This window comes from Pseudomonas sp. P867, from assembly GCF_019891455.1.
Taxonomy (GTDB): Bacteria; Pseudomonadota; Gammaproteobacteria; order Pseudomonadales; family Pseudomonadaceae; genus Aquipseudomonas; species Aquipseudomonas synxantha_A.
This window is the reverse complement of the sequence record NZ_JAFLXB010000013.1, coordinates 113,383-168,693: the sequence shown is the minus strand read 5'-3', so window position 1 is coordinate 168,693 and position 55,311 is coordinate 113,383. Positions and strand designations below refer to the sequence as shown.

57 protein-coding genes and 3 pseudogenes (2 of these 60 cut by a window edge) are annotated in these 55,311 nt (G+C 55.5%); 27 read left to right on the top strand and 33 right to left on the bottom strand.

Translation table 11 applies throughout. The features are described from left to right. On the bottom strand, positions 1–1,048 hold the 5' portion of the coding sequence (locus tag J1G33_RS22090) for a DUF3800 domain-containing protein (RefSeq protein WP_223018747.1). The gene continues 125 nt to the left of window position 1, outside the view; the window shows 1,048 of its 1,173 coding nt (coding positions 1–1,048); it begins with the start codon at positions 1,046–1,048; its stop codon lies off the left edge, out of view. A 60-nt stretch (positions 1,049–1,108) separates the two neighbouring features. Beyond that, positions 1,109–1,477 (bottom strand): hypothetical protein, encoded by a 369-nt coding sequence (locus tag J1G33_RS22085; protein ID WP_223018746.1) that lies wholly within the window; start codon positions 1,475–1,477, stop codon positions 1,109–1,111. A 617-nt stretch (positions 1,478–2,094) separates the two neighbouring features. Between J1G33_RS22085 and J1G33_RS22080 the strand changes: the two genes are divergently transcribed. Together J1G33_RS22080 and J1G33_RS22075 are read left to right on the top strand one after the other, a co-directional pair. Further along, on the top strand, positions 2,095–3,537 hold the full coding sequence (locus J1G33_RS22080) for an ATPase domain-containing protein (RefSeq protein ID WP_223018756.1): 1,443 nt from the start codon (positions 2,095–2,097) through the stop codon (positions 3,535–3,537). Between the two features lie 23 nt (positions 3,538–3,560). Beyond that, positions 3,561–3,923, top strand: a complete 363-nt coding sequence (locus tag J1G33_RS22075) for a response regulator (RefSeq protein ID WP_223018745.1) — start codon at positions 3,561–3,563, stop codon at positions 3,921–3,923. Between the two features lie 204 nt (positions 3,924–4,127). Here the strand turns inward: J1G33_RS22075 and J1G33_RS22070 are convergent, their stop codons facing one another. Further along, positions 4,128–4,463 carry a hypothetical protein gene (locus J1G33_RS22070; RefSeq protein ID WP_223018744.1) on the bottom strand — a complete coding sequence of 112 codons (336 nt, stop codon included), beginning with the start codon at positions 4,461–4,463 and terminating at the stop codon, positions 4,128–4,130. Between the two features lie 466 nt (positions 4,464–4,929). On the opposite strand from J1G33_RS22070, the gene J1G33_RS22065 reads away from it, so the two are divergent. Next, positions 4,930–5,391 (top strand): 3'-5' exoribonuclease, encoded by a 462-nt coding sequence (locus tag J1G33_RS22065; protein ID WP_058419435.1) that lies wholly within the window; start codon positions 4,930–4,932, stop codon positions 5,389–5,391. A 90-nt stretch (positions 5,392–5,481) separates the two neighbouring features. On the opposite strand, the gene J1G33_RS22060 is transcribed toward J1G33_RS22065, so the two are convergent. After that, positions 5,482–5,961 (bottom strand): transcriptional regulator, encoded by a 480-nt coding sequence (locus J1G33_RS22060; protein ID WP_058419434.1) that lies wholly within the window; start codon positions 5,959–5,961, stop codon positions 5,482–5,484. Between the two features lie 227 nt (positions 5,962–6,188). On the opposite strand from J1G33_RS22060, the gene J1G33_RS22055 reads away from it, so the two are divergent. The 4 genes from J1G33_RS22055 (at position 6,189) to J1G33_RS22040 (ending at position 8,329) form a co-directional block, all read left to right on the top strand. Next, positions 6,189–6,581, top strand: a complete 393-nt coding sequence (locus tag J1G33_RS22055; protein WP_063611646.1) for a hypothetical protein — start codon at positions 6,189–6,191, stop codon at positions 6,579–6,581. Positions 6,582–6,623: 42 nt separating this feature from the next. Then, entirely contained in the window at positions 6,624–7,070 is a 447-nt protein-coding gene (locus J1G33_RS22050; protein WP_058419433.1) for a hypothetical protein, read from the top strand. 90 nt (positions 7,071–7,160) lie between these two features. Further along, a complete protein-coding gene (locus tag J1G33_RS22045) occupies positions 7,161–7,346 on the top strand; it encodes a hypothetical protein (protein ID WP_081321418.1) in 186 nt (61 codons plus the stop codon). Between the two features lie 206 nt (positions 7,347–7,552). Then, positions 7,553–8,329 (top strand): SDR family NAD(P)-dependent oxidoreductase, encoded by a 777-nt coding sequence (locus J1G33_RS22040; protein WP_058419514.1) that lies wholly within the window; start codon positions 7,553–7,555, stop codon positions 8,327–8,329. 124 nt (positions 8,330–8,453) lie between these two features. Here J1G33_RS22040 and J1G33_RS22035 read toward each other — a convergent pair whose 3' ends face one another. Further along, positions 8,454–9,380 (bottom strand): alpha/beta hydrolase, encoded by a 927-nt coding sequence (locus J1G33_RS22035; RefSeq protein ID WP_058419432.1) that lies wholly within the window; start codon positions 9,378–9,380, stop codon positions 8,454–8,456. A 121-nt stretch (positions 9,381–9,501) separates the two neighbouring features. Here J1G33_RS22035 and J1G33_RS22030 point away from each other — a divergent pair, with 121 nt between their 5' ends. Both J1G33_RS22030 and J1G33_RS22025 read left to right on the top strand, forming a co-directional pair. Beyond that, positions 9,502–10,440 (top strand): LysR family transcriptional regulator, encoded by a 939-nt coding sequence (locus J1G33_RS22030; RefSeq protein ID WP_027620513.1) that lies wholly within the window; start codon positions 9,502–9,504, stop codon positions 10,438–10,440. Positions 10,441–10,588: 148 nt separating this feature from the next. Beyond that, positions 10,589–11,065 (top strand): annotated as a pseudogene (locus tag J1G33_RS22025) (transposase); the annotation flags it as partial. Positions 11,066–11,127: 62 nt separating this feature from the next. Here J1G33_RS22025 and J1G33_RS22020 read toward each other — a convergent pair. From J1G33_RS22020 to J1G33_RS22010, 3 genes are all read right to left on the bottom strand, one after another. Next, a complete protein-coding gene (locus J1G33_RS22020; RefSeq protein ID WP_122757368.1) occupies positions 11,128–12,072 on the bottom strand; it encodes a DMT family transporter in 945 nt (314 codons plus the stop codon). Between the two features lie 79 nt (positions 12,073–12,151). After that, the gene (locus tag J1G33_RS22015) at positions 12,152–12,880 is read right to left on the bottom strand and encodes an AraC family transcriptional regulator (protein WP_098466033.1); all 729 of its coding nucleotides are present in this window, start codon (positions 12,878–12,880) and stop codon (positions 12,152–12,154) included. A 213-nt stretch (positions 12,881–13,093) separates the two neighbouring features. Further along, entirely contained in the window at positions 13,094–14,407 is a 1,314-nt protein-coding gene (locus J1G33_RS22010) for an ATP-binding protein (protein WP_058419428.1), read from the bottom strand. Positions 14,408–14,628: 221 nt separating this feature from the next. Between J1G33_RS22010 and J1G33_RS22005 the strand changes: the two genes are divergently transcribed. The 4 genes from J1G33_RS22005 to J1G33_RS21990 all read left to right on the top strand — a co-directional run bounded on the left by J1G33_RS22005 (position 14,629) and on the right by J1G33_RS21990 (position 17,473). Beyond that, the gene (locus tag J1G33_RS22005; RefSeq protein WP_058419427.1) at positions 14,629–14,808 is read left to right on the top strand and encodes a CsbD family protein; all 180 of its coding nucleotides are present in this window, start codon (positions 14,629–14,631) and stop codon (positions 14,806–14,808) included. Positions 14,809–15,391: 583 nt separating this feature from the next. Next, a complete protein-coding gene (locus tag J1G33_RS22000) occupies positions 15,392–16,360 on the top strand; it encodes a hypothetical protein (protein ID WP_058419513.1) in 969 nt (322 codons plus the stop codon). A gap of 355 nt (positions 16,361–16,715) precedes the next feature. After that, positions 16,716–17,021, top strand: coding sequence for a hypothetical protein (locus J1G33_RS21995; RefSeq protein ID WP_147473107.1), 306 nt, complete (start codon positions 16,716–16,718; stop codon positions 17,019–17,021). A 203-nt stretch (positions 17,022–17,224) separates the two neighbouring features. After that, positions 17,225–17,473: a CsbD family protein gene (locus J1G33_RS21990; RefSeq protein ID WP_058419426.1), complete on the top strand. Its 249-nt coding sequence runs from the start codon at positions 17,225–17,227 to the stop codon at positions 17,471–17,473. Positions 17,474–17,522: 49 nt separating this feature from the next. Here J1G33_RS21990 and J1G33_RS21985 read toward each other — a convergent pair whose 3' ends face one another. From J1G33_RS21985 to J1G33_RS21975, 4 genes and pseudogenes are all read right to left on the bottom strand, one after another. Next, positions 17,523–17,999: a hypothetical protein gene (locus J1G33_RS21985; RefSeq protein WP_058419425.1), complete on the bottom strand. Its 477-nt coding sequence runs from the start codon at positions 17,997–17,999 to the stop codon at positions 17,523–17,525. After that, positions 17,996–18,205, bottom strand: a complete 210-nt coding sequence (locus J1G33_RS21980) for a hypothetical protein (RefSeq protein WP_058419424.1) — start codon at positions 18,203–18,205, stop codon at positions 17,996–17,998. Before J1G33_RS21980 ends, J1G33_RS21985 begins: the two co-directional genes overlap by 4 nt. A 46-nt stretch (positions 18,206–18,251) precedes the next feature. Then, positions 18,252–18,390 (bottom strand): annotated as a pseudogene (locus J1G33_RS27965) (NAD-dependent dehydratase); the annotation flags it as partial. Positions 18,391–18,460: 70 nt separating this feature from the next. Further along, positions 18,461–19,534 (bottom strand): hypothetical protein, encoded by a 1,074-nt coding sequence (locus tag J1G33_RS21975; RefSeq protein WP_058419423.1) that lies wholly within the window; start codon positions 19,532–19,534, stop codon positions 18,461–18,463. Between the two features lie 211 nt (positions 19,535–19,745). On the opposite strand from J1G33_RS21975, the gene J1G33_RS21970 reads away from it, so the two are divergent. Both J1G33_RS21970 and J1G33_RS28110 read left to right on the top strand, forming a co-directional pair. Then, entirely contained in the window at positions 19,746–20,153 is a 408-nt protein-coding gene (locus tag J1G33_RS21970) for a hypothetical protein (protein ID WP_223018743.1), read from the top strand. 18 nt (positions 20,154–20,171) lie between these two features. Beyond that, complete coding sequence (locus J1G33_RS28110) at positions 20,172–20,369, top strand: hypothetical protein (RefSeq protein ID WP_347709542.1); 198 nt, start codon at positions 20,172–20,174, stop codon at positions 20,367–20,369. A 101-nt stretch (positions 20,370–20,470) separates the two neighbouring features. On the opposite strand, the gene J1G33_RS21965 is transcribed toward J1G33_RS28110, so the two are convergent. From J1G33_RS21965 to J1G33_RS21955, 3 genes are all read right to left on the bottom strand, one after another. Then, on the bottom strand, positions 20,471–21,520 hold the full coding sequence (locus J1G33_RS21965; RefSeq protein ID WP_347709543.1) for a hypothetical protein: 1,050 nt from the start codon (positions 21,518–21,520) through the stop codon (positions 20,471–20,473). A gap of 18 nt (positions 21,521–21,538) precedes the next feature. Next, positions 21,539–22,156, bottom strand: a complete 618-nt coding sequence (locus tag J1G33_RS21960; RefSeq protein ID WP_223018741.1) for a hypothetical protein — start codon at positions 22,154–22,156, stop codon at positions 21,539–21,541. A 321-nt stretch (positions 22,157–22,477) separates the two neighbouring features. Next, entirely contained in the window at positions 22,478–22,927 is a 450-nt protein-coding gene (locus J1G33_RS21955) for a hypothetical protein (protein WP_223018740.1), read from the bottom strand. Between the two features lie 544 nt (positions 22,928–23,471). On the opposite strand from J1G33_RS21955, the gene J1G33_RS21950 reads away from it, so the two are divergent. Then, positions 23,472–23,858, top strand: coding sequence for a hypothetical protein (locus tag J1G33_RS21950; RefSeq protein WP_223018739.1), 387 nt, complete (start codon positions 23,472–23,474; stop codon positions 23,856–23,858). Positions 23,859–24,107: 249 nt separating this feature from the next. Here the strand turns inward: J1G33_RS21950 and J1G33_RS21945 are convergent, their stop codons facing one another. The 8 genes and pseudogenes from J1G33_RS21945 to J1G33_RS21910 form a co-directional block, all read right to left on the bottom strand. Next, the gene (locus J1G33_RS21945; protein WP_223018738.1) at positions 24,108–24,668 is read right to left on the bottom strand and encodes a hypothetical protein; all 561 of its coding nucleotides are present in this window, start codon (positions 24,666–24,668) and stop codon (positions 24,108–24,110) included. A 66-nt stretch (positions 24,669–24,734) separates the two neighbouring features. After that, positions 24,735–25,241 (bottom strand): hypothetical protein, encoded by a 507-nt coding sequence (locus tag J1G33_RS21940; RefSeq protein ID WP_223018737.1) that lies wholly within the window; start codon positions 25,239–25,241, stop codon positions 24,735–24,737. Next, positions 25,238–27,367, bottom strand: coding sequence for a site-specific integrase (locus J1G33_RS21935; RefSeq protein ID WP_223018736.1), 2,130 nt, complete (start codon positions 27,365–27,367; stop codon positions 25,238–25,240). Before J1G33_RS21935 ends, J1G33_RS21940 begins: the two co-directional genes overlap by 4 nt. Continuing rightward, positions 27,364–29,805, bottom strand: coding sequence for a tyrosine-type recombinase/integrase (locus J1G33_RS21930; protein WP_223018735.1), 2,442 nt, complete (start codon positions 29,803–29,805; stop codon positions 27,364–27,366). The genes J1G33_RS21935 and J1G33_RS21930 overlap by 4 nt, the downstream gene beginning before the upstream one ends. Before the next feature lie 332 nt (positions 29,806–30,137). After that, entirely contained in the window at positions 30,138–31,400 is a 1,263-nt protein-coding gene (locus tag J1G33_RS21925) for a tyrosine-type recombinase/integrase (protein ID WP_223018734.1), read from the bottom strand. Between the two features lie 121 nt (positions 31,401–31,521). Then, a pseudogene (gene nadE / locus J1G33_RS21920) lies at positions 31,522–32,046 on the bottom strand (NAD(+) synthase); the annotation flags it as partial. Between the two features lie 3 nt (positions 32,047–32,049). Beyond that, positions 32,050–33,264 (bottom strand): nicotinate phosphoribosyltransferase, encoded by a 1,215-nt coding sequence (gene pncB, locus J1G33_RS21915; RefSeq protein ID WP_005784275.1) that lies wholly within the window; start codon positions 33,262–33,264, stop codon positions 32,050–32,052. A gap of 207 nt (positions 33,265–33,471) precedes the next feature. Beyond that, a complete protein-coding gene (locus J1G33_RS21910) occupies positions 33,472–34,362 on the bottom strand; it encodes a LysR family transcriptional regulator (protein ID WP_223018733.1) in 891 nt (296 codons plus the stop codon). A 153-nt stretch (positions 34,363–34,515) separates the two neighbouring features. Here J1G33_RS21910 and J1G33_RS21905 point away from each other — a divergent pair, with 153 nt between their 5' ends. The 9 genes from J1G33_RS21905 (at position 34,516) to J1G33_RS21865 (ending at position 45,605) form a co-directional block, all read left to right on the top strand. Beyond that, positions 34,516–36,006, top strand: coding sequence for an aldehyde dehydrogenase family protein (locus tag J1G33_RS21905; RefSeq protein WP_223018732.1), 1,491 nt, complete (start codon positions 34,516–34,518; stop codon positions 36,004–36,006). A gap of 170 nt (positions 36,007–36,176) precedes the next feature. Then, entirely contained in the window at positions 36,177–37,460 is a 1,284-nt protein-coding gene (locus tag J1G33_RS21900) for an FAD-binding oxidoreductase (protein ID WP_223018731.1), read from the top strand. A 374-nt stretch (positions 37,461–37,834) separates the two neighbouring features. Further along, positions 37,835–38,971 carry a branched-chain amino acid ABC transporter substrate-binding protein gene (locus J1G33_RS21895; RefSeq protein WP_032878167.1) on the top strand — a complete coding sequence of 379 codons (1,137 nt, stop codon included), beginning with the start codon at positions 37,835–37,837 and terminating at the stop codon, positions 38,969–38,971. A 201-nt stretch (positions 38,972–39,172) separates the two neighbouring features. Next, complete coding sequence (locus J1G33_RS21890; protein WP_223018730.1) at positions 39,173–40,087, top strand: branched-chain amino acid ABC transporter permease LivH; 915 nt, start codon at positions 39,173–39,175, stop codon at positions 40,085–40,087. A gap of 2 nt (positions 40,088–40,089) precedes the next feature. Next, a complete protein-coding gene (gene livM / locus J1G33_RS21885; RefSeq protein ID WP_223018729.1) occupies positions 40,090–41,367 on the top strand; it encodes a high-affinity branched-chain amino acid ABC transporter permease LivM in 1,278 nt (425 codons plus the stop codon). Further along, positions 41,364–42,239 carry an ATP-binding cassette domain-containing protein gene (locus tag J1G33_RS21880; RefSeq protein ID WP_005784285.1) on the top strand — a complete coding sequence of 292 codons (876 nt, stop codon included), beginning with the start codon at positions 41,364–41,366 and terminating at the stop codon, positions 42,237–42,239. Before livM ends, J1G33_RS21880 begins: the two co-directional genes overlap by 4 nt. Beyond that, on the top strand, positions 42,236–42,952 hold the full coding sequence (locus tag J1G33_RS21875; protein WP_005784287.1) for an ABC transporter ATP-binding protein: 717 nt from the start codon (positions 42,236–42,238) through the stop codon (positions 42,950–42,952). The genes J1G33_RS21880 and J1G33_RS21875 overlap by 4 nt, the downstream gene beginning before the upstream one ends. Positions 42,953–43,775: 823 nt before the next feature. Further along, on the top strand, positions 43,776–44,543 hold the full coding sequence (locus J1G33_RS21870; RefSeq protein WP_186562749.1) for an SDR family oxidoreductase: 768 nt from the start codon (positions 43,776–43,778) through the stop codon (positions 44,541–44,543). Between the two features lie 156 nt (positions 44,544–44,699). Beyond that, a complete protein-coding gene (locus J1G33_RS21865) occupies positions 44,700–45,605 on the top strand; it encodes a cation diffusion facilitator family transporter (RefSeq protein WP_005784289.1) in 906 nt (301 codons plus the stop codon). A 108-nt stretch (positions 45,606–45,713) separates the two neighbouring features. Here J1G33_RS21865 and J1G33_RS21860 read toward each other — a convergent pair whose 3' ends face one another. From J1G33_RS21860 to ureE, 5 genes are all read right to left on the bottom strand, one after another. Continuing rightward, positions 45,714–46,823 carry an AGE family epimerase/isomerase gene (locus J1G33_RS21860; RefSeq protein ID WP_032878163.1) on the bottom strand — a complete coding sequence of 370 codons (1,110 nt, stop codon included), beginning with the start codon at positions 46,821–46,823 and terminating at the stop codon, positions 45,714–45,716. 173 nt (positions 46,824–46,996) lie between these two features. Then, positions 46,997–47,569: a HupE/UreJ family protein gene (locus J1G33_RS21855; protein ID WP_032878162.1), complete on the bottom strand. Its 573-nt coding sequence runs from the start codon at positions 47,567–47,569 to the stop codon at positions 46,997–46,999. Positions 47,570–47,591: 22 nt separating this feature from the next. Next, on the bottom strand, positions 47,592–48,206 hold the full coding sequence (ureG, locus tag J1G33_RS21850; RefSeq protein WP_005784294.1) for an urease accessory protein UreG: 615 nt from the start codon (positions 48,204–48,206) through the stop codon (positions 47,592–47,594). A 24-nt stretch (positions 48,207–48,230) separates the two neighbouring features. After that, positions 48,231–48,905 (bottom strand): urease accessory protein UreF, encoded by a 675-nt coding sequence (locus J1G33_RS21845; RefSeq protein WP_223018728.1) that lies wholly within the window; start codon positions 48,903–48,905, stop codon positions 48,231–48,233. Further along, positions 48,902–49,402, bottom strand: a complete 501-nt coding sequence (ureE, locus tag J1G33_RS21840; protein WP_005784297.1) for an urease accessory protein UreE — start codon at positions 49,400–49,402, stop codon at positions 48,902–48,904. The genes J1G33_RS21845 and ureE overlap by 4 nt, the downstream gene beginning before the upstream one ends. Before the next feature lie 337 nt (positions 49,403–49,739). Here ureE and J1G33_RS21835 point away from each other — a divergent pair, with 337 nt between their 5' ends. Beyond that, positions 49,740–50,237 (top strand): C40 family peptidase, encoded by a 498-nt coding sequence (locus J1G33_RS21835; RefSeq protein ID WP_148852897.1) that lies wholly within the window; start codon positions 49,740–49,742, stop codon positions 50,235–50,237. 4 nt (positions 50,238–50,241) lie between these two features. Here the strand turns inward: J1G33_RS21835 and J1G33_RS21830 are convergent, their stop codons facing one another. Continuing rightward, on the bottom strand, positions 50,242–50,874 hold the full coding sequence (locus J1G33_RS21830; protein WP_005784300.1) for a TetR family transcriptional regulator: 633 nt from the start codon (positions 50,872–50,874) through the stop codon (positions 50,242–50,244). A 151-nt stretch (positions 50,875–51,025) separates the two neighbouring features. Continuing rightward, positions 51,026–51,346 carry a hypothetical protein gene (locus J1G33_RS21825; RefSeq protein WP_005784302.1) on the bottom strand — a complete coding sequence of 107 codons (321 nt, stop codon included), beginning with the start codon at positions 51,344–51,346 and terminating at the stop codon, positions 51,026–51,028. A 357-nt stretch (positions 51,347–51,703) separates the two neighbouring features. Here J1G33_RS21825 and J1G33_RS21820 point away from each other — a divergent pair, with 357 nt between their 5' ends. Next, positions 51,704–53,773, top strand: coding sequence for an AsmA family protein (locus tag J1G33_RS21820; protein WP_032878160.1), 2,070 nt, complete (start codon positions 51,704–51,706; stop codon positions 53,771–53,773). On the opposite strand, the gene J1G33_RS21815 is transcribed toward J1G33_RS21820, so the two are convergent. The 3 genes from J1G33_RS21815 to J1G33_RS21805 form a co-directional block, all read right to left on the bottom strand. Beyond that, a complete protein-coding gene (locus J1G33_RS21815; RefSeq protein ID WP_050549358.1) occupies positions 53,770–54,480 on the bottom strand; it encodes a hypothetical protein in 711 nt (236 codons plus the stop codon). The genes J1G33_RS21820 and J1G33_RS21815 overlap by 4 nt on opposite strands. A gap of 181 nt (positions 54,481–54,661) precedes the next feature. Further along, entirely contained in the window at positions 54,662–55,192 is a 531-nt protein-coding gene (locus tag J1G33_RS21810; protein ID WP_005784304.1) for a ferritin-like domain-containing protein, read from the bottom strand. 97 nt (positions 55,193–55,289) lie between these two features. Then, positions 55,290–55,311, bottom strand: partial view of a DMT family transporter gene (locus J1G33_RS21805; RefSeq protein WP_103733894.1) — the final stretch only. Its footprint extends 869 nt past the window's final position; 22 of the gene's 891 nt are visible here — the last part of the coding sequence; its start codon lies beyond the right edge, outside the window; it ends in the stop codon at positions 55,290–55,292.

Genomic DNA, 55,311 nt, shown 5'->3' with positions numbered 1-55,311 from the left:
GTTCCAGTAGAGGAACAACAATGCCTGACGCTCTTTCAAGAAATTCGTTAATGTCTGCCCGTGTTTGAGGGATCTTGTAGCCTTTGGCCGCGCTTGTGATGATGACGTCCGCATCCCGAAGCTTGGCAATGCCACTGGAACGAATTCTCTGGCCGTTGACCTCTCCCAGTCCGCTGTCTTTTAGATGGGCCATGATCTCCGTAGTCAGTACGTAATCCTTGGTGACGAATTCGCTTTGAAATCTTAAGAACCGCAGGATACTCAATTGCAGGCGCTCATCCTCATCAGGGTGTTCGCCAGCCCGCTCGCTAAAACGATCAGCCTGGCGGAGAGCTTCCTGGTGTACCTGGTAGTCTGCATACCCAGATTCATCCGTCGGCGGTGGCAGAAGAGACTGGTACTTGGATGGCCACTCAAGCATTCCAAGAGTCAGGCTGCGCAGGATCTTTTTGTAGGCAAGAACTGCTTCTTCCGATGCTTTCTCTTCGTAGATCTGAGCGACTGAGCCAGCAAAAAAATCTGCAACCTGAACCAAAACGTTGTCCTTACTAGCCATCGTCTGGAAGGCATCCTTATCGCCAAAGAGGTCGTCCACGAATCTTTCTGCAACGTAGCTTTTGAGGCTCTCCTGAAATTCCTGGCCACCATGCTCGTCTACGATCATCTGGAGGTCAGGGTATGCGCGGAACAAACGTTCATAGAGCAACCCGTTCACGTATTTTATGAACGAGGTTTTGATACGGAGGCCGCCGTCTTTGTGAATTCGGGACTTATCAACGACGGTGAAATAGAGCTTGAAAGGCAGCTCAGCTAGCTCGTTGAGGATTCGGGCACGGCGATCTGAATCCTTCGGCTTTAGATTGCTGGATTTGATCTCACCTGTTTGAAAGTGACGCATGCGGAGTGCTTCAGCTTGGGCATAAGCAGCTTCGAGGTCTTTCTCTGCCACCAGAATGGAGCACACGATGAAGAAGCCCGAGCTTCCTCCCTTTGACGTATCAAGGTCGGAATTCCCAGACTCATCCACGAAGGCATATGTTCTGTCCATGAGCTTGCTCCATCAACAACGTACTGAGCTCGGTGGGTGCCCAATGGCAAGGTGGCGAACTTAGTTCGTCGCAGTGGTAGTGCCTGGAGCGGGGCCTTCGCTGAACGTGTAGTTGATGACTACGTCATTACGGATCAAAACGTCGAGCGTTTTCTGAGTGCCCGTAGTCGTCACCTTCATGGTGACCACGTAGCTCTGGGCATGGGCTGAGCCGTTGGTGTAGGTGTAGATCCACTTTTCGTCAGTCTCGCTGACAGCACTCTTGACGTAGGGCTCGCCAAATAGCGACTTCAGTTCTGAAGTGGTGGTTTTGCCTTTGGTGATGCTCGCTACACTGGCTGACGGAAAGTCTCGTCCTGCGGTGTAGTGGGACGTAGCGCAACCGCTCAGTGCGACACAGATCCCCATTACTGCGATGAGCTTTTTCATAACCCTCCTTGATCGTAGAAAGCTCCAAATCTAGCCGGCATCGAGGCTAAAAGCCATCACCAAGTAAATCATCGGCTTTGGCGCTTTCACAAGAATCAGAGCGCCTAGGAATAACCCTCTAGCCCGTAGTTATCGACCTGATTTAGGTTTCGCTCTACGATGTGTTTTTGTTCAGAGAGGCGACTTTATAGCCGCTTCAGATTGAGACGTTGGCATTCACTTTCAGCCTCTAGTCGGGTCTGGTAGGGAGCCTTCAGGCGCAATTTTTCCTCGTTGTCATAAATATTGAAGCCTATAGGTGCGGTTTTGCAGTAAAAGCGCGCTCCGTTGCGCATTGATCCCGTCTCCGTGGGGATTGCAGGAACGACAACAAATCTCGAAGTCATCTTCAGCTCCTATTTAACAACCCTCTCACTACTAGCGGCTGTAAGCCACCATAGCAAACTATCCTCGTCAGGCTCTGATGAGAAGCATGAGTCCGATTAAAAGACGACATTGGAATGGGACAGACAATTTTCTTAGCCAGCCATGCTCTAGGCCCAATGGCTCTAGAACGAAAATGGCGTTAGCATTCCGTCCACTCGGCTTAAACAGCCTGTTTTTTAGATCAGGGTCGCATTGTGGAAAAGCTAAAACGCCTCGAAAGTGGAATCGAAGGGCTCGACGCTCTGCTCAAGGGCGGGCTGGTAGCCGGCGCTTCCTACATAATCCAAGGCCGCCCTGGGTCTGGAAAAACAATCCTAGCGAACCAGCTTGGGTTCCATCATGCGAGCAATGGAGGCCGGGTTCTGGTCGCCACGCTGTTGGCCGAATCGCACGACCGTCTCTTTCAGTTCCTTTCTACTCTGAGCTTTTTCGACTCTTCCAAGGTCGGCGCTGAAATTCAGTTTGTCAGCGCGTTTGACACTCTGGAAAACGAAGGCCTGGACGAGGTAGTAAAGCTGCTTCGACGCGAGATAAGCCGTCAGAAAGCCACCGTTATGGTTGTGGACGGTTTGCTCAATGCGCGCTCAAAAGCTGATTCACACATCGACACCAAGAAATTCATCTCTGAACTTCAAGGGCATGCCGCTTTTGCTGGTTGCACGGTGTTGTTTCTTACCAGCTCCCGGCTCGACGACGGCAGTCCTGAGCACACCATGGTTGATGGCGTGATTGAGATGGGCGAAGAGTTGTATGGCACTCGCTCGGTGCGTCGAATTCAGCTACGTAAAACTCGCGGCAGCGGAGCCATGACCGGTCTTCACGAGTGTGAAATTACCGACAAGGGCTTGGTGGTTTACCCGCGACTCGAAAGTCTCTACAGCCACCCGTCTTCTCCCGATAGCGCCGATATGACGCGCATCGCCAGTGGCATCAAATCACTGGACGACATATTAGGCGGAGGTCTGCACAGCTCCAGTGTTTCGCTGGTCATAGGCCCCTCTGGGATTGGTAAAACGACGCTGGGCCTTAAGTTCTTGGCTGAGTCGACTGTGGAAGCGCCGGGGCTACATTTTGGCTTCTACGAAAGCCCACAACGGCTGCGACTCAAAGGCCAATCACTGGGTATCGATATCAAGGGCATGGAAGACAGCGGCGCGTTAACCATTGCATGGCAACCTACCACAGAGGGTCTACTGGATGGGCTTGGCGCGCGACTGCTGAGTATCGTTGAGGAAAAGGGCATCAAACGTCTGTTCATCGATAGCCTGAGCGGCATGACGCGGGTCACGACAAACCCAGCGCGGATTACTGACTTCTTCAGTGCACTGATGAACGAGCTGCGATCCAGGGGCGTTACGGTATTTGCATCCTGGGAAATGCGCGATCTGTTCGGTTCAGAGGTAAGCGCGCCGAACTCTGACCTGTCCAGCATCGTCGACAACCTGATGCTGATGCGATTCTATGAGAATCACTCTGAACTAAGCAGGATGCTTTCCATTCTTAAAGTACGAGACAGCTCCTACGATCCTTCGCGATTTGAGGTCGTGATCCGTGATCAAGACGTTTTCCTGAAAAAGGCTTCAAGACATGAACCTTCAGTCCCCACTGAGACATCGCCCGGTTCAAAATCTTAAGCCTTTGTGCGGGTTGAATTAAAATGACCACCATCCTGGTCGTCGACGACGAGTATTTGATCGCTGACATTCTCAGTTTCGCACTGGAGGATGAGGGGTTCATGGTGGTGACGGCCAGCAACGGTCAGAAAGGGCTTGAGGTGCTCGATAGAGAGCGGCCAGCCTTGATCATTACTGACTTTATGATGCCGGTGATGGACGGCCTGGAATTCGCTACAGCCGTCCGAGCGCTTCCCTCCGCCCAGCATTTGCCGATCATCCTGATGAGCGGTGCTCAGGCCCATATCGGCATGGAAAGATCGGATCTGTTTAATGCAGTTTTGGCAAAGCCATTCAACATCGACTTGATCATTGCCGAAGTTAAAAAACTACTAGCCTCTGATTAATAAGTGCCCCATGTGCATACCCAGAGCAACCTCAAGCCGGGCTCCCCTCTAGCCCGGCGGCAGCTTAGCGACTGGGCTGAGCGCAATAGCTCATCTGCAACATAAGCGGCGTGAGTGTGATAGTGCGACCGTCAAACGATTTAGATACCCGCAGAGTTGAAGCCACTTATAAGAGCCTTGGAGGGAGAGCGAACCTGGGCGTGGCTACATCGATTTTACCGAGACGACGTCCACGTACTTGTACTTTTTCCTAGCGGCTTTCACGGCCTCTTGCTCAGCAAGCAACGAGCTCAACGTATCAGCCTCGTGAATCAACTCGATCATTTTCCCCTCAAACTCGTTCCCAACCCGGAGTGTGACCTTCAGCCTAGGCGTAAATGATTTTGCCACTTTCTTCTTCGCTGCTGGAGCGACCACCGGTTTGGCCAGCACAACTTCTTCCACAGGCTCCGGCACTAGCGGGGTAGAAACTTGCTCCTCTGGCTGAGGTGTGCCGAAAAGGGCATGACGCATTTCTTCTTCAGTTAAATCAGAGTTCATAGAACATCTCAAGGGGACGCATTTCGCTGGGCAAGTTCTAATAGGATTGTTGCTGACCGGTGTTCGGGGAGCCTGCGGGGACGTCAAATCCCCAATTCGATTTCAATACAAGAGCCTCGCAAGGCTCGCGAAAGCTGTGCCTTTGGCAGCAATGTTATGAGCCCATCAACTAAGTTGCTAGCATGACGAGTGTACAGCGTGACTGTGCCTGCATCAGGCGTTCGACCTGGCACGATGGCACCTACCCGCTGCTGAGCAATTTTCAGTATGCTCAAGACGTCCTGACTCACCTGATTGATGGACAGGTGCTCAACCAACGGTCTGGGCGGAGGCGCGGCGCGGCTCCACATTTCTATGACCGCTTGGAGGAGTCCGTCTGAACCAAGATGCTCTAGGGCCATTTCCCATAGCTGACCTTCCTGCGCCATATTCAGGCGACTCCTAGTCATTGCGGAGTTCTACCAACATGAGAATTTTTCTTGATTGCGAGTTCACCCGGCTCTCAGCTACAGCGAAGCTAATATCACTCGCACTGGTAGCTGAGAATGGACGCGAATTCTACGTGGAATTGGTCGACACATGGCGAAAGGAAGATTGCAGCGACTTCGTCGTAGAGATCGTCCTTCCGCAGCTATGGGGCGGTGACAATGCACAACCTACCATCAGGGCAAGAACTGCACTGCTCGATTTCCTAGCCTCGTTCGACGAAGTTCTGGAGATTGTCACAGATGCTCCACAGTACGACTGGGAGCTTTTCTGCGAACTCGCATATGACGATGGTAAATGGCTAAGGAACGTCCGGAATTACCCCACTGACGCCACCACTCTGGGTGCCACAAGTGAAGGGGTTCCGCTTCCGCATCACGCTCTTCTCGACGCCCGTATCATCGCTAGCATGTTCACCGAAAGCGATCTGAAGAAAGGGTGATGACGTCCTACGGGCCCAAGGTGATCTAAAGCTGTCTTCCACAGCAATCCTTCTTGGAACATATTCAGCCTGGTGCTGGTCATTCAAAAATCAAGCCTGTTCAGACTTGCTGGTCAAATACCTACGAATAGTAGTTTTAGACAGACCCAACGCTTCAGATATCTCGGTTACTGACACTCCCTCACTGTGAAGGCGATTTGCCTCTGCCGCTTTCTGCGCTGCTCCGGATCGTGCTGGTCGACCAGGAGGAAGCTTCCCTGCACTTACCAACGACTCCATCTCAATATCTACGCTGTCCTTCCTAATCCTATTTAGTTGCTTATTCAGACGCTTCAGCCCCTCCCTAAGCGGCTCGTTGGACTGTAGACACGTCGCCATGAGGATCAGTGAGGCTGGCTCAACCTCCAGCAGCGCTGCAAGACGAATGAGCACATCAATCGTGATGTTCACCTCCCCACGCTCAATCCGGCCCCAATAGGAACGGTCAATAGTGATCAGGTTTTCTTGCGTAAGACCTTTTTTTCTACGCAGTGCTCGCACCACTACAGCTAGGGCTTCTGCGGCCTCCATGACATTTCCCCACGCAAATCGAGGATAAGGCCATATTGCGACGCACCATAACACGGGCTATGATCCGCATTATGGTGCTATCAGCGTTTTTGAGGCCTGCTTTTCGATGCATATACATCCGTAAGCGGAGCTACGCACCTTGCTTGCGGGAGCCATCTGCTCGAGTGCGAGCGACAACAAGCGGGCTTAAATTGTCAATTTCCCGGTTATTAATGAAAGGAAGCCCTATGGCTAGCGTCGAAGAACCCGACTTCATGAATAGGCCACGGACACCACTTGAGGGCCTGCCGAGCAGCTCTGAAGCGCGAGCGCTGGCGAACCAACGTTTTCCCGAAAAGCCTTACTGCTTGGTTCGAGATTGGACAATATTTCGCATTGAAGTCACTCGCGACGAACTCTTCAAATGCCATGCAGCGGGCCAGCTCCCGATGATCCTGTTTGCTCACAACGTGGCCGAGGACAGCCAAGGCCGTTTCGAACGGGGCGATTGGGCTCGCTCAAGCATGTGCACCGGTTTCCACGACGGTGTTGCATTCGAAACCAGGAACACGGTTTACGTGTTGATTGGCCCTGGTCATGAACAGCTCGCGAGCCTGAAAGACGTTTTCTCCCTCTTCTAACCTGCGCTCTATATCGGAGCCCCTTCAGGCCAAGGACACACGATGTTTAGAACACACGACGCCGACATGCTGGGCCTACCGGGCATGTTTGGTGAGGGGCAGTACCAATGGCATCAGGTATCCAAAGTGCTTCGTAATCACTGGTATCACGTAACAGTTCAGGCCAATACCAAGGGCCGAATTTCAGAGGCGGTTCTGATGGTCGACAGCGAACCTCGACTTCAGCAACTCCTGGTTTCCCAAGACGCTGAGACGATCATCACACAGGTACAAGTAGTCACTCCCGCCCACATGAATGGCACGGGAGCTTGGCGCATGGAGACACTGACCAAGGTGACGCTTGGCGAAGATCAACACGAGTGTGTTGTCTGCCTGCTGGAGGTCGAGACAGGTTCCAAATATCACAGCTCTCACCAACCTGGTTTCAGTAGTGAAGTGCTGAGCAACCTTCGTCCGATCTATCACGCGAACATGATTCGTACAGCCTGAAATTTACCAAGAATCCCGCACGATATCAGCGCAGATGTTTCCGTGTGGATTTCCTGGTAACGCCATACGGGCTGCGAAAGGAGCGCAATTATGCTGAACACTCTGGATGTGAATTTTCATGGAAAACGACATACGGATTTCGATCTCGCACGAATCCTAAAAGCACAAGCGCAAGGCTTCGAAAAACCGATAACAGCCTATCTCTGCGGAGTATCCATAAAGGCTCGTGCTGGATTAGGGGGAGGTGCAGATGTTCGCATCCTTTCGATGCAGTAGAACCAAAAGCCGTATCACAAAACTTTGAAAGAATAGGAGTCAGCTCAGTGACCATTGAATCCTGGCTGAGCAAGTGATTTTGGTTTGAATACAAATAAAGGGCCAGTTAATCGACGTACGCGACCGAATCCTCCACCGTCGTTTTCGGCTATCTGCTACACCTCCATTCATGTGCTTCTCGCAAACCTTCAACGGAGGCAAGGATGATGAATTCAAGCTGGGCGGATCAGGTGGCGCTTGTTAGTGGAGCGGGCAGTGAGGTTGGAATCGGTATGGCCATTGCCCGTCGTCTTGGGGCTCAAGGGGCCAAGTTGATCGTCACGGCAAGCAGCGCACGCATCAATGAGCGGGTTGCGGAGTTACGCGCCGCCGGCTTCGAAGCAGTGGGTCGACCGGTCGACTTGACTCAGGAAACTCAGGTGAGTGAATTCGTCGCTTGGGCTGAGGCCGTCTGGGGGCGCATCGATATTCTTGTAAATAATGCCGGTATGGCGATGCAAGGGAGCCCAGAGCCGTTCGCCGAGTTCACGAGTACGAGCCTCGAAACCTGGAATCTTTCCATTGCTAGAAATCTGACAACTGCGTTTCTGTTAACCCAAGGGGTGTTGCCTGGGATGCGGGCGAGAGGCTATGGCCGCATAGTTAACATCAGCTCAACTACCGGCACACGGGCCAGTAATCCAGGGGAGGCTGCTTATAGTGCTGCAAAGGCGGGAATGGTAGGAATGAACATGAGTCTAGCTCTTGAGGTTGCTCATCAAGGTATCACGGTGAATTCAGTTGCCCCTGGCTGGATAGCTACAGGGTCGAGCACGCCTGATGAAGTCAAAGCCGCACGATCTACGCCTCTCGGGAGAGCGGGGCGACCAGACGAAGTGGCCGCCGCCGTTGTGTTCCTGGCTTCGCCTGAAGCGAGTTACATCACCGGTGAGCTGCTCGTAGTGGATGGAGGCAATTGCCTGGTTGAGAACAAAGCTAATTAAGACTTTTCAACCCATTCTGCGGACTTTGGTTTGAGTACAAAAGGGCCCTGCAGGGCCCTTTTTGCTTGGAGGCTGTTATTTACAAACGGCTATTACCTGATCACATACACGATTGTTCTGCGTTTCAGCGTTTAGCGTCGGCCAAGCCAGCCTCGATGAAGCGAACGGAACTCTCCATAGCCTGCCGACCTTCTGGCAGCATGGTGGCGTAGAAGTGCCAGGCGTGGAACATCGCTGGCCATACTTCCAGGTTCACGCGAACGCGGTTATCAGCCAGGTGATTTGCAAGGCGCATTGCATCACTCAACATCAACTCGTTCTCGCCGATCTGCACTAAGATTGGTGGAAGGCCGGTGACGTCCGCGAACACAGGTGAGGCCAGAGGATGATTGGCCAATGTGTCGCCTAGGAATGCTCTGGCGAGGATGTCCAGGACAGGCTTGGAGTTCAGAGGATCCAGACCTTCACGGTTGCTCATGGAAGCACCGGTGTGTTCAAGGTTCGCCCATGGTGAGATGGAGGAGCCAACCGCAGGCAATGGAAGCCCTTTCGATTTAGCCGCGACCATGACGCTGACAACCATTGCGCCGCCAGCCGACTCGCCAGAGAACGCAATTTTGTTAGCCGGGATTTTCTGCTCAAGCAACCATTCGTAAGAGCGCAATGTGTCGTCAATAGATGCTGGAAACTTGTGCTCAGGAGCGAGGCGGTAGTCCGGCATGTATACACGAGCACCGAGCATTTTCGCGTAGTTGCCGCCGATACCGTGGTAGCCGTCTGGACGTCCTACGATGTAGGCGCCGCCGTGGATGTACATCACGACCGCGTCGGTTTTGATCTCGTCCGGAGTAACCAGTGTGCCGGGTACGCCACCCATGTCGACTGCTTCGAATTTAACGCCAGCTGGCGCTGGATTTTGCGCGAGCATTTTTGCGTAAGAGTCGCGGATGTCGCTCATTTTTGTGGTGGTATCGATTCCCTTAAGAACGGGTACGAGATCGCTAAGGCTATTGGCCCAGGTTTGGACGGCTGCTTGGACTTTAGTGTTCATAATGACCTCAATTGATCGTTGGGAGTGGATTAGCTAATTGAGATGCTATGCTTAGTATTGGGGAATAGGGTTCCCCATAACAGGTGCTAAGCCGCCCGAACGTTGAGACCATCGAGGCCGTATGGAACTCCATAACCTGAATGATATTGCCGCGTTTGTGAGCTCGGTAAACGCTGGAAGCTTCACTGCAGCGGCAAAACAGCTTGGCCTTACGCGCTCTGCAGTGGGGAAGTCGATAGTCAGGCTCGAGGCTCGTTTACAGGTACGTTTACTGAATCGCACTACGCGCAGTTTAAGCATGACGGATGACGGCCAGGTTCTGTATGAGCGCTGCGTGGGCGTTCTTCAGGATCTGGACGACGTGGAGGATGCCCTTGCGTTTCGTCGTTCGACACCCAGTGGGCGACTGCGGATGAGTCTGCCGGTTGCGCTGGGCAGACTTCATGTCCTTCAGCACATTGAGTGCTGCCTTAAGGATTGGCCCTCCCTTAGCGTGGATATCACCTTTTCTGACAGGCTGGTCGATTTGATCGATGAGGGATTTGATTTGGCCATGCGCATCGGGCCACCGAAGGAAGATTCTCGGTTGTTAACGCGCACTGTGGCCTACCAACAAATGATTACCTGCGCTTCCCCCAAATATTTGGCTGAGCACGCCGAGCCTAAAACGCCGGAGGATTTATCCGAGCACCAGTGCCTGCATTTCGTGAGTGGTGGGAGATTGCTTCCTTGGAATTTTCGCGTGAATGGTAGCTCTGTGTCCGTTACTCATGGTGGAAGGCTACAGATGGACAGTGCTGAGTCATTACACCAGTCAGCTGTAGCTGGCCTGGGCATCGCGACTCTTCCTTCCTACGTGGTGAACGACGATTTGAGGAGCGGCAAGCTTGTTCAATTGCTCGCTGGGTATGCAGAGGCCGCAGAGCCTATTCGGGTGATCTACCCTAGCAAGCGGCACCTCTCTCCAAAAATTCGACTCTTCATCGATAAGCTCGTGGAGGCTTGGTCACCATGCCCACCATGGGAGCAGCATTCTGCGGAAGGCATTCACTCTGCATGACCCGTGACCTGCTGATTAACGGCCAGTATGCATTTCGAATGCAGGGGGAACATTCCAGGGGCAACCTACGAGGGAGAGTTTGTGGACGCCAAGTGGGACGGTCACCCCTGGGTAATACTCGCGGGTGTGCTCTGCGACCTATCCATCTTCCGAGTAAGCCCTGCGTTATATCCAGTTTCTGTACGAAATCGAAAGCGAAGTCCGCGATCTGGAGCCTGATTTAAGGCGTCGAATACGACAAGAAAAAGCTGAACGGGTGATGAACATGCTCCATGCCTGGATGAGCGCCCAGCGCGATCTGGTGCCCGAAGGCTCAGCCATCAGCAGAGCACTCGATTACAGCCTGAAACGCTGGGCAGCGCTATCACGCTACATCGATGACGGGGCAGTACCCATTGACAACCATTGGGCCGAAAACCAAATCAGGCCATGGGCTCTTGGGCGCGAAAACTGGCTCTTCGCTGGATCACTGCGCAGCGGCAAACGGGCGGCGGCAATCATGACCTTGATCCCGTCTGCGCGGCTGAATGGTTATGATCCATATGCGTATCTGAAGGATGTTCTCACGCGCCTACCGACGCACCGGGCGAGTGAGATCGATCAGTTGCTACCGCATAGTGGGTGACCAATTAATCACAACTGGTAGGGGTAGTCAGTATTCCTGTCGCTATAGCATCTCTGTACGAGTTAAACAGCCGGAGAGTGACGGGGAGTACGATGACAATTCAGACACCACAAGACACCGGTGACCAGAAGTGCAATCGCCGCAATTTCATGTGAGTCGGGCAGCCGATGCTCCCATAGAAATCCAAAAACCAGCGCCGCTAACGTCTCAATCACGAGCACTTGTCCGCTTAGTGCCAGTGGTAGAAGTCGGCTCGCCTGATTCCAGCACGCATTACCCACAACCGAAGATAAAAACGCTACGCCACCGGCTACCATGACAAAGTGTAGCCATTCGGAGTTGTCATGCGTTCCGACCTGCCAGCCCAGGACAGGTACCGCCAAAAGCAGTGACTGAGCGCCAGTCATGACCCCTGTCAGCAGTGCCCAGTCATGGGCGGAAACGCTGGTTACCTGAGCCAGCCGCCGAGCGTTGCTCACTGCGAACCAACTCCATGTCACTAACGCGCCCGCTGCGCATAGAATTCCGGCCACGTTTGTCAGTATATCTGGCTTGTCGCCGTTGATCAGTGCGTGCCAGCTGATGAGTACGACCCCGCCCACAGCGCAGAACAGCGAGGGAGTTAGCTTGCGCAAAGAAATTGCGTTGACGTCATGACGACCTGCCAGCGTGACGAACACGGGAATGAGTCCGACGATCAGAGACGTTGTGGCAATGCCAACCAACTGCACACCGGTGCCCACTAGCGTGTAGTAAATGAGGTTCCCAATCAGGCTAAGCCAGAAGAGTGACTTCCAGTCGGCGATAGTGAGATTGGCGCAAACGCGCCTCCAGCGGGGCATAAGCAAGGCCACCGAAATCGCGCCGTAGCAGAGAAATCTCAGAACGGCGAATTGCAGGCCGCTCAGCCCCGGGGTGAGCTGGGGGCCGAGGAAGATCACTCCCCAACACAGGCCCGCGCAAACTCCGTAGACAATGCCCTTTAGCAGTAATCGATCAGCAAGCATTTCATCCGCGCTCCAAAGCGTTATGGGTAAAGTCTGGAGCAACTGATTCGGGGAGTATTGTCGGTAACTACGGGATTTTTTACCCAGACTGTTTTTGCGTTTTACGATAAACCGCCGGGGTCGTGGCCCTCACGCGCTGCATGGCACGGGTCAGCGATGCCTGGTCGCTAAAACCGGCACGCAAGGCAATCTCGGATATGGTCAATGAGGTTCCACGCAACCATCGTTGAGCTTCTTGCAGGCGTAAATCAGTCAACCAAACTTGCGGACTCATCTCGAACATTAGCCGGAAACGTTGGTGCATCTGACTCATGCTCATTTTTGCTACTTGAGCCATGCTTTCATTGCTCCAGTTCGCTCCAGGATCCGCCTGAATACGAGCGATCAACTGCTTCATGGGGTCTGGAAAGCGGGAGATATCCGGATTTAGAGACGATAAAAGCAGAGGCCCCAATTGGGAGGCCGCGATGGACAATTGTGCATTGCCGATTAGCTCAGCGAACTCTATAAGCCGACGAGTAGCGGGGGAAATGGGCACATATATTTTCTGAGCAAGACGCTCGATCTGGAGCGTTTCCATAATCGTCGGCGCACAGTCCAAAACTAAAAAACGGCTATCGAGGTTAGTCTGCTGCGAATGGATCGAGCCAGGTGTCACAAGCGCTGCCAATGACTGATCAATGCAGCCGCCGCGACCGTTTACGTCAATTTCCATTTCGCCACGAATCGGCAGTACCAATTGAGCATGCTCGTGGTGGTGGTGACGGTCTTCCCTCTCATAGCTGCGAACTTCAAGACTAAGAAACATTACTGCACCTTCCGGCCCGTCTGGTTATCCAAGGTTGACGTCCCAAAACGCCCAATGCGCGCCCGCGTAAGGTCAGACTTGCCACTGATTCTAACATCTACGGATCAGACCGTTGATCGCACAACCTGTATTGGCCATACACTTACGGAACAACAGCGTATCAGGCCGGCATACAGGCAAATCATGTCAAGAAGGTTACTTAAGCCACGATGATTATGTGGGATTAATCGCAGAGTCGATTCGACCCAATGATTTCAAGTACAAAGATACGACTGTTCCCTTGTCGGGTGCATTATCCACCATGACGGTGCCCCCAGCGTTCTCTGCGAACTTACGGACTTGCGATAAGCCCAAGCCCGTACCTTTTCCTCTTTCCTTTGTGGTGAAAAAAGGATCAAAAATTTTAGCCGCCAGGTCATCTGGTATACCTGGCCCGGTATCAGTGACGCTGAGCACGACGTAATCGCCTCCAGCCAGTGTTACATCATCATCAACCCGCATCAGTCGCGTTGAAATGCAGATACTTCCTGCTGACCCGAGCGCATCCCTGGCATTTGTGAGAAGGTTCAAGACAGCTGCATTCAACTGGGCTTCTTCACACATCACTGCGGTGTCGGGGGCTGACAGGTCGAAAGTCAGCTCAACACTTTCGGTCGCGGTGTGAAACAACACATCGCGCATTGCATCAAGTCGAGCATTAACGTCAACGCACACCAAATTTGGGCTGTCGAGTCGAACACAAGAAAGCAGATGATTGACCAACTGCCGTCCCTGTTCGACCGCCTGCAATCCGGTATCACTAAATTGCTCGACGGCTTTTGGTCGTCTGGCGCGCAAGCGGATCATCTGCAAACTTGCGCTTAGCGCTTGAAGAATATTGTTGAAGTCGTGCGCAATACTGGCCGTGACCATTCCCAAGGAGGAGATACGCTTGGCGTGACGCAGTGACTCTTCGGCCACTTGATTAAGTGCATTCGCCTGAGCCAGTTCTTGTTCAAGCATTTCTGCTCGACGCTCTATTTGATGTCTGAGCAGGCGCAATTGCAACAACGAAGCGGTCTGTCTCGCCAATGCCAACAATGCCGTGCGCTGTGGTGCTGTCAGGGTTCGCGGCTTGGTATCAATCACGCACACCGTACCCAGAGCGTGCCCCGTGTCGTCAATGATAGGAGCTCCCGCGTAAAAGCGAATGTAGGGCGGGCCAAGCACCAGCGCGCTGTGTTCAAAGCGCGGGTCGAGTCTGGCATCTTCGACAGTCAACACATCGGCGGGAGCCAGGATCGCGTGCGCGCAAAACGCCAGATCCCGATGCGTCTCCCTCACGTCCAGCCCGACGCACGCCTTGAACCACTGACGTTCTCTATCCACCAGAGAAACCAGCGCGACCGGTACTTCACACAAGGTGCTCGCGAGCACAACGATATCGTCGAATTCTTTCTCCGGAGCTGAGTCCAGCACCCCGAGATGCTCCAGCGACAACGCTCTTTCATCCTCGCTTGGAGGAAATGGGGCAGGAATGTGGGGCATCTGACTACGCATCGCTGGTGGAAGTAAGGGCGATGATGCTGTTTCGACTGCTCGTACAGCAAGGAATTGTTTCTTCATCCAGGCATTGCGAAACCTGCATCAAGGTAGCGCTCGACAGGTGTGCGACGAGTGGTCGTCATAAAAAGTGGAACTCCTGTTCACAGCCGCCAGTCAATTTTTCTGTCCAGACAGGACACGTATTCCTAACCGGGAGAAAACTCATGAGTGGCACATCTGACAAGATCAAAGGCCTGGCCAACGAAGCTATCGGTAATGTGAAGCAAGGTGTCGGCAAGGTCACTGGCAATGAGAAGCTGCAGGTAGAAGGGGCTGTCCAGGAAAAGAAAGGTGAAGCCCAGCAAGTTGTTGGCAAGGTCAAAGACGCCGTAGACAAGAAGTAACCTTAGGCGGGTAATACCTTCGCTGCGATGGCTATCAGCTGGTAGCCATTGTAGTCGGCTTATTAGTCTCGGAAGTTGACTCCACCCACTTTAGTTCCGATCAGGCTAAATATTACTGACCGCTATCTATCCCTCTATTAACAGCCTGTCACGATGAGCAAACAGTCTTATCGGTTTTTTAATATTTGGGTCGGCACTGTACTCCCCCGCATTCGCTCTGCCGACTTGCACCCTGTTGCGCATTGGTCGCCGCCGCTGCAGTCGCTATTGAGGCTTCAGATCCCTGGGATCTTCAATCGTCGCCATGGGCCGATTAGGAAGACATCGCTTACTCCATACTGACGCAACAGGCCGATTTTCATAGCGCAGCCTTGTAGATTTCTTACGTCAAAAATCCAAGGGCATAGGCGACGTCAAGCGTATAGCCAGCCTATGAGGAATGGGATTTAAGTAAAAATTTTATGGTGCAATTGAATCGGTTCTTGTGGTGCATTTGAACTCTCTTTGAACGTATGTCCATTCGCCATACTCAGACTGGTTAAGGCGCAAAGCCTTGCTCCTAAAACTCATAAAGGGCGTCTGTATGACCACTGTCTATGAAGCGAATCGTTCGTTATTCCGCGTGTCCTGGAGTTCGGTATTGGCCGGTAGTGCGATTGCACTGGTGACATACGTAGTGCTGAGCGTTCTGGGAACCGCCATCGGTGCTAGCGCAGTGTCCCCGATGGAATCTGGTAATCCGCTCAGTGGTTTCGGTACTGGTGCTGGAATCTGGTTGTTCGTTTCTACTCTGGTGGCAATCGGAGTCGGAGCTTTCGTTTCTGGCAGGACGGCACCTGATCGTGGCGGCTTGCATGGCTTACTAACCTGGACAGTCACAACCTTACTCACGACTTGGCTGTTGGCTGGCTTGGCCGCAAGCGTGGTTGGAACTGCAGGCTCCGTTGTTGGTAAAGGGCTGTCTACTGCGGGTAGCGGCATCGCAGCTGCAGCGCCTGGTATTGGTGATAGCGTAAAGAAGCAATTGAATGAACAAGGCGTACAACTCGACTGGAACAGCCTTCAGGGTGAGCTGGATACTTTGCTTCAGCAGAGTGGCAAACCTGAGTTGGCTCCAGAGAACGTGGAACAAAAAGCTGATCAAGCTGCCGCTGACGGCAAGCAATCAGCGTCCGATGCAGCTACTAACCCTGCTCAGGCAGGTGAACAACTGAAGCAGTGGTTTGAGCGCGTAAAAGCCTCCGGTGAGCCAGCACTCAACGCTGCGGATAAAGAGGCTTTGGTTAACATTGTTGCTGCCCGCACCGGCAAGAGTAAGGAGGAGGCAACTCAGATCGTTGATAACTACGCTCAGGCTTATCAGCAAGCAATGCAGAAATTTGAAGAGTTGAAACAGCAAGCTGAGCAAAAGGCTCGTGAGGCTGGGGAGATTGCTGCCAAGCAAATTTCGCGCGCGGCATGGAGCACATTGGCGATGCTTCTTTTGGGGGCGGCTCTGAGCTTCTTTGTTGGTCGCATGGCTCTGACCAACCGTCGTATCCCTTCGGCTTGATATAGAAAAGAGTCACTTGGGCGACAAGGATGTCGCTTTCGCTTCGTTTTTTAGGGTTTAGGTAAAGCTCCGCTCATGGCTAATTGTGGTTAAACACATCATGATCTGTGGGACGGAGTTAGCCGATTCAAATCCGGTTAGCGAGCAGTAGCGCCAAAAAAGAGGCGCTCCCAGGCGCGCCTCTTTTTTGGCGCTACTGACGAGCGGTCGTCAACCAGCCTCCACGTTATTTGTCGTGTTTGAAGCTCTGGGAGATCACGTCTAGGTCATCCCACGGCGTGCAGTTCTGCCCAGCATAATCACAACCCGGAAGGTGCTCAAAAGCCTCCCCTCGTTGAGTCTCAGGCTGCTGGGAATGGCATGTCTTGCAGGACACAATGCCGCCAGCAAGACGCCAGCGAATGTTCCAAGTAATCAAATCTTCGTTTGCAGTCATGACGTTATCCGGTTGCCAGCCCTCAATAATATCCGAGTAGATGCCAACGCATTAGCTTCGTTCATCTCGCTTCGCGAAACGGGAAGCGGCGGTCATGAGTTTGATCCAGCGCGGCTGAATGGTAATGGCCCTTACGTCCATTTGAAGGATGTTCTCACGCGGTTGGAGCGGCTCATGAAGAAGCTGCTGATGACACAACACGACGGCAACAGGCGAAAATCATAGTGGTATCAGTTCGTAGCACAAGCTTTCAGCTAAGTCGTCGAACGCGTGCCTGCATTTGCGTGCGAGCTTTGAGGAAGACTCCTGAAACTCACGGAAATTGAACTAACCATCCGGCCCGTGCCCCTAACGTTGTGCAGGTAATCCCTCGCTGCGGGGTTAAGTAGGTTCTCAGTTCCCACTTACACACGAAGGTCTGGTAAATCATGAAGAGCGAACAGGTAGAAGGTGTAGCAGAAAAGCTGGCCGGCAAGGCGCAGAGCGCGGTCGGGAAGCTGATTGGTGATTCGAAGATGGAAGCTGAAGGTGCGGGACATCAAGCAGCTGGTCAACTGACTAAAACCTACGGCGATACACTGGATAGCGTATCTACGTTCGTTAAAGAAAAACCAGTCGCCGCACTCGCGATAGGTGCTGCAGCGCTGATCCTGATCAACCGCATTTTTCGTCGCTGAACGAGTTGGAGGTGTCTCCAACCTGGTGACACCTCCTGCTAAGTTGGGCTTACTGTGAGCTGATCCAACCTTCAAGTTTTTGCAGTCTGCCCATATCGAGAAGTTTCTGTTTTCCGGTTCCCAAAAGCGTGAAGAGCATTTGTCTGTCCTCTAGCGAGGGAAACCACTCAGCCATCTCGACATTGCTATGCTTAGAATCGCTTAGAGTCCATTTCACGATCATGTCCGCAGCAGCCCTGTAATGATCTGCCATGAAGATGCGCCTGCCTTCTAATGCCCAGCCCAGCTTCGCCAGTTGGTCGGTCACGTCAAGTATCCCGGCGTCGCCTAAGAAGTCGGTGGTATCTGGATAATGGATGCCTGCAAGCGACACCTTCGACACCCCGTTCTCGCGGTCGAAGTACGATAGAAAATGCCAACCGCCAGTTGTACTCCCTGCGTGCGGAAAGTTGATCGCAGCCTTGCCAGTGATGTAGTGCGTGCGGGAAACGCGTTTGAGATCAAAATCAAAAAGCGGCTGGGTCATGGGAGTTTTTTGAGCCGGGCCAGCCCCTGTTTGATATGACCAGCGTTCTCACCAATTGTGTAAAGCGCACCACGGACGTTTTCGCCGACTTCCGCATGCCCCTGGGCTTCCACCTTGAGGGTTAGCTCCATGAGAGCAGCCTCGAGGGCTAGCTGGTTTTGGTACATCCTTTCCAGCACATCTGATAGCGAGTATTCACTTGCCATTTTCCTTCTCCCTGAAATCATCTGAGCATATGTGTTCTGGGGCGACCTAGGGCATCAAGCGCATCTTCCGTAGTTTGCCCCAACACAAAAAATGCTTGATCGCTCGCTTGGTAGGCGGTTGAGCCCATTGCACGGCTTTTTGACATATCCGTCACGACTTCGATTGGTCGAGCAAGGTCTGCATCGTTACTCCTTGAGGATATCAAGCAATCAACAGGCGAATTGCTGCCTAGTCGGATTGGCCAGAGCGCACTGCTAAATTTTCTCAGATAAGCCCTCGCAAGAGGGATCATCATCCTTTACGAAGAAAGTCATAGCCGTCCTGGACTGTAAGCAGTTCTCGGCTTGTTCACTTATGAGTGATCGAGCGTAAGGATCAGCCCACATTTGCATCACACCTTCTCGTCGAAAAACTTCAAGCGGCAACGGCGTTGTAGCAAAAGGGTTGTGATAAATACGCAGCCCATCCGTGATCCCTTCTGAGGCTTCGTTGCCTCTGGACACAGTGCGCTTCATCTCGCCATTCGGTAGCGACCAGACAGACGATATGATCGCATCCGGATTTCCGCACATGGCATCTACTTTTCCCCAAGTAGCCAGATTACTGAATATCACGGCGCTAATGTGGCTGAAGCGCAAGCAATCGAAAAACCCCAGTTCGATTTCAGCACCGTTATCTTTCTGTACGCTTCCCAAAGATTTCCCCTCTAATCCGTTAGGAAAGCGCTCCGGATTAGCCAGGTATTCCGCTTCATCTACGTAGTAATCGAATAGCAGGGCTTCGATAGCCCGGTAGGCCTGGAGGTTAAATCCCGGCTGTTCGAACGGTGCTACTGCTAAGACAAATGGGTGTCCTTGGACATGCGGATGATGCTGATACTTATCTTGGAATTTTTGTGATTTGCTCATGAACGCGTTGGCCAACCTGATTATCGCGACCCGATTGAGCTCATTGAAATCAACGTCTTCAAAGAACTCCGCTGTCATGGGCCTACCCCATTCCGGAGTAGCGTCAATGGAATGGTTGGCAGTGGTTGCTTCCACCGTAAACGTAATGTCTGCTGACGAAACTAGGAAATCAGGGGCTGGATAAGTCCAGTCGAAAGCAAAGCCATACTCGCGGAACACTGCGTGAAGATAGATTTCCCAAAAGCTTGAGTTAAACGTGGTCTGAAACTCACGTACGAATTTGTTATCCCTGTCTGGAAATCCATCAAGCCAGCGTTGCAGCTCCTCTCGCTGGTAAAGCCTGCCGGGTCGTCCGTCAGATATGGTGCGAAAGTGTGGATGAAGCCTGTCCTGTTCGTACAAGGGCTTTAGCAAGTCCATTTCGGCCTCCCGGTGTGCAGAATCAGGAATGTTTACATTCTAGTTAAAGCGTATTTTAAGGCTACTTCGACGCGCAAACACCAAGCAAGCGTAGCGCGCAGGCGTGAGGGATGTGAGCCCGTAGGGTCGAGACACGCCTTGGCGGGGCTCGATTCACGGCAGCCTGACGCCGCAGGCGGCACGCCATCAACGCCAACAAGAGGTAACTCAAATGCCCGACGAAGAACTCCGCGAACTGGAGGCCATGAGACGAAAGGCTTTGTGGATGCTTGCGAACATATCTCCAGGCGATTCGAAGGCGTTCGATGCTTTATCCATACTCGATGACCTTGACCTTCAAGAGCGAAAAGACTCCCCTCATGCTGACAAGGCACTCGAGCTCAACCAGCTTCGGGATTGTGTCACGCTGCAGCATCACAACTCCGGAATCGACATCATCCTGGAGCAGACTATTCCGCAGCCATGGAGGGAGCGCTTCAATCAGGCGAGTATCGGGTCGACCAGATTGTTAGATGGGCCTTACGCTGCGGACTGGTATAAATTCCTGGCTTGTTGGGAATCAGAGATGCAGCACCTCGAGGCACACAAAGCTGCCTGCAGCAAGCTCAAGCTGGATTGATGCAGACGGAGAATAGACGTGGAACGAGACGGCGATGCCACCGTGTATCGCGATATCCAAATGCCAGTGGCTCAAGGGCGAGAGCTATTGGAGTTATTGAACGCCCTGCGAGAGTCGAAAGCTCATCCACGTCTCGACAGAGTCTTCGAACACATGCAGTACGAGCTCAGTACGCCCATCGATTTCATATATTGCTTGCCAGCGCGGAGGCTTTGATGTCAGTGGGAACTCTTTATCGAAGTGTGGAAGTTCGCGGTCATATCCGATGGGCCTGTTAGATAGAGCGGCCAGATAGCTCTGAGAGGTGGTTTTTTAGACTAACGCTTCCGTGCCCGCCATATTTCTTCGATGTCCAGATTGGCTAAGGCATCGCGCATCAGCGTAAAGGCGTTGTCCGAAAACTGGGGAATACGAGTCGATCCAAATTCGAATACGTTACGGCACTTCAAATCTTCGTCTATGCCCAGATGTGCTCGTAGCGCTTTGGCTTTAGGTTGGGAAAGCCCGACCTTCTTCGCGAGATCGGCTGCTCCAAGATGAAATTTTTTCTGTAGATCTAACTCACGCACTGCCGCAGCCTCTGCTGGGTCATCTCCGCCGATATATCGTACAGGCGCACCTACTTTTTTCGTGAAGTGAACAACCAAGTTCACCCCTTCGCCGTCAGTACGAGTGCCCACCATCGAAAGACGAGGGAACACTTCATTGATGCCTTGGCCGCCACGCACTGCCTTTTCTACCCGATCAATATCGCGCTCGGATACTTCTACTTCTTCCACCGCGATGGATTCCATGGCCAGCATTGAACGTATACGGCCACGTGCTTCATCACGTTGACGTCTTCCCGGCTCCAACAAATCCCTAATCAGGTTGTATTCCCTGTCCACTAAAAACTCAAAATCACCTGGCGGCATAGTCGACACTGGCAGTACGCGAGCCGGAATGTGATCAATCAGGCTAATCTCTAATGCTCGGAGCAGGTAGGCATCAAATGCCGTTATCAACGCCCTAGTGTTGAGGTAAAGTAAGTCCTCGGCAACAACCACCGACCAATGTTGGGCAGCATCACGCAGACTATCCACCGCGCGCATCACACCGGCTTCTTCTTGAGTCAGACCATAGTGGGCAATGCAAAGCCCAAGGCTTTTGTCGAACGAAATTGAGCGCCCTGTAACCTTATCGAATACTTTGGCCTTGTTCTGAACAAGGACTGCCTTGAGCAGCATTTCACAGGCGTGCTGAAGGTGGAGCAATACGGTAGTGATACGGCCATCGTCGTCAAAGCTATTGAAGGACTGCATCCCGATACGAAGGGAACTGACAGCTTTGATCTTAAGGGTTCGTGCGTCCCGTAAAAGCTTCATTATTCACTCCTTCGATCATGGTCAAACGCCGGGATTGATCGGGTTTCGCACTACGGGGTGAGAGCTGAATTCTTCATCAATTCTCTGCAACCAGTCGGGGTTTTCGGATTTCCGGCCTGAGCCCACGATTATCTTCAGCGCGCACTCCCGACATTGGTCGAGCAGTGAGTAAGGGATTTGCTGTAGCAGCCCTTTGTACTCATCAACGTCACCATCGCGGTATCGATAAAGGTCTGCGCACCACAGGTTGTTAATCCACTCGGTGATATCTTCTCCGGAGTGCTGTGATGTACCCACTAGGACGTTGACGAAATCGACGATCCGAGGGCGCTCGCGCTTACCGAATCCTCGAGTGGTGAGACAGAAAAATTTCACCGACTTGATAGCCTGTCGGTACTTCCAGGTCAGCGAGTCCAGAGACTGCTCGTCACTCATCTCTGGCACAAGCCTATACGGGTTAATCAACTCTCCCGTGTCTCGAGCTACCGCATGAATTATTCGATTTACATTAAATGATCGCCATTCATCACGGGTGTGGCAAAACGCGCCAATGAGAATATCGTTTTCCTTTTGCAGATCCGAGATTTCCCGTTCGGTAATGCAGCCTTCACCGTCTTGATATTTAATGATTATGCGCATGTCATCTCCTGAGACTGTCCCTTCCATAGGACGCAGGATGAAGTCTAGGTGCTAATTCCTTACGCCACATCTTCCTCATCAAGCCATCGCTTAGATACCGCTATCTTTTCACCAGGCTTTTGTACCGTTCTCGTGACGCCAGGATCTGATCTCTGAGTTCTTCAGGATCAATCCTCATGCCGCCTCCTGGTGTTGTCTGAAGCGTTTGCAGGCTGTTCACAGCTTTGATGAATTCTCGTTCTTCTGCCTGTACCCAGGCAGGCCCTTTGTCTGTCCAAAAGAACCATGCCATCGCCGGCCTCGCCTCTGATTGATTCGAGATCAGAGTGGGTGGGCTGCTGGCAATGTGCACTCGTCAATGAATCCTTTGCCTACATACTCCCTGTGAAGCAGCTCAGCTCGCTCAACTGCATGCCTATGAGAGTCTGCAGGTATCTCGCCAGGCTCAGCAGGAAAATCGCTTGGCTGCATCGCTCGGAGGATATACAGCTCCTCTAGATTCTCTTGAGCTTGCCTGGTGTACCTATCTTGAAGTGCCTCGGCGACGTCTTTGAAGCCAGCGCTTGACGGGCCGTTGTCCCAGTACCACTGCTTCATATCCTGATAGATCTGAAGATGGACGCTGTCGAACCCTCCGCGATGCTCATCAATGTCGAATGTGTACCTACCGGGATCAAGCTGATAGAGGACGAGCTCTTGCAGCAGATAGGCTGTTCCATACATGCCGTTGAGGAGGATTTCGCGATGTATTACGTATGGTGACTGTTGCATCAGTGACCTCTCGCGGAGCTAAGGCAACTCCTGTTTGGGGGGACTTCTGATTTGTTATGCAACTAGGCAGGCGGAGCGCGCAGGCTTGAGGATAGAAGTCCGAAGGGCCAGGACGGCGAAGCGCTGCTTGGCTGCTATTGTCATCACCTAGAGGTCGGCGTCGATCCAATGGAGAGAGCTCAACATGAGGTAGTTGAAGGTGTCATCGAGTGTTACGGGGGCGCTATCGGGGCGAAACGAGGATGAAAAGGTCATGCCAGCATCTCTCTTGGGTGATTGCGAGAAATGAAGACCATGGGGTGCAGTTGGTCAAGGTTATGAAGGGTAGTTTTTTGGTTTTCCGACGAGAAATCAGTATCTTGCGAGCATACCCTTACGACTTACCCGCCGTTTGTTAGGGACGACTTCATGCTCGTCTTTCCTAGGCTGTGCAGGGACAGTCGCAACCTTCAAACAGGAGCAGCAAGGTGGAACGGCCTTCTTTTTTATCGATTTCGAGGCATCAGGGATAGCCCCAGATAGCTATCCCATTGAGGTGGCTGTCGTGTCGAATGAAACCTGGTTCAGTTCGTTGATAAAGCCAGCCCGCTATTGGACGCACTGGTCGTTCGATGCGCAAGACATGCATCGTCTCACTCAGGATCATTTACTTCAGGAAGGTGATGCCCCACCCACCGTGGCGGAACGAATGAATCAGCTGTTTTCAGGGCAGGTGCTTTGCAGCGACTCACCTCAAGATGTTTTTTGGCTCGATGTCCTCTACGAAGCAGCAGACCTGATGCCGACCTTCGAGTTGAAGCCTTTGGAAGTGTTTGTGGGTCGGGAGGCTGCCAGTGACATTTATCGCCTACTGCCCACGACTAGGCACCACCGAGCTCTCCATGACGCAACCGCTTTGATGAACGCATGCCGTGCTTTGTTCGAAGCTTGAACTACCGGAGGGGTGGATACCTACCCTCACCTATGCGAAAGCGATGAGTCCATTGAAGTATGGATGTAGCACAGCGTGTGCGACCGCTCGAACCGAAGACAGGTGATCACGTGCCTGGTAGGCATGGCAAGCGGAGCGCGCAGGCGTGTGGGATGGAAGCCCGAAGGGCCGAGACCTTGGCATCGCAAGGGCTCGGTGCACGACAGCCGCTCCCCGCAGGGGCGCGCCCCAACTGAAAGCTCAGGGTCATCAAAGCTCCGCATCCCAAGCATCCATAGCCTCGCTCATAGTCGCGTACCACTGGAGGTCACCGAGCTGTAGGGCATTCGCAATTTGCCTGTTGGTATTGCCGTCGACCCAAGTCGGGAGACTCTCTATGGTTTCTGTGAACAGACTGGCTGTAGCGACAGCGAATCGCCCCGTACTCGTAGACTGGAGGCACATGTAGCGCACAGTAGCGCCGCTCTGCAACCGACGCCAAGCCACTACCTCGATAAAGTCAATGGCGCTCACCGGAGCCTCTACGGTGGGACTCACTAACTGTTCCACCTGGGCATCTGCCGCTGCTCTGAATGATCGGCTAGGCGCTTCTGGCCTGTGGACAAGATGCTTCAACTGCTCACGCGAGGCGACTATCTGGTCGCGCAGCTCTTCGGGGTCGATAGACATGCCGCCCCGGTCGGTGACCGAAAGGGTTTTCAAGCTGTTCGCTGCCAGGATGAACTTGCGTTCTCGCGCTTTCTCCCAGTCAGGGCGACGGTCGTGGTTTATAAAGCACCACAGCTTTGCGAGGAGATTCAATAGGAGCATCTGCTGTCTCAACCGTACAGAAATACTGAATTAGAGAGTCGTAGTAACCGGGGAGAATACTGTGAGCTATCTATTCGGCTGTCGTTGTCCGCTGGCAATTTCCTGCTCCAATACATCGACCATGTTATGTAGCTGCTGATTCTCATGGTGCATCTCGTTGATTTTATGAAGCAGTTTCTGATTCTCTTCCTTGTAGTAATCACGCGCCGCTGCTGTCTGCTTGATCGTCCTCGCCTGCGAAGCACTGTCAGCCCTCGCATCTTGAAGCTGAGTAAACCAGTAGATGATTTCCAGCCTGCTTCGCTCCAACTGCTCCTCGGGTGAGCCAGATGCTGCTTTTGCTGCAGCGTGGTCTTTCTTCTGCTGGGCACGTTTCGCCTTGATCTCTTCGATTCGCGCTTTCGGCCATTGGCGGAAGTAGAGGGTGTTCCGATGCACGTTAGCTAGCTTGGCCAGCCGGCTTATAGTTGCCGGAATGGACGGATCCTTTGCTATTTTTTCCAGAGCTGCTTCAATCGCCCGACTGACAGCCTCAAAGTTTTCCTCATTCTTGGAGTCATAAGCGCTGCTCATACCAACATCTCGATCCCCAGTTGAAGGAGCACTCCTTTGGCCTCTGAAATTGCGAGCTTCATTTGCTCGATGGACAAGGCAGCGTCATCTAAGTCTCGCAGCTCCGCATAGGCTGCAGCAGGATCTGTCTCATACCTCCTGAGGGCCAAGGTATTTTGGACGTAGATTTCTTGCCACTTTGGCGCATTAGCTTCAGTCACCACGGCATTTTTGCAGCGGTTGGGGTTACAGCGCAGTGAACCGATGCAAGGAATTGAGGGATCGTCCAACTCCGTTGCATTGCCATAGCAATAGCCTTGGCCCACGTTGATTACCGCGAAATTCAGCTCAGCCATTCGTTCAAAGATTTCTTTGTTCGAATAACCGGCCTCGAGATAACCCTTAAAATAGTTTTCAAGCCGAGCACGATGCGCGGGAGCGTTCTCGCCTGCATAACCCCCGGCGGGATTCAGGGAATTCATGATGAATTCCGTCTCGGCATGCACTCGACCAGGAGCATCTGGGCCACCACCTGACGTAAGAGCCTCACCAATACCGCCATAGTCAATCGTGACGGTGCCTAACTGATTCCAGCGCACATCTTGGCCGATGGTGCTGGCATGGTGACCAAAGTGTTTGAGCTGGTAGGACATGAACGGCAGGCCCACGGCAGCCCTGAGCATCTGGTTCGCTAACGAATGTCTGAGCGTGTATGGCGATACTTCGATCTCGTCATACTCTTCGACGGTCAAGGTTTTAGACAAAAATGCGCAAAGCTGATGACCTAGACCTGACCCGCTCAGCGAATTCGCCTCATGCTGCATGCCCGGCTTGATGGTATTCATGTTCGAGAAGAGATATGGATTCTGCTTGAACCGGTTCAAGATCTGCAGTGCCTTTACCGCGTCCTTGACGATTGGAATTGCAACCCACATATCGTCGAAGAGTTTCCTGACGGCCTCTCGATTTTTGATGACCCTGCTGGTGATGAGATCGTGTCCAAATTCGTCGACCGTCAGACAGTCATCAATCAAGCAGCCGGAAAGCTCGGACGGCCTCATACCGGTGTACTGACCGATGATGTAGCTTGCGCTGTTGCTGATGTGTGTCAGGTACTCATACAGGTCGTTGTCCATCGGGGCGCGAGTCAATTTACACAGCGCTTCTTTGTCCTTGAGCATGCCAAGGTTTTGAGGCGACCAAAAAACAGGCTCTAGGTTATACAAGTAAGGCTCCACTTCGAGTCCTGTATAACCGCGCGAGGTCAGGCGTATCGCCACATAAATGTCGTAATTTCTCCGCGTGATCTTGGCTTTCTTAGCCTGGTCATAGCCCATCATATCGATCCGGCTCAGCGTATCCTGATCCGAGATGTCCTCTTTCAGCGCTTTAAGGAAATCTACAACTGCGAAAGAACCTTCTCGGGAGCTCTTCTCGAAAATTTTGTTGCTGAACCATTTGCTCCTGGTACGGGTTTGTTTATTTTTGACGCTGTTTTGCTTCCACCCAAGATTCTCCAGGTCGACGTACACCAACGGCCTGGGAAAAAGATTTTCGACAAGGAAGTGAGACCTGAGAACCTGGAAACCATTGAGCATTACTCCCCGGAATGCTCGGTCGAAGACCTCAGCCCCAGTCCGGTAATCTTGTTCGGTAAAGTCTGCGAGGCTGAAATGCGATCCTTCGAAGAAGCGATCCCCATGCTCCACTCGCTTGCGTGCGCACATCTGATTGATAAACGGGATCACAGATTTGAAGATATTCAACACGGTATGGGGTTTGTAGCTTCTAGGCTTCTTGGTATGGCGAAGAGCTCCAGGGATCTCCAGCATGCAAAGGATAGCGATCTTCAGTTCGAAAAGAATTGTGCTGTTCAGGCTCTCATAGATTCCGAAGTCAATCCGGGATTTTGAGCCCTGTATGTCTCTTGCCAAGATATGAGACTCACCGTTGAAGTCCCAGATCAAATGCTTCACGAGGCTCAACTTGCTGGCAGGAAGGTTCATCAGTGCTTCGAGCAACTCAAGTGCGCTCACTCCATCGTTGGAATGAGAGATAGCCACAATGAGCTCATTGCCTAAATAGCCCAAGAACCGCTCACGTACCGCTTTGATCTTGTAAATGAGCGTATCGAATCCAAGGTTCATAGGGACACTGCCTCAATCATCGGGTTAGTGACGATGTGCTCTGCCAACCGGCGAGCCTCCTCCAGCTGTTCCGCCGTGAACCCATGCTCGGAAGGCGTGAGAATGCTGTTCAGTACCTCCAGATTTTCACGGATGACAGTGCCGTATGGTGTTTCTGCGACATTGCTGGTGGACATAATCGAAATGTAGTCCCACTGCATCGCAAATAGGTTTGGCAGGTTGGATACGGTGATGATGGAGTTGCTGCATGACAAGCACTTGTTCAGCAGCGAGCACTTACTGCCTTTTTTGTAGCTCGGCAGCTTTGTGATTTCATCAGGAGGATTTAGGGCGTCCCTGCAACTGACCAAACCTGTCTTAATGATCACCGGTGACGAACTTGTACCTGGGGTACTTGGCTTGTGCTTGGTCGCCGATTTAGCATCCTGGATGATCGTACCTTTGTGAATCTCGGTAAGAGCTTTGGAGTTGACCTCTCGAGCCGTCTTGTTGAATTCCAACTTATCGAGATAATTGATAGTGGTTTTGTGGGATCCGTGACCAAGAATCACTTGGATTTCCCTGATTGAGACGCCCTGCTCAACAAGATCCGCCACAAGACTGGGCCGGAGTCGAGAAGCCGAGATATTCAGATCCTCACCTCCCTCAGTTTTGAGGTTGTGATCCCTGGCAAACTGGTTCATCACATTGTTGATAAGTGTGGAGTTTTCGAACGACTTCACCTTCCTGAATTCGCTTTGTTTCTGGGACTCGTAAATGAACAGTCTTTCTTTGACAGAGCTTTCGGCGAGCTCTCGAATGTGCCGAGTCAGATGAACGACCTCGCTGAAGATCTTCCTGACCTCCATGCTTTGTGCCCGTGTGAGCCACGTCCAATCCGCGTACATGAGATCAAGGTGAAGAACCTTCCCCCCTCCTGACCGCTCTTTCCAATACCGAAGATAAGGCCGTTGGGTCAGTTCGTGGCTCTCTACGAAGTCATCGACGTCCAGGCTCTTCAGAGAGTCGGCGTTAAGGCCTGTTACCTGTGCCAAGCGAGTAATGTAAGGGGCAATCGTCCTAGATGTTATTTGGTAGACTACCCCCCAGCTGGCGTAGGTTTTCGCGACCCCAAGCCCCCCGATTCTCAGTAAACGTGCGAAGCCCTGCTCGTACTTGCTCTCAGCATCCGCCGACCACCTGCTGATGGGCCGACAGTCGAGTTTGTTCTCGAAGATCCACCGAGCGTTTTCTAAGGTGGCCATACCTTTGACGATGTGTCCATTCACGTCCAACGGATCATAGCCGCCATTGAAGGAGACATACTCCTTTGCCAACTCGTTAGTCTGTTGCCGTTCCATGTCACAGGCTTGCTGGATCGCCGTTCTTGTAAACTTAGGATAAGGGCGATACATATCGGTCTGCCGACCGGTGTCGAATCCCTGCACATCGATAAAAGATGTAAGGCCAAAGCCTCGAATCTTGACAGTGCGCTTCAACATTGAGCGGACTGCGGACAAAACCCCATTTGCATAATTCGACGTCAGGGTGCCTGATTCCATTTGGTCTACAAGGTACTTTCTGAACCGCGTTAAGTAGTGGGCCGTGACATATTCACGAGGATCCTCACCTCCCTTGAATCCTACCTCGGTCAAATGCATAGCCATCTGCCGGAAGCCGTCACTGTAGTTTTGCTGGCCGGATGAGGATTTCGACTTCATCGACGCGGCGGCGAACATATGCAGAAGCTTGTTGAAGGGCCGACCGGAGTTTTCCGCCAGATCTCCGAACTTCGAGAGTCCGACCAACCGGAGCTTAGAGAGCGCCTTGGTAACAGAGTCTTTTGGCTTTGCTTCTTGTTTCTTTTGCCGGGCTTCAGTCGCTTGCTCTTTGCCGTTTTTGTAATCAGCATTGATTACGCCAAGGTTCGTCAGGTCGAGGAGGATCTCTTGGAAGGTTTGTTCAACGATGGAGAAATTGGCGCGAGCCTGTTTCAGGTTTTTCATGCCGTCAACCTGGTAAAGGCTGGCTTTCGACGAGATGGTATTGCCGAACCTTGGGATGTTTCGCTTCTCTGTCTCACTTAGGTTTTCGTACCAGCAGAGAAGTTTGCGGCGCCACTCATTCGCGATTGAGGGGTGGTCGGGGATCACGATCTTTTCCTCGATCATTCGCTGGATGATTGAGTCGAGGATGTCTTCCCTAGTGTTGAAGGTGTTGCCGCTCGTTTCCAACTCTTTTAAGAGATACGTGTAAGCCGGCCTCAGCTTTCCCCTTTGAGAAAGCTGCACGTTCAAGAGAGATTGGCGGCTGCTTTTGATCCTTGTGGCCCAAGTCTGAATCGCCACAGTGACTTCGGATTTCAAACGTTTCGGGCGTCTGGCTTGGCTGGGGAGCTCGGCTTCGGTGTGAGCATGAGCTGCTGCTAGCTCATCGGGCGATTGATGAGTAGTGCTCATTTTTGGCTTCTTTGGGCGTACAGGTGGGCACAGAGCAGCATGAGGGTTCCTCCCGGTTTGTAGCCGGAAATGAACACCATAGCGAAGCGATGGTCAAGCAGGTTAAAGTAAAAAAACCATGTAAATCAATGATTTAAGGGTATGCTGTTAGCATACCCTTAAGCTAAGCCGTTGTCCTGCCGGGCTTTTTCGTCGCTATGTCGTGCCCAGCTGCGTCAGAAATTGCTGGGGAGTTTTTACGGACGAAAGTAAGGGACTACGGCGAGGTCGCTGGTTTGTTCAAGTGATCCGTTCAGCGTGGAAAACTATACTGGCGGGTGTGGTCTGAGATATTACTTTCTATCACCGGTTTTGATTCGTTTGGTCGTCCGCTCGCGCAGTACCTGCATCTCTCCGCATTTGGTCTTGATGAGTGAGTCAGGCTTGCAGAGCTTTTGGTAGATGTCATGAGGGATCTGGGTGTAGCCCTCAGATGTGGTGGAGTGGCTGTGACCATGCCCTATCGAAAGCATTCCGAGGCGCTCGAAATAATCCTTTCCCAGATCTGGGCTTGTGAGTAGGAGATACGCCGAGCCATGACGAAATTTGTGCGCCGAGATCTTTCGCTTGGTCTTCCCAGCCTTCTGGGCGCGCTTGCTTACACGCTCAATAAGCTTTTCAACGCTCTTGGTGGTATAGGGCTTCCCATGTGAATTGAAAAACGCAGGCGTCTTACTTGGGTCTCTTATCCGCTGGCTATGTCGGTGGTAGAGCGGTGTTCTGTGATAGTTCTCGATGCGCTCCAGGGTTGTCCTACTGACGAGTGTTATCCTAGGCTTTTTTGCATTTTTTCTACCCTTGCTTCCCAAGATATGCAACGGACTGTAATCCGCATTCACCGGGATATTACTGTCAGCGGAAACATACTGGAGCTTCTGGTACTCAAGTGCATTGCGGATATCCTGAAGCGTGATATGAGGCAGCTCAGACTCTCGAATGCCAGAGTCGTATATCAACTGCAGCATGCACCTTTCTCGTTCTGAGTGTGCATGCAAGATCAACTGTTCAAGCTCAAGCATGCTGCACGGTTGGACGATTTCTTTTGTGTGTGCCTTGCCAGGGCGAATCGGCCCGTGCTCATAAGGATTATCAGTCCGGAGAGGTGGCTGATCGTTAAGGCTGATGCTCAGGTGGTTGCTGAACAAATGATTGTATGCAGCATCTCGACCCTGCACTGTCTTGGGGGCTAGGCCCGCAGCATCCAGACGACCCAAGTACACTTCGAGATTACCTAATCCGATACTCAGTAGGAGGTCGTCTCTGACGGTGGTCTCGTACTCAGGCTTTCTCCTCTGGTCATCTAGCAGGTAAGAGATACGCCTTGCATAGGACACAACGGTTTTGTCCGCGAGTAAGGTGTTTCTGTAGTTCCGGCAAAGGTAGGAGGACACCAAGGGCAGAAGCTGTTCATCGTTACCGATCAACGCGCACCCTGTCACTTTCACGCTTGGTTCACTGCCCTCTGGCTGAGCTAAGAACTGCTCACGGTATGGGCCGCTGGCAAGGATTGAATTGCTAAGGTCGAGCTCTCTTTCTCGTACATCAACCACTTTCATGATCTGACGCCCCACTCATCAACTCAGGATGTTTGGTGTGGAGTATGACTCACGGATCAGATTCTGGATGGACTTGAGGCGAGTGCGTTAGTGATTGTGCACTTCAGTGTAGGGGGGTAGAAATCACCGCTTCCGCCGCATGGTCGGTACCAATGACCAGGCCACTGGCCGCGCCGGCGATGGTGTACTGCGCCACCATGCGCATACGCGCCTTGGTGTTGCCCAGTACGAAGTCGCGGGACACCGCCGCCTTGCCTTCAAACGCTGCGACTTCATTGGCCAGGGCTTTGACCGCCGGGCCGATGTTGACGGTGTGGCGCTCGTCTGGCTCGATGAAGTCCACCGAAGCTTGGGCTTCGTGTTCGTCGAACTGGGTTTCATAGGGCAGGCGCACGGCGATAAAGCGATAAGCCTCATCGCCAGTGCTGGCGCGCAGTTCCTGCACGGCACGTTGGGCCAACAGGCCTGCGGTCAGGGAGTCGACGCCGCCGCTGATGCCCAGCACCAGGGCCTTGAGCCCGGAATTGCGCAGGCAGTCCTGGATAAAGGCTACGCGCCTGGCGACTTCTGCCTCCAGTGCGGCCTGGTCTTTGAACGGCGCTTGCACCTTGAGCTGCTGCGCAATCTCACGCTGTACGGCTTGCATGCTTCACTCCTTGCTGGATAGGGCAGGTACTTTGAAAACGTGACGCAAATAGGCGACAAAATTCGGGTCGGTGCAATGGGTCTTGCCCGCTTCATCGGAAATCTTGGCGACGGGCTGGCCATTGCAGGCGGTCATTTTAAGCACGATGCTCATCGGTTCCACCCCCGGAATGTCGCAGGTGAGGTTGGTGCCGATACCAAAGCTCACATTGATCCGACCCCGCAATGCGCGGAATATTTCCAACGCCTTGGGCAGCGTCAGACTGTCGGAGAACACCAGGGTCTTGCTCATCGGCTCGATGCCCAGCTTGTGATAGTGAGCGATGGCTTTTTCCGCCCACTGAATCGGATCACCGGAGTCGTGGCGCAGGCCGTCGAACAGCTTGGCGAAGTACAAGTCGAAGTCGCCGAGGAAGGCGTCAGTGGTGATGCAATCGGTCAGGGCAATGCCCAGCAGGCCACGGTACTCACGCACCCAGCAATCCAGGGCGGCGATCTGGCTGTCGATCAGGCGTGGGCCGAGTTGCTGGTGGGCCATGATCCATTCATGGGCCATGGTACCCAGCGGTTTCATATCGAATTCGCGAGCTAGGTGCACGTTGCTGGTGCCGACAAAGCGCCCTGGGAAGTCGTGTTTGAGCACGCTTACCACTTCTTCCTGCACGCGGTACGAGAAGCGGCGGCGCGTGCCGAAGTCGGCCACTTGCAGTTCCGAGAGTTCATCGCTGGCGGCATTGGCCGTCAGCCAATCGAACTTGCGGTACAGCTGTTCGCGGGCCTGTTCGAGGATCACGGTCTGGTAGCGATAGCGGTTACGCACTTCGCTGACGATGGCCAGCATCGGCACTTCAAACAGGATCACATGCAGCCACGGTCCGCGCAGGCGGATAAACAACTCACCGTTCTCGATACCGGTCTGCACATACCGCAGATTGAAGCGGAACAGCCCGAGGAAGCGCAAAAAATCCGGCTTCATAAAGCTGATGCGTTCCAGAAAACCCAATTGATCGGGGCTCAGGCTCAACTCGGCGAGGCGTTCGATCTGGTAACGGATCTCCGCCAGGTACGGGCGCAGGTCTTCGCTGTTGCGGCAACGGAACTCCCATTCAACTTCCACATTGGGGTAGTTGTGCAGCACCGCCTGCATCATGGTCAGCTTGTAGAAGTCGGTGTCGAGCAGGTTCTGCACGATGCGATCGGCAAACACACTCTCGCTCATAACGGGAATCTCCAGACGGCTCGGCGATGGGCGCCGGCCTTTACGCACAATTAAGGAAGGGGGCTAGTGGCGCATAGACGTGGGTCGGTTTGCCAGTGATTTTTTTGCCACGGCCACTGGCGCTATCGGGAGCAAGCCCCCTCCCACAGGTTGAAATGCGTTCCAAATGTGGGAGGGGGTTTGCTCCCGATAGCGGTATTCCAGGCACTAAATAACCTGCTCAAGCATCCACTTCACAAATTCCCTGACCTTCGGCACCTCCGCCGAATGCTCCGGATAAGCCAGGTAATACGCATCCTGGCTCGGCATCGCATGTTGCCAGGGAATCACCAGCTTGCCCTCGGTCAACTCCTCTTCCACCAGAAAGCGCGGCAACAGCGCCACGCCACAACCCACTTGCGCGGCCCGAATGCACATATAGAAGGTGTCGAACCGCGGCCCGTGGTAGCTGTGCTCGGTGTGGAAGCCCTGGCTGGCGAACCAGTCATGCCAGCCCTGGGGCCGCGAGGCGTTTTGCAGCAACACCAGGTCGCTCAGTTGCGTGGGGTCGGTGAAAGGCTGCGTCGGCAGGCTCTCCGGCGCGCATACCGGCACCAGCTCTTCACTGAACAGCTTCAGGCTCTCGGTACCAGGGCGTGCGCCCTGGCCGAAATAGAACGCCATGTCAGCCTTGCCTTGCAGCAGCTCGTCCGGCTGCTGTTCGTTGCACAGGTCCAGGTGGATCTGCGGGTGACGCAGGCGCCAACCCTTGAGGCGCGGCACCAGCCAGCGCGCGCCGAAGGTATAGGGCGTGGACACGCGCAGCACCTCGGTCTCGCCTCCGTAGGAGCGCAGGTAATGGGTAGACATCTCCACCTGGGTGAGGATCTTGCGCACTTCCACCAGGTACAGATCGCCCGCCGGGGTCATCTGCAAGCGGCGGCGTACCCGGCGAAACAGCAGGTGCTGCAACAACTCTTCCAACTGCGCCACCTGTTTGCTCACGGCGCTTTGTGTGAGGTTCAGCTCTTCGGCGGCGCGGGTGAAGCTCAGGTGGCGGGTGGCGGCTTCGAAGCACTGCAGAGCGGTGATCGACGGCAAATGTCTTTTGTTCAGCACGGCTTGCCTCTTTTTATTCTTTGCATGAATAAACGGAATGATATCTCGCCTAATCGTCGTTTGTTGGCAAGTCTTGGGCCAGCTACAAATAGGGCCAGGATCGCCGTGCGTATTGCGGCGCGAATTTTTGTATGCAGATTGAAGGAGTGACCCATGGTTGCCGCATTGCTTGATCGTCTCGGGGTAAACCCGGCGCTGTACCAGGCGGGCAAACAGCCCGTGCATTCGCCGATTGATGGCAGCCGTATCGGCAGTGTGCACTGGGAAGGCGCCGCCGAGGTGGAGCAACAGGTCAGTCGTGCCGAGCATGCATTTGAGGCTTGGCGCAAAGTGCCGGCGCCGCGGCGTGGCGAGCTGGTGCGCCAGTTTGGCGACGTACTGCGCCAATACAAGGCCGAACTGGGCGAACTGGTCTCCTGGGAAGCCGGCAAGATCACCCAGGAAGGCTTGGGTGAAGTCCAGGAAATGATCGACATCTGCGACTTCGCCGTGGGCCTGTCCCGACAGTTGTACGGCTTGACCATCGCCTCCGAGCGCCCAGGCCACCATATGCGTGAAACCTGGCACCCGCTGGGCGTGGTCGGGGTGATCAGCGCCTTCAACTTCCCGGTGGCCGTATGGGCCTGGAACACCGCGCTGGCATTGGTGTGCGGCAACGCGGTGATCTGGAAACCCTCTGAAAAGACCCCGCTCACTGCCCTGGCGTGCCAGGCGCTGTTCGAGCGCGTATTGAGCAAGTTTGATGATGCTCCCGAGTACTTGAGCCAGGTGATCATCGGCGGCCGCGACGCCGGCGCCGCGCTGGTGGACGACCCGCGTGTGGCCCTGATCAGTGCCACCGGCAGTACGCGCATGGGCCGCGAAGTGGCGCCGAAAGTCGCGGCGCGCTTCGCCCGTAGCATTCTTGAACTGGGTGGCAACAACGCGATGATCCTCGGCCCAAGCGCCGACCTGGACATGGCCGTGCGCGCCATCCTGTTCAGCGCCGTCGGCACTGCCGGCCAACGCTGCACCACCTTGCGCCGGCTGATCGCCCATGAATCGGTCAAGGAGGACATCGTCACCCGCCTCAAGGCTGCCTACTCCAAGGTGCGCATCGGTCACCCGCTGGAAGGCAACCTGATCGGCCCGCTGATCGACAAGCAGGGTTTTGACAACATGCAGGACGCCCTGGAGCAAGCCTTGAGCGAAGGCGGCAAGGTGTTCGGCGGCAAGCGCCAACTGCAAGACACATTCCCCAACGCTTACTACGTCTCGCCGGCAATTGTGGAAATGCCCGAGCAAAGCGACGTGGTGTGTACGGAAACCTTCGCGCCGATTCTCTACGTGGTCGGCTACACCGACTTCGCCGAAGCCCTGCGCTTGAACAACGCGGTGCCACAGGGGCTGTCGTCATGCATCTTCACCACGGATGTGCGTGAAGCCGAGCAATTCATGTCGGCGGTGGGCAGTGATTGCGGGATTGCCAACGTCAATATCGGCCCGAGCGGCGCGGAGATCGGGGGGGCCTTTGGTGGTGAAAAAGAGACTGGCGGCGGGCGAGAGTCGGGTTCGGATGCGTGGCGCGGGTATATGCGCCGCCAGACCAATACCGTGAACTACTCGCTGGAATTGCCTCTGGCCCAAGGCATTACCTTCGACTGAGCCCTCGCGTCGAAGTGAGATCAAAATGTGGGGGGGCTTGCTCCCGATAGCAGTGTTTCAGTCAGCAAATCTGTAGCTGACCCACCGCTATCGGGAGCAAGCCCCCTCCCACATTTGATCAGATTTTCAATTCTGAAAAGTTGTTTGTTAGGTCTCATCGGAGTCTGGCAATGGCACTACGCGAAACATGTTTATGGGAACACCTCACCCCCGGCCGGCCGGATCGTGCCGCGCTCAGGGGCGCGCTCAAGGTGGATGTCTGCGTGATCGGCGCCGGTATCACCGGTTTGTCGGCGGCCATTCATTTGCTGGAGCAGGGTAAAAGCGTTGCCGTGCTGGAGGCCCATCGCACCGGCCATGGCGGTTCGGGGCGTAACGTCGGGTTGGTCAATGCCGGCATGTGGATCCCGCCAGACGAGATCGAAGCCGGGTTCGGCACGGCGGTTGGCAGCCAGCTCAACCGCATGTTGGGCGCAGCGCCGGCCCTGGTATTCAGCCTGATCGACAAATACAAGATCGATTGCCAATTGCGCCGCGAGGGCACCTTGCACATGGCCCACAACGCCCGTGGCGAGGCGGATTTGCGCAGTCGTGAAGAGCAATGGAAGCGCCGTGGCGCGCCGGTCGAATTGCTCACCGGGCAGGCGTGTGAGCAAGCCACCGGCACCCAAAAAATCTCCGCCGCCTTGCTCGATCGACGGGCCGGCACCCTGAACCCCATGGCCTACACCACGGGCTTGGCGAATGCCGCCGCAGCGCTGGGCGGGCAGTTGTTTGACCATTCCCCGGTCACCCAGCTTGAGCGCCAAGGTGCCGATTGGTCGGTGCAGACCGCCGAGGGCGCGGTGCAGGCCGCTCAGGTGGTGATCGCCTCTAACGCCTACACCGAAGGCGAATGGACCGAGTTGCGGCGCAATTTTTTCCCCGGCTATTACTATCAGGTGGCGTCAGCGCCGCTGACCGGTGATGCCGCCCGGCAAATCCTCCCCGGTGGCCAGGGCTCGTGGGATACGCGCCAGGTACTGAGCAGCATCCGTCGCGATGCCGATGGCCGTCTGTTGCTTGGCAGCCTGGGCAATGGCAACCAGAAACCTGCCTGGTTCCTCAAGGCGTGGGCCGATCGGGTGCAGCAGCACTACTTCCCGTATCTCAAATCGGTGCAGTGGGAATACACCTGGACCGGCTGCATCGCGTTTACCCCAGACCATCTGATGCGCCTGTTCGAACCCGCCCCTGGCCTGGTCGCAGTCACCGGCTATAACGGGCGCGGTGTGACCACCGGCAGTGTGGTCGGCAAGGCGTTTGCCGACTATCTGTGTCACCAGAATCCCCAGGCCTTGCCGATCCCCTTTGCACCGATGCAGCCACTGGCGGGTGCAGGTCTGCGCAGTTGCCTGTATGAAGCAGGATTCTCGCTGTATCACGCCGGGCAATGTCTGAGGATCGTGATCTGATCAGCGAAATACCGCTCAAAAGCCTGCTTTTTCTTAGCAGGCTACCCATCTGTATTGGTGCAAGGCGTAGCAATCACGCACTGTAAATGTGCAGTTCCGTTACGCACGTTGTTACAGGTGTAGGAACTGTCGTTTATCCCTCTGGTTGCAGCTGCGACCTGGCGGGGTTGTACTTTTTTGGTTCGTTGGTTGCACCTATCGGGGCTAGACGGTTGCACGTCCTGGCAAAAGGCGTCGAAACGCCTGTAATAACAATGACACCGTGTCTTTTTGAAGAATAAAAAAGTAATGGCACGCGGCTTGCTCTGAGCTTTCAGTGAAAAGTTTGAATGCAAGTTGTCGTGCCAAAAATCAAAAATATCGGAGCACCACTCATGTCCCAGACGTTTTACAAGAAAGGTTTTCTGGCCCTCGCCGTTGCAGCGGCGCTGGGTGTTTCTACGTTTGTTCAAGCTGATGTGAAAATTGGTGTGGCGGGCCCGATGACGGGTGCCAACGCCGCTTTCGGTGAGCAGTACATGAAGGGTGCCCAGGCGGCAGCCGACGTTATCAACAAGGCCGGCGGCATCAACGGCGAGCAGATCAAGCTGATTGCCGGCGATGACGCCTGCGAACCCAAGCAAGCCGTGGCCGTGGCCAACCGCCTGGCGGACCAGGACAAGGTGATCGGTGTGGTCGGGCACTTCTGCTCGTCCAACACCATCCCGGCGTCTGAGGTCTACGACGAAGCCGGCATCATCGCCATCACCCCAGGCTCCACCAATCCACAGGTCACCGAGCGCGGCCTGGCCGCGATGTTCCGTATGTGCGGGCGTGACGACCAGCAAGGCATCGTCGCCGGCGACTACATCGTCGATGTGCTCAAGGGCAAGAAAGTCGCGGTGATCAACGACAAGGACACCTACGGCAAAGGCCTGGCCGACGCCACCGCTGCGCAGTTGACCAAGCGTGGCGTCAAGCCGGTGCTGGAAGAGGGCCTGACCCGTGGCGAGAAAGACTTCAGCGCCCTGGTCACCAAGATCCGCTCCCTGGGCGCCGACGTCGTGTACTTCGGCGGCTTGCATCCAGAGGCCGGCCCATTGGTGCGCCAGATCCGTGAAGCGGGCCTCAAAGACGTCAAGTTCATGTCCGATGACGGCGTAGTGACCGACGAACTGGTGGCGACCGCCGGTGGTGCGCAGTACGTCGATGGCGTCTACATGACCTTCGGCGCCGATCCGCGCCTGTTGCCGGACAGCAAGACCGTGGTTGAAGAGTTCCGCAAAAACGGCACCGAGCCTGAAGGCTACACCCTGTATGCCTACGCCTCGATCCAGGCCCTGGCCGCCGGCTTCAACGGTGCCAAGTCCAACAAGGGCGAAGACGCGGCCAAGTGGCTCAAGGCCAACCCCGTGCAGACGGTAATGGGCAAGAAGGAATGGGACGGCAAAGGTGACCTGAAAGTCTCTGACTATGTGGTTTACCAGTGGGACAAGGACGGTAAGTACCATCAGCTGGAAAAACAGAAGTAAGGCTGAGCACCACACTTCCAATGTGGGAGGGGGCTTGCTCCCGATAGCGCAGTGTCAGCCAACACATGCATGACTGACCCACCGAAATCGGGAGCAAGCCCCCTCCCACAGGGAAACGGTGTTGTTATTGAGATCTGTTTTTTCCTCCAGAAGCGCCGCACACCGACAGGTGTGCAGGTGCTCACCGCGTGAGATTGCGTTATGGATGGTATTTTCCTGCAGCAACTGGTCAACGGCCTGACCCTCGGGTCGGTCTATGGCCTGATCGCCATCGGCTACACAATGGTCTATGGCATCATTGGCATGATCAACTTCGCCCACGGCGAGGTTTATATGATTTCCGCTTACCTCGCGGCGATCAGTCTGGCACTGCTGGCTTACTTCGGCATCGAATCCTTCCCGCTGCTCATTCTCGGCACCTTGATCTTCACCGTGGTCGTCACCGGCGTGTACGGTTGGGTCATTGAACGGGTCGCCTATAAACCGTTGCGCAACTCCACCCGACTGGCTCCGCTGATCAGCGCCATCGGCATCTCGCTGATCCTGCAGAACTACGCACAGATCGCCCAGGGCGCCAAGCAACAAGGTATCCCGACCCTGCTGGCCGGCGCCTGGCGCGTCGATATCGGCACTGGCTTCGTGCAACTGACCTACACCAGAGTGTTCATCCTAGTGGCGGCATTCGCCGGCATGGCGTTGCTCACCTACATCATCAAGTACACCAAGCTGGGTCGCATGTGCCGCGCCACCCAGCAAGACCGCAAGATGGCCTCGATCCTGGGCATCAACACCGACCGGGTGATCTCCTACGTGTTCGTCATCGGCGCGGCCATGGCTGCCCTGGCCGGCGTGCTTATCACCCTCAACTACGGCACCTTCGACTTCTATGCCGGCTTCATCATCGGCATCAAGGCGTTTACCGCGGCGGTACTCGGCGGCATCGGCTCCCTGCCTGGGGCGATGCTGGGCGGGATCATCCTTGGTATCTCCGAGTCGCTGTTCTCGGGGTTGATCAACTCTGACTACAAAGATGTGTTCAGTTTCTCCCTGCTGGTGGTGATTCTGATTTTCCGTCCCCAGGGCCTGCTTGGTCGCCCACTCGTGGCGAAGGTGTAAACATGTCTGCTGCCAAATCTATCGATATCAAGAAAAGTGTGGTCGATACGGTCCTCGCCGGGCTGATTTCGCTGATCGTGTTCGGGCCCATCGTCGGCGTACTGCTCGACGGCTACAGCTTCAACCTGGAGCCGCTGCGCGTTGCCACGTTGGTCGCCATCGTCATGGCCGGCCGTTTTGCCCTCAGCCTGTTCCTGCAAACCCCCAAGGGCGTGAAGATTCTGCAGGGTTTTGAAAGCAGCGGCTCGGGTGTGCACGTGCTGCCACCGGACTACAAATCGCGGTTGCGCTGGATCATCCCGGCGTTGATCGTGATCGCCATCGTGTTCCCGATCTTCGCCAACAAATACCTGCTGACCGTGGTGATTCTCGGGCTGATCTACGTGTTGCTCGGCCTTGGCCTGAACATCGTGGTGGGCCTGGCCGGCCTGCTCGACCTGGGTTACGTGGCGTTCTATGCCATCGGTGCCTACGGCCTGGCGCTGGGTTATCAATACCTCGGCCTGGGGTTCTGGACGGTGCTGCCGCTGGCGGCAATCGCGGCGGCACTGGCGGGGTGCATACTCGGCTTCCCGGTGCTGCGAATGCACGGTGACTACCTGGCCATCGTGACCCTGGGCTTTGGTGAAATCATTCGCCTGGTGCTCAACAACTGGCTGTCGTTCACCGGCGGCCCCAACGGTATGCCGGTGCCTTCGCCGACGTTCCTGGGCCTTGAGTTCGGCAAGCGTGCCAAAGATGGCGGCATCCCGTTCCACGAGTTCTTCGGCATCGATTACAACCCCAACATCAAGTTCATGTTCATCTACATCGTGCTGTTTCTGGTGGTGCTGGCCGTGCTGTACATCAAGCATCGCCTCACGCGTATGCCAGTCGGTCGTGCTTGGGAAGCCTTGCGTGAAGATGAAATCGCCTGCCGCTCCATGGGCCTGAACCACGTGCTGGTCAAGCTCTCGGCGTTCACCATCGGCGCTTCAACCGCAGGTTTGGCCGGGGTGTTCTTTGCCAGTTACCAGGGCTTCGTCAACCCGTCGTCGTTTACCTTCTTCGAGTCGGCTTTGATCCTCGCCATCGTGGTGTTGGGCGGCATGGGCTCGACAGTCGGCGTGGTGATTGCGGCATTCGTGCTGACCGTGGCGCCTGAATTGCTGCGCAGCTTCTCCGAATACCGCGTGCTGCTGTTTGGCGTGTTGATGGTGGTGATGATGATCTGGAGACCGCGTGGCTTGATTCGGATCAGCCGCACCGGTGTGACGCCACGCAAGGGGGTAGCGCCATGAGCAAGGAAGTCGTGCTATCTGTCGAACACCTGATGATGCACTTCGGTGGCATTAAGGCCCTGAGCGATGTCAGCCTCAAGGTCGAACGCAACTCGATATTTGCCCTGATCGGCCCCAACGGCGCCGGCAAAACCACGGTGTTCAACTGCCTCACCGGCTTTTACAAAGCCAGCGGCGGCAAGATCGAACTCAACGTGCGCGGCAAGCAAACCAACGTCATCCAGTTGTTGGGTGAGCGCTTTGAGGCCACCGACTTCGTGTCGCCCAAAAGCTTCCTCAGCCGCGTGTACTACAAGATGTTCGGCGGCACCCACCTGGTAAACCGCGCCGGCCTGGCACGGACCTTCCAGAACATTCGCCTGTTCAAGGAAATGTCGGTGCTGGAAAACCTGCTGGTGGCCCAGCACATGTGGGTCAACCGCAACATGCTCGCGGGCATCCTCAATACCAAGGGCTACCGCAAGGCTGAAAGTGATGCCCTGGACTGTGCGTTCTACTGGCTGGAGGTTGTGGACCTGGTGGACTGCGCCAACCGCCTGGCTGGCGAGCTCTCCTATGGCCAGCAGCGCCGCCTGGAAATCGCCCGCGCCATGTGCACGCGGCCGCAGATCATCTGCCTGGACGAACCGGCAGCGGGCCTCAACCCTCAGGAAACCGAAGCCCTCAGCGCGATGATTCGCCTGCTGCGCGACGAACACGACCTCACGGTGGTGCTGATCGAACACGACATGGGCATGGTGATGAGTATTTCCGACCACATTGTGGTGCTGGACCACGGCAACGTGATCGCCGAAGGCGGCCCCGACGCGATCCGCAACGACCCGAAAGTGATCGCCGCCTACCTGGGCGCGGACGAAGAGGAGTTGGTATGAGCGCACCTATCCTCGAAATGAAGGACCTGGACGTGTTCTACGGCCCGATCCAGGCGTTGAAGAAAGTCTCGCTGCACATCAACGAAGGCGAAACCGTCAGCCTGATCGGCTCCAACGGCGCGGGAAAGTCCACGCTGCTGATGTCGATCTTCGGCCAGCCTCGGGCCGAGTCGGGGCAGATTCTGTACAACGGCGTCGACATTACCCACAAGTCGTCCCACTACATCGCCTCCAACGGCATTGCGCAGTCGCCGGAAGGGCGGCGGGTGTTCCCCGACATGACCGTCGAGGAAAACCTGCTGATGGGCACCATCCCCATTGGCGACAAGTTTGCCAGCGAGGATATGCAACGCATGTTCGAGCTGTTCCCCAGGCTCAAGGAGCGGCGTAACCAGCGCGCCATGACCATGTCCGGCGGCGAGCAGCAAATGCTCGCCATCGCTCGTGCGCTGATGAGCCGGCCCAAACTGTTGCTGCTCGACGAGCCAAGCCTGGGACTGGCGCCGATTGTGGTGAAGCAGATCTTTTCTACCCTGCGCGAGCTGGCGTCTACCGGGATGACCATCTTCCTGGTGGAGCAGAACGCCAACCATGCGCTGCGCTTGTCGGATCGGGCGTATGTGATGGTCAATGGCGAGATTCGCCTGACGGGCACCGGTAAAGAGCTGCTGGTGAACGAGGAAGTGCGCAACGCCTACCTGGGCGGTCACTGACCTCAAGTCCAGACACATCACCCCGTGGGAACCTGGCCTTATGTGGGAGCCGGGCTTGCCCGCGATAGCATCACCTCGGTTTAGCTGGCATACCGAGGTGGCTGCATCGTAGGCAAGCCAGCTCCCACCCAAGGCCCGGTTCCCACATTTGTTTTTGCGGTGTCAACAAGCCCTCCACCAAATTGTGGAAAACAAATCCAGCCCACCTCCAAAGCGCGACATATAGCCGCCGCAAATCCCTGTTTTGTCACAGTTTTGACTTGTCCCCATCCACTGTGGAACCGGCTGTGGGTAACGTGGGTGTACTTGGCTGAAAGCCTTTGAATACGGGGTCTGTAGCGTTGTGGTTGTTTTTTGATCGGCGGCTTTTTCTCGACCCTCTACCGGCTTTGTCAACCTGTTTAAAGACACAGGTATATGACCGGAATATGTCCATCCAGCCTGTGGATAAGTCTGTGACTAAACTCTGGAAAGACGCCCGCAGGGGCCGGAATGACTGGCCTGAAGCCATCGTTGCGTTTTTCCGAATTTTTCAGGGGCTACATACGCCCCAGCCAAGGTCAAGCAAAAAACTTTCTAAAAACGCCTGCAAGCCTTGTACACAGTGGCTTCGAGCGATTTGCACTTGCCCCCAAAGACTGTGGGTGCAGTTGTGGATAACCTGCGCGCATATGGCTGCAGGCCACGGTTTATAAGGCTTTTCTTGGGGTGGTTAAAAAACGCACAGTTGCGTGTGAAGTTACGTGCGTAGCGGTTGCCGCAGCCGCGGCGGAAGGGCATTCTGCTGGCAACTTTTTTCCCCGATGCACTCAAGGAGAACACCATGTCCGACACGCTATTCATTACTGGCGCTACTTCAGGTTTCGGCGAGGCCTGTGCCCGTCGTTTTGCCGAAGCCGGCTGGAAACTGGTGCTCACCGGTCGTCGTGCCGAGCGCTTGAATGCCTTGGTCGAAGAACTTTCCAGGCAGACCGAAGTGCATGGCCTGGTGGTGGATGTGCGCGATCGCAAAGGCATGGAGGAGGCCATCGCCAACTTGCCGCCGTCGTTCGCCAAACTGCGTGGCCTGATCAACAACGCTGGCCTGGCCGTGGGCACTGATCCGGCCCCCAAGTGCGACCTCGACGACTGGGAAACCATGGTCGACACCAATATCAAGGGCCTGCTGACCACTACCAACCTGCTGCTGCCGCGCCTGATTGCTCATGGCCGGGGTGCGGGGATCATCAACCTGGGTTCCATCGCCGGTAACTACCCGTACCCCGGCAGCCATGTGTATGGCGGCTCCAAGGCGTTCGTAAAGCAGTTCTCGCTGAACCTGCGTTGCGACCTGCAAGGCACTGGCGTGCGTGTGACCAACATCGAGCCGGGCCTTTGCGAGAGCGAGTTCTCGCTGGTGCGCTTTGGCGGTGACCAGGCGCGTTATGACGCCACCTACGCAGGTGCCGAGCCGATTCAGCCGCAGGATATTGCCGACACGATTTTCTGGGTGATGAATACGCCGGCGCACGTGAATATCAACCGGTTGGAGCTGATGCCTGTGAGCCAGACCTGGGCTGGGTTTGCGATTGAGCGGGGGGCCAAGGGCTAAGGCGATCGCTTCTGTGGCGAGGGAGCAAGCTCCCTCGCCACAATGTTTTCCGATAGCTTTTAAGTGCGGCAAATCGGCCAAAATGCGGCATAAGGTACACTCCGCTCCTGAAAACCCTTCGCACTGTGCGGTTTAAAGGTTTTGACAGGAGGAAATGTGAGTAACCGAGGTGAGCAGGCACTGCTCAAACAATCGACCATCCTGATGTTCGCCGTGGCGATCGCCGGGATTGTCACGGGTGTCATATCCGGCGCCCAATCCATTTTATTCGACGGCTTTTTCTCGCTGATCGCCACCGCCATCAAGGTGCTGATGCTGATCACGGCCAAGCTGATCGCCAAGAAAAGCAACGAGCGCTTCCAGTTCGGCTATTGGCACCTGGAACCGATGGTGCTGTTGATCGAAGGCAGTTTCCTGCTGCTGATCGCCATCTACGCGTTCCTCAATGGTGTGTTCGGCATCATCAACGGCGGGCGCGAGATCGAGTTGGGGCTGGTGATCATTTATGCGGCGGTGTTTACCGTCGTGGAGTTCGCCTACTTCTTTTATGTGCGCTACCGCAACCGCACGCTTAAATCGTCGCTGATCCAGTTCGACAACATCAGTTGGCTGGTGGACGCAATGCTGTCGGTGGGCTTGCTGATCAGCTTCCTTGCCGCACTGCTGCTCAAGTCCCAGGGCTATGGCGAATGGGCGGTGTACGTCGACCCGCTGATTTTGATCCTGTTGGCCCTGAGTATGCTGGCGCCAGCGTTCAAGATCCTGCGCCCGGCGTTGCGTGAAGTGCTGGGGATCGCGCCGGATCACCTGGACGATAAAGTACGCGAAGTGATGGATGCGGCGCAGGCCAGGCATGGTTTCGATGACTACGTGTCCTATGTGCAGAAGCACGGGCGGGCGCGGTTTATCGAGATTCATGTAGTGCTGCCGGCCGATTACCCAGTGGATAAGGTCGCGACCCTCGACAGGTTGCGCGAAGAGATATCCACAGGGCTGGGCACGCCGGATGCGGCGCGTTGGTTGACGATCAGTTTTACGGGCGATCGCAAGTGGATTGCATAACGTCTGTTAGACCGAGGTGAGGCTATCGCAGGCAAGCCAGCTCCCACATTGATTGGGTTCGCACATTAAGGTGTGGGAGCTGGCTTGCCTGCGATGGGGCCTTGCAGGTCAGCCCAGATGCTGGACCAGACCCTGATAGCAAGTCGCCAAATGATAAGGGGTGGTAGAAGGCATATCCCGCCGGCTCACCTTACCGTCGGCATCCAGGCATTCATGCCAGCCCTTTGCATGCAGAAAACGCTGTTGCAGCGCCAGCAATTGACGTTGCAGCACCGTCTCGCTGCCGGGACGCAAGGTCAGTGCTCGCAGGTATTCCGCCTGGGCCCAGATGCGCTGAGTGCCGTCGCGCACCGTGCCATCGAGTGCCAACATGCCACTGACCGCACCGCTTAACTTATCCACACCCTTTTGCTCGGCATAGGCAAACGCCCGTGTCAGTGATGCATGCAGCGGCGTGCCGCGCAGCACCTCTGAGGATTCCAGCAAAAAGAACCATTCGAACTGGTGCCCTGGCTCAAACCAGTTATCCACAGCGCCCAGCGGTTTCTCCAGCATCACGCCGTGCTCGCGGTCGATGAAGCGTTGCTGCATGGCCGTCGCCAGTGCCAGCAGTGCCGCTTGTACCTGCGCGTCCTCGCGTACCGCGAGGGTGGCGAGGAAGCCCTCGGCCAAGTGCATCAGCGGGTTTTGCAACGGGCCGGATTTGAGCGAGGCCCAGTTGCGCTCAAGTACCGCCTCATACAAGCCATCGCCCGTGGCAAAGCGTTGAGCCACAACTTCCAGTGCGGCGTTGAGCACTGACTCCACCAAGGGTTCACGCACCTTGGCCCAGTAATGGGCACAGGCAAAGATGATGAACGCGTGGGTGTAGAGGTCCTTGCGCTTGTCCAGCGGTTGGCCGGCCGGGTCGATGCTGTAGAACCAGCCGCCGTGCTCGGCATCATGGAAGTGCCGCTGCAGGGAGCGGAACAGCGCCGCCGCCCGTTCATCGGCAAAGGCCGCACCTGGCTCGCCGATCAGGCTGGCGAACAGGTACAGCTGCCGGGCGCACGCCATGGCGCGATAGCGTTGTGGGGGCAATGGTTGATGATCGGCATCCAGTGCCTCAAAGGGCAGTGCGAGGTCGGCATTCCAACCCGGACCTTGCCAGAGGGGCACGATCAGGTCATGGAAGTGCGTGAGCACAGGCGTCAGGGAAGAGGGGGAAGCGATGGGCATTGGCTGGCGTCGTCACGGCAGGGGTGTTTGCCGCGCATGGTAGCAGGCTTGGGATCGGTGGTGTTTGTACTGGCACTATCGCGGGCAAGCCCGCTCCCACATTTTTGAAGTGTGAACCCTCTCAAATGTGGGAGCTGGCTTGCCTGCGATGAGGTCCTTGCAGTCGCTGACGATCAGCCCGCCAACAACCACACCCCAGTCGCTGCCGAAGCCGCCCCGGCCACCCGCACCAAGGGTGCTGCAGCCGCTGGCAAAAAGCGCACCACTGCATAACCGGCGGCATGCAACGCCGCAGTCGCACCCACAAACCCAATGGCATACGCCCAAGGGCTGGTCATGTCCGGCAGTTCAAGGCCATGGGCCACGCCGTGAAACAACGCAAACAACGCCGTGGCGCCCACCGCCATGAACAGCGGCGGCCGCACTGCCAGTGCCACGGCCAGGCCCAGGGCGAGCACCGAAGCGGCAATCCCGCTTTCCAGCGCCGGCAATTGCAGCCCTTCAAAACCCAACACCCCGCCGATCAGCATGGTGCCCACGAAGGTGCATGGCAGTGCCCAGCGCGCGACGCCTTTCTGTTGGGCCGCCCACAGGCCGACCGCAACCATGGCCAGCAAGTGATCGAGGCCGCCCAAGGGATGGCTGATGCCGGCCACCAGGCCATTGTCGCCGTGGCCAGGGTGCGCGAAGGCCAGGGCAGGGGCCAGCAGCAGCGCGGCAGCGGCGAAGAGTTTGTTGAGGCTCATGGACAGGTTCCTTATGGGTTGATCAGGCGGCGGTCAGCAAGCCCTGGCGTTCGATGAAGGCGACGATGTCGTCCAGGCCGACTCCGGTTTTCTGGTTGCTGAACACAAAGGGTTTGCCGTTGCGCATCCGCTGGGTGTCGCTGTTCATCAACTCCAGCGAGGCGCCCACCAGCGGGGCCAGGTCGATCTTGTTGATCACCAGCAAGTCGGATTTGCAAATACCGGGCCCGCCTTTGCGTGGCAGCTTGTCACCAGCGGACACATCGATCACATAAATGGTCAGGTCTGAGAGTTCCGGGCTGAAGGTGGCTGACAGGTTGTCGCCGCCGGACTCCACCAGGATCAGGTCCAGGCCGGGAAAGCGGCGGTTGAGCTGGTCCACGGCCTCAAGGTTGATCGAAGCATCTTCGCGAATCGCCGTGTGCGGGCAGCCGCCGGTCTCCACGCCGATGATGCGCTCCGGCGCCAGTGCCTTGTTACGTACCAGAAAGTCGGCGTCTTCGCGGGTATAGATGTCGTTGGTGACCACCGCCAGGTTATAGCGATCACGCAGCGCCAGGCACAGGGCCAGGGTCAGGGCGGTCTTGCCGGAGCCCACCGGGCCGCCGATTCCGACGCGCAGGGGTTGTGTGTTCATGTGCTTCTCCACAATAAAAAACGTTCAGGAACGAAACAGGCGGCTGTACTGGCGTTCGTGGGCCATGCACGCCAGGGACAGGCCAAAGGCGGCGCTGCCCAACCGCGCAGGGTCAATGCGCTCGGCGTCCTGCTGGGCTTGCTGTAGCAAGGGCAGCAGTTCGCTGGTCAGGCGTTGCGCGGCTTGCTGGCCCAGTGGCAGGGTTTTCATCAGCACGGCCAATTGGTTCTCCAGCCAGCTCCACAGCCACGCGGCGAGGGCATCGTTGGGGCTGATGTGCCAGGCGCGGGCGGCCAGGGCCCAGCCAAGAGCCAGGTGCGGTTCGCCGCGTTGTGCAAGGAACTCACGGGCGGCGCTGTCCAGTTCCGGTAAGCCATTGAGCAGTTGCTGCAGGGAGTAACCCATTTGCCGGCTCTCCTGATACAGCTCGCGGGTCTCACGGCTGGCGCGGTGTTCTTCGCACAATTGCGCCAGCCCAGGCCAGTCCTGTTCAGCGGCCGCGCGGCAATGGCCGAGCAACAGCGGCGCTTCGAAGCGCGCAAGGTTGAGCAGCAACTGATCGCTGATCCAGCGCCCTGCGCTCGCGGCATCCTGTACGCGGCCGTTGTCCACAGCCATTTCCAGGCCCTGGGAATAGCTGTAGCCGCCAATCGGCAACTGCGGACTGGCCAGGCGCAACAGCGCCCAGGCTGGGTTCATAGACGTACGCCGAACTGGTGCAGCTTGGGCGGGTAGTTGAAGTCTTCGTCGCCATGGCGCGAATGATGATGGCCGCCGCCGTAGGCGCCATGTTCCGGCTGGAACGGCGCCTCGATGGTTTGCGTGTCGGCGCCCAACTGTTCCAGCATCGCCTTGAGCACGTAGTCGTCGAGCAGGCGCAGCCAGCCGTCGCCGACTTGCAGGGCCACATGGCGGTTACCCAGGTGATAGGCAGCGCGGGTCAGTTCAAAGGCGTTGCGGCAAGTGACGTGCAGCAGTTGTTCAGGGCGGGCGCAAACGCGTACGACACGTCCGTCTTCAGCTTGTAGGAACTCGCCATCGTGCAAGGGCGGCTGTCCACGCTCCAAAAACAGGCCGACGTCTTCACCGTCGGCACTGAAACAGCGCAGGCGGCTTTTGCTGCGGGCTTCGAAGTTCAGCAGCAACTCAGCGGCCCAGAGGGCTTGGGGGGCGATTCGGCGGTGGATCACCAGCATCGGTAGGCTTCCAGCTATGAGCGATAGCAGTGCTAGAGCAAGGGGCTTGCCAACCTGCTATTGGCGTAGGAGTTTCCTGTCAGTGCAGGTGGTTGTGCATGGATGGGGCATCCACGGGTTGTATAGAGTGTTCAAATTTGGTGCGCATGAGCGGTTATAGCACTGGAAAAGGGCGTTTTCCCTGAAAGAAGCCTGGTGCTGCATGAAATTTCTTTCATCCAATTATCCGTTGCGCTTTTAAGGATTTATCCTACAAAGACCCGAGAATCGGCCTTCGTGGGCTTACGTGATGGTTCTTTAAGATTCGCGCCGTGTTTAATTCACCGCGATGTTCATCATGTTCAAGTCATTTATTTGTTCAGTCATTGTCGGCCTGTCGTGTGTTATCTCGTCAGCCTCGGCCAATCTTCAACAGCCGCCGACTTTCGCTTCAAGCCATGCGGCGTCTTCGGTCGACGATGTGATCGACCGCGCCCATCAACTGCTCGGCACTCCCTACAAGTGGGGCGGTACGTCTGCCGAGCAGGGGTTTGATTGCAGCAGTTTCCTGGTCTATCTGTTCAAGACCGAAGCCAACATTCAGCTGCCGCGTACCACTGCGGCGATGCACCGTTCAACCGCTGCAACCATCAAGCGCACAGCGTTAAAACCGGGCGATGCCGTATTTTTCAAAGGCAACGGGCGAGGGCGGGTGAGTCACGTCGGGCTGTATATCGGCGAAGGCAAGTTCATCCATTCACCGCGTACCGGCAAGCATGTGCGTATCGATTCGTTGAGCAATAAGTACTGGAGCAAGAACTACACAACGGCCAAGCGTTTTCACAAGGCTGGCTGAGGGATTACTCGGTACTGCCCAGCCCTTGCCAGTGCTTGAGGCCGATAAAGATAAAGCGCAGTTGCTGTGTGATTTTCGCCTGGGGCGTGAGGTGGGCCGGCAGGGCATGGGCCGGTGGGTCGATGATATCGGGCAGGGTGGCAAACACGCTTTTGACGATCAGGTCGGCCATCACATGTAAACCTTCTGCATCCAGATGCTGCAATTTGGGCATCAGCGTCAGGTCGGCGGCCAGGTCGCGGGTGATGTCCTCGCGCAGGGCGCCGATGGCTTGGCGCACGGCCAGGCAGCCGCCGTACTGTTCGCGGGCCAAAAACAGGAATTGCGAACGGTTGGCCGAAACTACGTCGAGAAAGATCCGCACAGAGGCATCGATAATGCCGCCCATCACGAATTCGTTGTGGCGCACCAGGCGGATCGTGGCACGGAAGGTCTGGCCGACTTCGCTGACCAATACCAGCCCAAGCTGGTCCATATCGGCAAAATGGCGATAGAAACCAGTTGGCACAATACCCGCTGTCTTGGCCACTTCGCGCAGGCTCAGGCTGCCAAACCCACGGCCACACTCCATCAGATGGCGGGCTGCGTCCATCAAGGCAAGGCGTGTCTGTTGCTTCTGTTCGGCGCGGGGCAGCATGAGCGGATGGGCTTTGTCGGCAAGTACAGCGACGCACTCTAGCAAAAGCGCTTTGCCGGCGTCGAACTTGGCGGGGGCGAGGCGTGACGCGGTCTATATAAAAGCAAAAGCCCGATCGGCTGATCGGGCTTTTTTCTGGGCCACCACGGGCTTAGCTCTGTGCTTGATGCAGTTCTTGCAGACGGTCGGCACCACCTTCAGCAACGCCTTCGGTGTAGGCGCGTTTGTTGGCTTGTTCAGCACCGCCTTCTACCAGACCTTTCTCTTGCAGGCGATTGTAGCCATTTTCAGCGACAGCACCTTTGGCGTAGTCACGGTTTTCGTCTTCTTGCGAACCGCTACGCGCCACGGTTTGGCTAGTCTGCATGGCTTGAGCTTTGTTCTGTGGAGTGGCCTGTTCGGCGGCTGGCAGGGCGAAAGCGCTGGAAGCCAGGACAGATAACAGGACGGTAGCGAGTAATTGGCGTTTCATGATGGTTGCTCCTTGGGAGGGCGATAAAGTGGGTACAGGGCTAATGCTACTCTTGATAAGTCGATATAAAAGTTCATAAACACAATGGTAATAATCAACAGAATTGATTGTTCCCTGCAAAGGCTCTAGATCGAGCCTCTCAAGCACGCGGTTTTGCACCGCAGTGGGTATTTTCGACACGAACCTGGGTAACAATGGTGCGCTGTCGATGATGAAATCTGTCTGCTTGATCAGGAAAATCGTTTTTTTCGGCTAAATCCGCCGTTGGGTTAAACCCTCCGGCACTTTGCCAGTCGTAGTTCTATAAGCTGTGTCAAAGGCTGTTGCCCAGCCAGTCGTATTCAGGAGCCCTGTGCAATGACGCGCACTCGTAAAATCGTCGCTTGGAGCTGCGCCAGCTTCGTTCTGTTAATTGCCATAGCGGTACTTGTGCTGGTGTTCTTCGACTGGAACCGCATCAAGCCGCCGCTCAACGCCAAGGTATCCGAAGAACTGCATCGCCCGTTCGCCATCAACGGCAACCTCGCGGTGGTGTGGCAGCGCGAGCCCGATGAGGGCGGCTGGCGTGCCTGGGTGCCGTGGCCCCATGTGATCGCCGAAGACCTGACCCTGGGCAACCCGGATTGGTCGAAACAACCGCAGATGGTCACGCTCAAGAAGGTCGAGCTGCGTATTTCACCCCTGGCTTTGCTGGTGCAGCGCGTGGTGATCCCGCGCATTGACCTCACCGAACCCAGTGCCCAGTTGCAGCGCCTGGCCGACGGCCGCGCCAACTGGACGTTCAAGTTCGATCCCAAGGACCCCGACGCCGAGCCCTCCAACTGGGTGGTGGATATCGGCGCCATCGGCTTTGACAAGGGCCATGTGACCCTCGACGATCAAACCCTCAAGACTCAGTTGGATGTGATCATCGACCCCTTGGGCAAACCCATCCCGTTTGGTGAAATTGTCGGGGACGCCGATGCCAAGAAGGCGCTGGAAAAAGGCTCGGCGCCTCAGGACTACGCGTTCGGCCTCAAGGTCAAAGGCCAATATCACGGCCAGAAGCTCGCCGGCACCGGCAAGATCGGCGGTCTGCTGGCCTTGCAGGACGCGGCCAAGCCGTTCCCGCTGCAAGCGCAGGTGAAAGTCGCCGACACCAGCATCGCCCTGGCCGGCACCTTGACCGACCCGCTTAACCTCGGTGCCCTGGACCTGCGCCTGAAACTCTCGGGCAGCAGCCTGGGTAACCTTTACCCGTTGACTGGTGTGACCTTGCCGGATTCGCCGGCCTATTCAACCGACGGCCATTTGATCGCCAAGCTGCATGAAACCAGCGGCGCCTCATTCCGCTACGAGAACTTCAACGGCAAGATCGGCAACAGCGACATCCATGGCGACCTGGCCTATGTCGCCAGCCAGCCACGGCCCAAGCTCAGCGGCGCGCTGGTGTCCAACCAACTGCTGATGGATGACCTGGCGCCTCTGATTGGCGCGGATTCCAACGCCGAGCAAAAAGCTCGTGGCGGTGAAAGCAAACAACCGGCGACCAAAGTGCTGCCGGTTGAAGAGTTCCGCACCGAGCGCTGGCGCGAGATGGATGCCGACGTGGAATTCACCGGCAAGCGTATCGTGCACAGCGCCGACTTGCCCTTCACCGATCTCTACACGCACCTGGTGCTCAACGACGGCCAACTGAGCCTCGAACCCCTGCGTTTCGGCGTGGCCGGCGGCAAGCTCGATGCGCAGATTCGCTTGAATGGTCGCATTACGCCGATGGAAGGCAGCGCCAAGCTGACGGCACGCAACTTCAAGCTCAAGCAACTGTTCCCGACCTTTGAGCCGATGAAAACCAGCTTCGGCGAACTCAACGGCGATGCCGATATTTCCGGGCGCGGCAACTCGGTGGCGGCACTGCTGGGAACCTCCAACGGCGACCTGAAGATGCTGATCAACGATGGCGCCATCAGCCGCAGCCTGATGGAAATCGCCGGGCTCAACGTGGGCAACTACGTCGTGGGGCGCCTGTTCGGCGACGAGGAAGTGAAGATCAACTGCGCAGCGGCGGACTTCGGCATCAAGACGGGCCTGGCGACCACGCGGTTGTTTGTGTTCGATACCGAGAACGCCATCATCTACATCGACGGCACCGCGAACATGGCCACGGAGCAGTTGGACCTGACCATCACGCCGGAGTCCAAGGGCTTTCGCTTGTTTTCGCTGCGCTCGCCGCTGTACGTCAATGGGCCGTTTATCAAGCCCAATGCTGGCGTGAAAGCCATTCCGCTGGCGCTACGTGGTGCAGGCATGGTCGCCCTGGGCGTTATCGCCGGGCCAGCCGCCGGCTTGCTCGCCTTGGTCGCTCCAAGTGGCGGAGAGCCCAATGAGTGCGCACCGTTGCTGCAGCAGATGAAGGAAGGCAAGGCACCCAAGACGGTGAAAGGTTAACTGCCACTGGGGATAAGCGTTTCCCCGGGCGCGCAGGGAATACCGATCTGGAGGGACGGATCGCCTTTATAGGGGGTGCCGTCCGGATAGATCGAGTAGAACACTTCATGCAAGTACTGCTTACCGTCCAGGGTAAAACAGCGGAAAGATGCATGGGTCGGGAATGCATTTTTGAGTTGATCGAACTTCACGCTACGACCTATCCAGGTATTAAACATTGGCTCGAGGTACATCACTGCTTTTCGCAGTCTGACAATGTCATTGAAATAGTCCGTCTCAGTTTGATTGGAGCAGGTCCCGTGTTTCTTCCACTCGTATCTGAACATTTCTTGCGGGGAGGCGGTTACTAGCCCGGCAATTGCGCGGGTGTCGGAAATTTGGTTGAGTTTGTCCTCGCTGATATCGCACTCTGTGGATGATTTACAGCTGGGCGCGGTATTGCAATTGGCCGGATGACGATTGGTTTTTTGCCCGATGCTGTTGTTATAGGGCCAGATGCCATGGGTCAGAAACTTTTGCGGCGGTTTATCGCAGCCCGACGTTTTCGGCTTGAGCTTGCAGAAACTGGGCTGCCAGGTCACCGCGTAGACTAAATATTGGTAACCCTTGCTGCTGGGGGTTATCTCCTCGTTCGCATCCAGGCCCAAGGCGCCATGACTGATCAGCAGCGTGGCCATCGCCGTTGCAAAGAGGTAAGTATTTTTCATGGGCGGTTACTCCCTTTTCATTCGGCTGACAGTGTTGTCAGCGAACGTTGGAAGTATTAATTAGCGCTGGTGCGCTGGAAAATCTACTGTCAAACCTGACAGGTCGGTGGTGGGCATATAGACAGAATAAAACCCCAGGTGGAAGCGCTCGGCTTGCACCTGGGGTTTGAACTGCGACCTGTCAGAGGTCCTGCAGAATATCCGCCATATCATCGGCGTGCTCTTCTTCCTGGGCCAGGATGTCTTCGAAGATGCGACGGGTAGTCGGGTCTTTATCGCCGATGTACTGGATGATTTCACGGTAGCTGTCCACCGCGATGCGCTCGGCTACCAGGTCTTCGTAGACCATCTCTTTGAGCGAGTTGCCTGCCACATATTGAGCGTGGGAGTTCTTCGACAGCAGGTCGGGGTTGAACTCCGGCTCGCCGCCCAGTTGCACGATACGCTCGGCCAGTTTGTCGGCGTGCTCGGCTTCCTGGGTGGCGTGTTCAAGGAACTCATCGGCAGCCACGCTGGCTTTCAGGCCGTTGGCCATGAAGTAGTGACGCTTGTAGCGCAACACGCAAACCAGCTCAGTGGCCAGCGACTCGTTGAGCAGGCGGATGATTTCCTGACGGTCGGCGTCGTAGCCTTCGGTCACGGCACCGTTTTCGACATTCTGGCGGGCGCGGCTGCGCAGGGTCGCAATGTCAGTCAAGTGTGCTTCAGTCATTTCAATCTCCTGGGGCTAATCCGGTTGTACGCCACGCTCTGCCGGCGTGATCGCTATAGGTTGTGAGTCCCGGGCCAGGCGAAAAGTTTTATCGGATTTAACAGGATGTGTCATGAGCA

What these genes read in the sequence shown, in the direction of transcription:
- J1G33_RS22085 (WP_223018746.1), bottom strand. Translation starts at nt 1,477, where the DNA reads ATGAAAAAGCTCATCGCAGTAATGGGGATCTGTGTCGCACTGAGCGGT.
- J1G33_RS22075 (WP_223018745.1), top strand. Translation starts at nt 3,561, where the DNA reads ATGACCACCATCCTGGTCGTCGACGACGAGTATTTGATCGCTGACATT.
- J1G33_RS22070 (WP_223018744.1), bottom strand. Translation starts at nt 4,463, where the DNA reads ATGAACTCTGATTTAACTGAAGAAGAAATGCGTCATGCCCTTTTCGGC.
- J1G33_RS22065 (WP_058419435.1), top strand. Translation starts at nt 4,930, where the DNA reads ATGAGAATTTTTCTTGATTGCGAGTTCACCCGGCTCTCAGCTACAGCG.
- J1G33_RS22060 (WP_058419434.1), bottom strand. Translation starts at nt 5,961, where the DNA reads ATGGAGGCCGCAGAAGCCCTAGCTGTAGTGGTGCGAGCACTGCGTAGA.
- J1G33_RS22055 (WP_063611646.1), top strand. Translation starts at nt 6,189, where the DNA reads ATGGCTAGCGTCGAAGAACCCGACTTCATGAATAGGCCACGGACACCA.
- J1G33_RS22050 (WP_058419433.1), top strand. Translation starts at nt 6,624, where the DNA reads ATGTTTAGAACACACGACGCCGACATGCTGGGCCTACCGGGCATGTTT.
- J1G33_RS22045 (WP_081321418.1), top strand. Translation starts at nt 7,161, where the DNA reads ATGCTGAACACTCTGGATGTGAATTTTCATGGAAAACGACATACGGAT.
- J1G33_RS22040 (WP_058419514.1), top strand. Translation starts at nt 7,553, where the DNA reads ATGAATTCAAGCTGGGCGGATCAGGTGGCGCTTGTTAGTGGAGCGGGC.
- J1G33_RS22035 (WP_058419432.1), bottom strand. Translation starts at nt 9,380, where the DNA reads ATGAACACTAAAGTCCAAGCAGCCGTCCAAACCTGGGCCAATAGCCTT.
- J1G33_RS22030 (WP_027620513.1), top strand. Translation starts at nt 9,502, where the DNA reads ATGGAACTCCATAACCTGAATGATATTGCCGCGTTTGTGAGCTCGGTA.
- J1G33_RS22020 (WP_122757368.1), bottom strand. Translation starts at nt 12,072, where the DNA reads ATGCTTGCTGATCGATTACTGCTAAAGGGCATTGTCTACGGAGTTTGC.
- J1G33_RS22015 (WP_098466033.1), bottom strand. Translation starts at nt 12,880, where the DNA reads ATGTTTCTTAGTCTTGAAGTTCGCAGCTATGAGAGGGAAGACCGTCAC.
- J1G33_RS22010 (WP_058419428.1), bottom strand. Translation starts at nt 14,407, where the DNA reads ATGCCCCACATTCCTGCCCCATTTCCTCCAAGCGAGGATGAAAGAGCG.
- J1G33_RS22005 (WP_058419427.1), top strand. Translation starts at nt 14,629, where the DNA reads ATGAGTGGCACATCTGACAAGATCAAAGGCCTGGCCAACGAAGCTATC.
- J1G33_RS22000 (WP_058419513.1), top strand. Translation starts at nt 15,392, where the DNA reads ATGACCACTGTCTATGAAGCGAATCGTTCGTTATTCCGCGTGTCCTGG.
- J1G33_RS21995 (WP_147473107.1), top strand. Translation starts at nt 16,716, where the DNA reads ATGGCATGTCTTGCAGGACACAATGCCGCCAGCAAGACGCCAGCGAAT.
- J1G33_RS21990 (WP_058419426.1), top strand. Translation starts at nt 17,225, where the DNA reads ATGAAGAGCGAACAGGTAGAAGGTGTAGCAGAAAAGCTGGCCGGCAAG.
- J1G33_RS21985 (WP_058419425.1), bottom strand. Translation starts at nt 17,999, where the DNA reads ATGACCCAGCCGCTTTTTGATTTTGATCTCAAACGCGTTTCCCGCACG.
- J1G33_RS21980 (WP_058419424.1), bottom strand. Translation starts at nt 18,205, where the DNA reads ATGGCAAGTGAATACTCGCTATCAGATGTGCTGGAAAGGATGTACCAA.
- J1G33_RS21975 (WP_058419423.1), bottom strand. Translation starts at nt 19,534, where the DNA reads ATGGACTTGCTAAAGCCCTTGTACGAACAGGACAGGCTTCATCCACAC.
- J1G33_RS21970 (WP_223018743.1), top strand. Translation starts at nt 19,746, where the DNA reads ATGCCCGACGAAGAACTCCGCGAACTGGAGGCCATGAGACGAAAGGCT.
- J1G33_RS21960 (WP_223018741.1), bottom strand. Translation starts at nt 22,156, where the DNA reads ATGCGCATAATCATTAAATATCAAGACGGTGAAGGCTGCATTACCGAA.
- J1G33_RS21955 (WP_223018740.1), bottom strand. Translation starts at nt 22,927, where the DNA reads ATGCAACAGTCACCATACGTAATACATCGCGAAATCCTCCTCAACGGC.
- J1G33_RS21945 (WP_223018738.1), bottom strand. Translation starts at nt 24,668, where the DNA reads ATGCTCCTATTGAATCTCCTCGCAAAGCTGTGGTGCTTTATAAACCAC.
- J1G33_RS21940 (WP_223018737.1), bottom strand. Translation starts at nt 25,241, where the DNA reads ATGAGCAGCGCTTATGACTCCAAGAATGAGGAAAACTTTGAGGCTGTC.
- J1G33_RS21935 (WP_223018736.1), bottom strand. Translation starts at nt 27,367, where the DNA reads ATGAACCTTGGATTCGATACGCTCATTTACAAGATCAAAGCGGTACGT.
- J1G33_RS21930 (WP_223018735.1), bottom strand. Translation starts at nt 29,805, where the DNA reads ATGAGCACTACTCATCAATCGCCCGATGAGCTAGCAGCAGCTCATGCT.
- J1G33_RS21925 (WP_223018734.1), bottom strand. Translation starts at nt 31,400, where the DNA reads ATGAAAGTGGTTGATGTACGAGAAAGAGAGCTCGACCTTAGCAATTCA.
- pncB (WP_005784275.1), bottom strand. Translation starts at nt 33,264, where the DNA reads ATGAGCGAGAGTGTGTTTGCCGATCGCATCGTGCAGAACCTGCTCGAC.
- J1G33_RS21905 (WP_223018732.1), top strand. Translation starts at nt 34,516, where the DNA reads ATGGTTGCCGCATTGCTTGATCGTCTCGGGGTAAACCCGGCGCTGTAC.
- J1G33_RS21900 (WP_223018731.1), top strand. Translation starts at nt 36,177, where the DNA reads ATGGCACTACGCGAAACATGTTTATGGGAACACCTCACCCCCGGCCGG.
- J1G33_RS21895 (WP_032878167.1), top strand. Translation starts at nt 37,835, where the DNA reads ATGTCCCAGACGTTTTACAAGAAAGGTTTTCTGGCCCTCGCCGTTGCA.
- J1G33_RS21890 (WP_223018730.1), top strand. Translation starts at nt 39,173, where the DNA reads ATGGATGGTATTTTCCTGCAGCAACTGGTCAACGGCCTGACCCTCGGG.
- livM (WP_223018729.1), top strand. Translation starts at nt 40,090, where the DNA reads ATGTCTGCTGCCAAATCTATCGATATCAAGAAAAGTGTGGTCGATACG.
- J1G33_RS21880 (WP_005784285.1), top strand. Translation starts at nt 41,364, where the DNA reads ATGAGCAAGGAAGTCGTGCTATCTGTCGAACACCTGATGATGCACTTC.
- J1G33_RS21875 (WP_005784287.1), top strand. Translation starts at nt 42,236, where the DNA reads ATGAGCGCACCTATCCTCGAAATGAAGGACCTGGACGTGTTCTACGGC.
- J1G33_RS21870 (WP_186562749.1), top strand. Translation starts at nt 43,776, where the DNA reads ATGTCCGACACGCTATTCATTACTGGCGCTACTTCAGGTTTCGGCGAG.
- J1G33_RS21860 (WP_032878163.1), bottom strand. Translation starts at nt 46,823, where the DNA reads ATGCCCATCGCTTCCCCCTCTTCCCTGACGCCTGTGCTCACGCACTTC.
- J1G33_RS21855 (WP_032878162.1), bottom strand. Translation starts at nt 47,569, where the DNA reads ATGAGCCTCAACAAACTCTTCGCCGCTGCCGCGCTGCTGCTGGCCCCT.
- ureG (WP_005784294.1), bottom strand. Translation starts at nt 48,206, where the DNA reads ATGAACACACAACCCCTGCGCGTCGGAATCGGCGGCCCGGTGGGCTCC.
- J1G33_RS21845 (WP_223018728.1), bottom strand. Translation starts at nt 48,905, where the DNA reads ATGAACCCAGCCTGGGCGCTGTTGCGCCTGGCCAGTCCGCAGTTGCCG.
- ureE (WP_005784297.1), bottom strand. Translation starts at nt 49,402, where the DNA reads ATGCTGGTGATCCACCGCCGAATCGCCCCCCAAGCCCTCTGGGCCGCT.
- J1G33_RS21835 (WP_148852897.1), top strand. Translation starts at nt 49,740, where the DNA reads ATGTTCAAGTCATTTATTTGTTCAGTCATTGTCGGCCTGTCGTGTGTT.
- J1G33_RS21830 (WP_005784300.1), bottom strand. Translation starts at nt 50,874, where the DNA reads ATGCTGCCCCGCGCCGAACAGAAGCAACAGACACGCCTTGCCTTGATG.
- J1G33_RS21825 (WP_005784302.1), bottom strand. Translation starts at nt 51,346, where the DNA reads ATGAAACGCCAATTACTCGCTACCGTCCTGTTATCTGTCCTGGCTTCC.
- J1G33_RS21820 (WP_032878160.1), top strand. Translation starts at nt 51,704, where the DNA reads ATGACGCGCACTCGTAAAATCGTCGCTTGGAGCTGCGCCAGCTTCGTT.
- J1G33_RS21815 (WP_050549358.1), bottom strand. Translation starts at nt 54,480, where the DNA reads ATGAAAAATACTTACCTCTTTGCAACGGCGATGGCCACGCTGCTGATC.
- J1G33_RS21810 (WP_005784304.1), bottom strand. Translation starts at nt 55,192, where the DNA reads ATGACTGAAGCACACTTGACTGACATTGCGACCCTGCGCAGCCGCGCC.